We start from the raw sequence: 57,540 nt of genomic DNA, 5'->3' as shown, positions 1-57,540 counted from the left end.
CCCGGCCCCGGAGCCCCGCGGTGAGCAGAGCGTGGATGCGGTCGGAGCGCGGGGTGTGCTGCTGCACGTCAGGCGACGTCAGCGCCCCATGCCGCGGTAGGTGAAGCCGGCGGCAGTCCACGCGTCACGGTCGAGGCAGTTGCGGCCGTCGATGACGACCGGCGACGCCACGAGTGCGGCGGCGGCCGTCGCGTCGAGCTCGCGGAACTCGGTCCACTCGGTGAGCACGAGCACCAGCTCGGCCCCGCCCAGCGCCTCGGCCGCGCTCTCGACGTAGTCGAGCTCGGGGTGCACGCGGCGCGCGGTGACGACGGCCTCGGGGTCGTACGCCGAGACGACGGCGCCGAGCTCGTGCAGGCGAGCCGCGATGTCGAGGGCCGGCGAGTCGCGGACGTCGTCGGAGTTCGGCTTGAACGCCAGGCCGAGCACCGCGACGCGCTTGCCGCTGACGACCCCGCCGAGCAGCTCCTGCGCCAGTTCGACGACGTGCGCACGACGACGCAGGTTGGTGGCGTCGACGTCGGCGAGGAACGCCAGGGACTCCCCGACGCCCAGCTCGTTCGCGCGCGCCTGGAAGGCACGGATGTCCTTCGGCAGGCAGCCGCCGCCGAAGCCGAGGCCGGCGTTCAGGAACTTGCGGCCGATGCGGGCGTCGTGGCCGATGGCGTCGGCGAGCGCGGTGACGTCGGCTCCGGCGACCTCGGCGATCTCGGCCATCGAGTTGATGAACGAGATCTTCGTGGCGAGGAACGCGTTGGCGCTGATCTTCACGAGCTCGGCGGTGGGCAGGTTGACGACGAGTCGGGGCGTGCCGGTGGACAGCGCCTCGGCGTAGACCTCGTCGAGGGCGGCGACGGCCTGTTCGCCCGCCTCGCCGTCCGGCACGCCGTAGACGAAGCGGTCCGGCGCGATGGTGTCCTGCACGGCGAAGCCCTCACGCAGGAACTCGGGGTTCCAGACGAGCGTCGCGCCGGGGACGGCCTCGCTGACCTCGGCGGCCAGGCGCGCGGCGGTGCCGACGGGCACGGTCGACTTGCCCACGACGAACTCGCCCGCGGTCAGGTGCGGGGTGAGCGCGGCGACGGCGGCGTTCACGTACGTCAGGTCCGCGGCACCGGTGGGGCCCTGCGGGGTGCCGACGGCGAGGAAGTGCACGCGGGCACCGGCGACCTCGGCCATGTCGGTGGTGAAGCGGATCCGACCGGACTCGAGCGCCTCGGTCAGGATCTCGGGCAGGCCGGGCTCGAAGAAGGGGGCCTCGCCCGCGGCGAGCCGCTCGATCTTGGTGGGGTCGACGTCCACGGCGACGACCTCGTGTCCGAGTTTGGCCATGGAGGCGGCGTGCACGGCACCGAGGTAGCCGCAGCCGATCACAGAGATACGCACGTCGAAGAAGGTACCGGTTTCTCGCCGAAGTCTCATCACGGCGCCCGCAGCGACGCCCACGGCGCCGCTCGGAGTGGCCGGGTCAGGCCCGCACGTCGCCCCACGGCGGACGGTCGGGACCGCCGACGATCTCGTCCCAGTCCGGCTCACGATGGCGTCGCCTGGCCTCGTACGCCTCCACCAGGTCGTGCAGGACGGCGACGACGAGGTCGGCGTGCGGCACGTCGGCGAGGACCACAGCGGGGTCGTCCCCGGGGAACACGAGCACGTCACCGGAGCGGAACAGCCCCTGCAGGCCGCGGCGCCGCACCGTGACGTCGTAGCCGCGGGAGTGCAGGAGCTCACGCCGGGTCCGGGTGCCGAGGCCGTTGACCACGACCAGGCGCCGTGTGGTGACGACGTACCGCTCCGACATCCAGCGGAACAACGGCACGGCACCGCCGAACACGACGAGGACCACGACGACGAGCGCGACGACCGCGTTCAACCACGCCAGCTGCGCCTGGAACACCCCGAAGCCGAAGCCGCCGGCCGCGGTGACGAGCACGACGAACACCGCCGGACGCACCAGCCGACGGGCGTGCGGTCGCAGGCGCGCGACGACACGTTCGGGCGGGGGCTCGGCGGTCATGCCGTCATGCATACCGCAGGTGGGTGACGTCCCCCACCGCGACGCCCCTGCTGACGCCCGCTCGGTCCCGGATCGTGATGCGGCCGGCGTCGTCGATGCCGGTGGCGTCGGCCTCCTCGACCGAGCCGTCCGGCAGCTCGAGGCGGATGCGGCGACCGACCGTGCCGCACGCGGCACGGACGTGGGACCGGACCGTCTCGGCGGCGGGACCACCCGTGACCAGGCCGGCCACCGCCTCCAGGACGGACCGCAGGAAGGCGGACAGGACCGCGTCGGCCAGGGCGGGTGCGTCGTCGACCGCGCCGGCGAGCAGGAGCGAGGTGGACGTCGGGGTGGGCAGCCGGTCGGCCGGGATCGTGAGGTTCACGCCGGCGCCGACGACGACGCTGCCGTCGGGGGCGACCTGGCAGAGGATCCCGCACACCTTGTCCCCGGCGACCTGCACGTCGTTCGGCCACTTCACCACGACGTCCGCGCCGGCGGGGAGCACCGACGCGATCGCGTCGCGCATCGCCGCGCCGGCGACCAGGGGCAGCCAGCCGCGGTCGTGGTCGTCCAGGTCGGCGCGGACGAGCACGCTGGCGGCGAGCGTCTCACCGACCGGTGCGGTCCAGGTGCGGTCGAGGCGGCCCCGCCCCGCGGTCTGGTGCAGGGTCGCGACGACGCTGCCGTGCTGTTGCTCGGCGGCGGCGGCGAGCAGGTCCGCGTTGGTGGACCCGGTCTCGGCGGGGGTGGTGATCGTCGCGCCCGCCGACCGGACTGCCTCGCTGGTGGCGGGGAACGACGGTGACGGGGCTGTGGACATGCACGCAAATGTACGGGCAGGAACCGTGGGGGTCCTCCAACCGACCCCGTCCCGACCGCCGGTAGGGTGAGCGGGTGACTTCAGGAGACACCCCCGATCTGTCGACGACGGCCGGCCGGCTGGCCGACCTCCGCGACCGGTACCACGAGGCCGTGACCGCCGCGGGCGAATCCGCCATCGCCAAGCAGCACGCGAAGGGCAAGGGCACCGCGCGGGAACGCATCGAGCAGCTGCTCGACGCGAACTCCTTCGTGGAGTTCGACGAGTTCGTCCGGCACCGCACCACCTCGTTCGGCATGGACGCCAAGCGCCCCTACGGTGACGCGGTCGTCACCGGCGTGGGCACGATCCACGGCCGGAACGTCGCCGTGTACGCGCAGGACTTCACGGTCTTCGGTGGGTCGCTCGGCGAGGTCGCGGGCGAGAAGATCATCAAGGTCATGCAGCACGCGCTGAAGACGGGCGTGCCGATCATCGGCATCCTCGACTCCGGCGGTGCGCGCATCCAGGAAGGCGTCGTCGCGCTCGGCAAGTACGGCGAGATCTTCCGCCTGAACACGCAGGCCTCCGGCGTCATCCCGCAGCTCTCCATCGTGATGGGCCCGGCGGCCGGCGGTGCGGTGTACTCCCCCGCCCTCACCGACTTCGTGATCATGGTCGACAAGACGAGCCACATGTTCGTCACCGGTCCGGACGTCATCAAGACGGTCACGGGCGAGGACGTCGGCTTCGAGGAGCTCGGCGGCGCCCAGACCCACAACGCGGTCTCGGGCGTGGCGCACTACCTGGCCGAGGACGAGACCGACGCGCTCGACTACGCGCGCTCGCTCATCGGGTTCCTGCCGGACAACAACCTGTCCGACCCGCCGGCGTACGACGTCGCTCCCGAGCTCGAGACCACCGACGCCGACCACGAGCTCGACCTCGTGATCCCGGACTCGACGAACCAGCCGTACGACGTCACCACGATCATCGACCACATCGTCGACGACGGTGAGTTCCTCGAGGTCCAGCCGCTCTTCGCGCCGAACATCCTGATCGGCTTCGGCCGGGTCGAGGGCCGCACGGTCGGCATCATCGCGAACCAGCCGCAGGCGATGGCCGGCACGCTGAACATCGACGCCGGTGAGAAAGCCGCACGCTTCGTCCGGTTCTGCGACGCGTTCGGCATCCCGATCCTGACCCTGGTGGACGTGCCCGGCTACCTGCCCGGCACCGACCAGGAGTGGACCGGTGTCATCCGCCGCGGCGCGAAGCTGCTGTACGCCTACGCCGAGGCCACCGTCCCGCTCGTCACCGTCATCACCCGCAAGGCCTACGGCGGCGCGTACATCGTGATGGGCTCGAAGCAGCTCGGCGCCGACATCAACCTGGCCTGGCCGACCGCAGAGATCGCCGTCATGGGCGGTCAGGGCGCCGTGAACATCCTGTACCGCGCCGAGATCAAGCGCGCCGAGGAGTCCGGTGAGGACGTCGCCGCGGTCCGAACGAAGCTCGCGAACGAGTACACGTACAACGTCGCGTCGCCGTACCTGGCGGCGGAGCGCGGTGAGCTCGACGGCATCATCCAGCCGCACGCCACCCGCGTGTCGGTCATCAAGGCCCTCCGGTCGCTGCGGGGCAAGCGTGCAACGCTGCCCCCGAAGAAGCACGGGAACATCCCCCTCTGATGGGTCGCCACGCAGCAGCCGTACCCTCGGACGAGCCCGCCTCGGTGGCCGACGTCCGGGTGGTCTCCGGCGACCCGTCGCCCGAGGAACTCGCCGCCGTCGTGGCCGTCCTGCAGCGCCAGGCCGACGAGGCCGCAGCCGCCGGACGCGCCGCCGTGGTCGTCGAGCCCCGCACCGGGTGGGACGCCGCGGCCCGCGGACTGCGCCGCCCGCTCGAGACCGGACCGGGCGCCTGGGGCCGATCGCTCCGCTGATGTACCCCTGGTGCGCGGGCAGCCGGGAGCGGTTGCAGGGCGCACTTCCCGGTCGGTATCCCCTCACTCGGGGGACACGATCTGCCGGGGTGGTCCGGAAATGCCGGAATTGTCCCCCATAATGACGACTGACATCCAGCTCGTGCGTGGGCATAGTAGTTGGTGTTCGGTGTCCTTCGATGAAAGACATCGCAGGTCGGTGGCCGACTAGGGTACGAAGCCACCGTCCGCTGCGAGGCAGGGCGACATTCGGGTTGTCGCTCAGCCTCGGGTCGTGAACGGGCCGGTCGGTATCCGACCGGCCCGTTCCCCGTTTCCGGGGTGTGTGGCGTCTGTGGGCGGGTGCTGGAGCGGCTGTCGAGCCCGATACCGAGGCTGATGCGGAACGACACCGTCGACGTCGTACGACAGCGACATCGTCGCTTCCGTGCCCGCGCAACAGGTGCGCTCGCGTCAGAGCGACACCGTCGACGTCGTACGACAGCGACATGGTCGCCTCCGTGCCCGCGCCAGCCCGGCGCGACCACGTGACGGCCGGGAGGCCCGGGGCCGGACCGCCACGGGCCTCCCGGCTGTCCCCCATCGCGTCCACCGCCGCCCACACGCCAGGCGCACCATGATCGTCGGCAGCGCCGTCGGCGGCACGTGCGTGCCGCGCTCAGCGCGTGCCGCGTGCTACGCGGACTCGTGCCGCGGGATCTCGAGCCAGAGCGCGACGGAGTCGTCCTCGTCACCGTCGTCGTCGTCCAGCCCCGCACCGAGCGCCGCGGACTCGCTCGCCGCCCCGTCGAGGCGGAGCCCGACGACCGTGACCGCGGAGTCCGATCCCTCGCCCACGGTCCGGACGATGACGTTGTCAGCGTCGCGGGCCTGTCGGAGCGCCTCCGCGACCCGCGCATGGATGCGGCGGATGTCCGGGGCGTCCAGGTCGTCGAGCCCGCCGTCGTCGTGCAGCTGGACCGTGGCGCCGCGGCGCCGCAGGCGCATGACCTCGTCGCGGACGTCGTCGGACAGCAGCGAGCGGCCGCGGATCTCGTCGCGGATGGCCTGCTCGAGGTGCAGGCACTCGGCGCGGTCGGCCTCGTCGAGGTCACCGCAGGAGTCGATGATGCGCTGCAGCATCGGCAGGGCCATCCGGGTGGTCTGGCTCAACCGGAACTGCCGCTCGAACACGTGGGCGTCCTGCGCGGCCTGCCAGTCGGCGGTCTCCTGCTCGGCGAGGACGAGTTCGCGCGTGTTCCGGGTGGCGCGGCTCATCGCGCCGGCGAAGACCGTGGCGATCGCGACCCAGGCCACGCTGCCGACCACGCCGAGCCCACCGAGTGCGCCGAGGCCGGCCCAGGCGACGGTGTACACGGTCAGGAACAGCACGCCGGCCCACGCGAAGGGACCCCGACCGCGCACGACGAGCACCACCATGAGCGTGCCGATGGCCGCGATCCACCACGTGGCGGAGCCCGGGCCGTCGTCCTCGACGACGACGGGCGCGGCGATCACCGGCATCACGACGGCGGTGGCGAGGGAGAAGCAGGCCGTCCACACCGGCAGGACCTTCCCGGGGACGAACAACGCGAGCACGGTGGCGGCGGCGTACAGGACCATGCACGCGATGATCGGGGCGACCTGGTCGGCGCGCGGGAGTGTGGCGGCGGCGAGCACCAGGTGGTACAGCGAGAACAGCGACGCAAGGCCGAGGGCGATGCTCGCCGGCAGGGAGACCCTCATGCCGTCGCCCTCGCAACCGGGGACCACGTCAGCACGATGCGGGTGCCCTCGCCGGGGGCGGTGTGCACCTCGGCGCGTCCGTCGACGGTGGCGACCCGCTCGACGATGGAGCGCCGGACGCCGAGCCGCTCGGCGGGGATCGCCGCGACGTCGAACCCGCGGCCGTCGTCACCGACCTCGACGAGCACGCCCTGCCCCTGCTGCTCGATGCGGACCCAGCGGGAGACCTCGCCGTCACCGGCGTGCTGCACGCTGTTCACCGCGGCCTGCAGCGCCGCCGAGGCCAGTGCATCGGCGACGGACGCGGGCAGGCGGACCGAGCCCGTCGGTGTCGGCACGAGGCGGACCGGTGCGGTCAGTGCGCCCACGCCCTCACGGATGCGGGCCCGGAGTTCGCCGAGGGTGACCGGTGCGACCTCGCCCGGGCCGTCGGTGGCCGCGGCCTCGAGGTGGTCGATCGCGTTCCGGGCCATCCGCGCGGCGAGGGTCTTGGCCTCGAGCGTGTCGGCACGGGCGGCGGAGAGCAGCGTCGTGAGCACGCTGTCGTGCACGATGGCGTCCACCTGGACCCGTTCGACCTCGGTGGCGTGCTCCCGGATGGCGAGCGAGTACCGGCGCACCGCCGTGGACTGCGCCGTGTCGACCGCAGTGGCTGCCCGGCGCAGCACCACCGCGATGACGAGCACCGCACCACTGAGCAGCGCCGTGTACACGCCGTCGAGCAGGGCGGGGAGGACCCCGACGCCGCCGCCGACCGGGCTGAGCCGGACGACGACGTACACCGCCGGTACGAGCGCCGTGTAGACCGTCGCGCGCCACGTCGCGAAGCCCATCGCCGCCGCCGTGCACCCCACCGTGCAGAACCACCACGGCCACGGCTGCTGCGACGACGGGATCGGCTCCTGCACGGTCGCCGGCCACGTCACGATCGCGACGAGGAACAGGAGGGCGCACACGATCTGCGCCATCTGGGCCACCCGCTGCACGAAGGCCGAGACGCCGACGAACACGAACGACGCCGCGAGTGCGAGCGTCACCGCCGGACCCCAGAACGGATCGAGGTAGGGCAGCTGCTCCAGGACCGCGGGTGCGTCGACGATGCCGAGTCCGACCGCGGCCATCGCGAGGAGGATCGCGAACGCGCGCTCCACCGACGCCTGCGTGATCGAGGCACGGACGCTGCGCGCCGGATCGGCCCCGAACGGCGCCGGTTCGACGACCGTCCGCGCCGGCTCAGCCGCGGTCGCCATCCGTGTCAGCGACCGTCGCCGTCGGGGTCGATGCCCGAGTCGAGCCCGGGGAGGATCCCGTCCTCGACGGCTCGACGCAGCAGGTCGACCTTCGTCGGGGCCGGACGACCGACCTCGACGTACTTCACGCGGATCCGGTCGAGGTACTCACGAGCCGTCGAGTACCCGATGCCGAGCTGCTGGGCGGCGAGCTTGAGCGGGAGTCCCGACGCGTACAGGTGCAGGATCTCGCGCTCCCGGCGGCCGAGCTGCGCCTTCGCGAAGTCGCGGTCGGCGTCGATGGCACTCGCCCACTCGAGGTTGTTGAGCACGTCACCGCGGGCGACGGTGGCGACCGCGGCCATCACGGTCTTGGTGGCGGAGGACTTCGGGATGACGCCGGCAGCCCCTGCTGCGAGCGCCTCACGCACGTTGGCGACGCGGTCCGCGATGGAGTGCACGAGCACCGCTGATCCGGTCCCCTGCACGCCCTTGACGTTCTCGGTCACGGTCGATCCGTCACCGAGCGACAGGTCGAGGACGACGACGTCGACCTCTCGCCCGTCGAGGTTCTGGACGTACTCGGGGACGCTGGCGGCGGTGAGCACCACCTCGAACCCCTCGTTCTGGCACGCCGCCTGGATCCCGAGCCGGACGGACTCGTGGTCGTCGACGATCGCGACCCGGACCGGCCTGGTGGCCGCTCCTGACGTCTCGGTGCTGGTGGTTGTCGTTCCTGCTGCCACAGTGGCCTCTCGTTCCGATGCGCGACGCCGGCCCCTGAAACCGGAGTGCCATCAACGACCCAGGATACCCAGCCCGGACTCAGGTGCGGGGCTTCTGGGCTGCGCCACGCTGGCCGGTCCGCCGATTGGTGGACACCCCGACACGCAAGGAGCGGCGGCCGGACCCGCCCCGGTCGCACCCGGGCCGCGCCCCGGACCTCAGCGGGTGGGGACCAGGCGTGCGACGGCTTCCAGGTGGTGGGTGTGCGGGAACAGGTCGAAGGCGCGCAGTGCCTCGAGCCGGTACCCGAGGTCGGCGAAGGTCGCGACGTCGCGCGCCAGCGCCACCGGGTCGCACGCCACGTAGACGACCTGCTCCGGCTGCAGCGCTGCGATCTGCACGACGACGTCGCGGCCGGCACCGGCGCGGGGCGGGTCGAGCACGATCGTGCCGGCGCGGAAGCGGTCCTTCTCGGCCCGCGAGGCGTTCGCCACCGTGTTCGTCAACCAGCGGTCCACCCGGCCGGTCTCGGCGCGGGCACCGAGCCACTCGGACAGGTTCTCCTGCGCGTGCTCGGTGGCACGGCCGGCGCTCTCGACGCTCGTGATGCGCGCCTTCGGGCCGACCAGGTCACCGAGGGCGGCGGCCAGCAGGCCCACGCCGCCGTAGAGGTCGAGGTGGGTGCCCTCGGGGTCGAGGCGGTCGCGGTCCACGAGGTCCTGCACGGCCTCGGTCAGCACGGACGCCGCCGCGCGGTGCACCTGCCAGAACCCGTTGTCGTCGACCTGGAAGGTGCGCTCCCCCACGACCTCGGTCACGACGGTGGGCTTCTGGTCGTCGATGACGAGCCGCGCCCCCTCGGAACCGCTCGGCGCGAGGACGTCGATCACCGACGAGCCCGGGAGCGCACCACGGCCGAGCGGGGCGCTCTGCTGCACGACGGCCGTCGCGAGCGGCAGGCTCGTCACCGGGATCACCGAGTGCGAGCGGGCCGCGAACGGGCCGGCGGTGCCCTGCTCGTCGACGTGGAGCCGGACGCGGGTGCGCCAGCCGAGGCCGTTCGCCGCGTCGTCACCGGGCGCGGCCTCGACGACGACGTCGTGACCGAGCACCTCGGCGAGGTCCATCCGTGCGAACCGCGCGAACGAGTCGACGAGGACGTCGTGCTTGAGCGTGCGCTGGTGGGCGAGGGCGATGTGGCCGAACTCGGCACCGCCCGGGCGCGTCTCCGGGTCACGCTCGAGCGCGGCCTCCGGCCAGACGTGATCGACGCGGTGCTCGCTCGGCGTGACGACGCTGACCGTGTCGGCGCGCCAGAACGACTTCTTGCGGTCCTCGGTCACCCGGGCGACGACGCGCTCCCCGGGGATCGCGTCGGAGACGAAGACCACCCGACCTTCGTGCCGTGCCACCGAGATGCCGCCGTGGGCGATCCCGGTGACGTCGAGTTCGAGCAGCGTGCCGACGGATTCACCCATGGTGAGATGGTCCCATGCGTCTGTACCTCGCGAGTACATCCCCCGCCCGCCGAGCACTCCTCGCCCAGTCCGGGATCGAACCCGTGCTCGTGTCCCCCGGGGTCGACGAGGACGCCGTCGGCACCGCCGCCGCAGCATCGCTCGGCCGTGACCTGACCGGTCCGGAACTCGTCTCGCTCCTCGCCGTCGCGAAGGCGTCCGCAGTCGCCGACTCCGCGGTCGCCGGGTCGCCGGTCGACGGGGTGGTGTTCGGCGGGGACTCCGCGTTCGAGGTCGACGGGCAGCTGTACGGCAAGCCGCACGACCCCGCCCTCGCCCGGGAGCGCTGGCGGCAGATGCTGGCCGCCGGCGGCGGGACGCTGTGGAGCGGACACTGCGCGATCGATCGACGACGCGACGACCGGCGCCGGGACCTGGACCCGACCACGGAGCGGCCTGGAGGCGCGGCACGGGCCCGCACCGTGCCTCCCGTCCGGTCGCTGGTCACGTCCCCTGCCGGCGTCCCGCAGCTGGGCGACGTCGCGCCCGGCGGGTCGGCGCTGGCCGCCGACGGCGACCGCGTGGTCGCGGTCGACAGCGCGGTGCTGACCTTCGCCGACGACGTGTCCGTCGACGAGATCGACGCGTACGTCGCGACCGGCGAACCGCTCGAGGTCGCGGGCGCGTTCACCATCGACGGCCGAGCCGCGGCGTACATCACACGGATCGACGGAGCCCCGTCCGCTGTGATCGGGATGTCCCTGCCGGTGCTGCGCTCGATGCTGCTCCGGGGCTTCGGCATCGCCTGGCACGACCTCTGGTCGCTGTAGACATCCGCACCTCTTCGGGGTGGTTCTTTGTGGGTGCCAGTCAAAACGCACTCCCGCCGCACGAATACGCTGATGTGTCATGCCCCGTATCAGCAAGGTCCTCATCGCGAACCGCGGCGAGATCGCCGTCCGCATCATCCGAGCGGCCCGCGACGCGGGCAAGGCATCGGTCGCGGTCTACGCCGACCAGGACCGTGACGCCCTGCACGCCCGCCTCGCCGACGAGGCCTACGCGCTGAACGGCACCACGAGCGCCGACACGTACCTCGTCATCGACAAGATCATCTCGGTCGCCCGCCGCTCCGGCGCAGACGCCGTGCACCCGGGCTACGGGTTCCTCGCCGAGAACGCCGACTTCGCGCGCGCCGTCATCGACGCCGGGCTCGTCTGGATCGGCCCGTCGCCTGAGTCGATCGAGCGCCTCGGCGACAAGGTCTCCGCGCGACACGTCGCCGAGAAGGTGGGCGCACCGCTCGCCCCCGGCACCATCGAGCCCGTGCAGGACGTCTCCGAGGTCTTCGACTTCGTCGACCAGGTCGGTCTGCCCGTCGCGATCAAGGCGGCGTTCGGCGGTGGCGGTCGTGGTCTGAAGGTCGTCCGCGACCGTGCCTCGGTCGAGGAGCTCTTCGAGTCCGCCACACGTGAGGCGATCGCCGCGTTCGGTCGCGGCGAGTGCTTCGTCGAGAAGTACCTGGACAAGCCGCGCCACGTCGAGACCCAGTGCCTGGCCGACGAGCACGGCAACGTCGTCGTGGTCTCCACACGCGACTGCTCGCTGCAGCGCCGCCACCAGAAGCTCGTCGAGGAAGCCCCGGCGCCCTACCTGACGCCCGAGCAGGAGACCGCGCTGTACGAGTCGTCGAAGGCGATCCTGCGCGAGGTCGGCTACGTCGGTGCCGGCACCTGCGAGTTCCTCATCGGCGCCGACGGCACCGTGTCGTTCCTCGAGGTGAACACCCGCCTGCAGGTCGAGCACTGCGTCTCTGAAGAGGTCACCGGCATCGACCTGGTGCGCGAGCAGTTCCGCATCGCCGAGGGTGGCGTGCTCGACTACTCGGACCCCACGCCGCGGGGACACTCGTTCGAGTTCCGCATCAACGGCGAGGACCCGGGTCGCAACTTCTTCCCCGCGCCCGGCCCCGTGCACGCGTTCAACGCGCCGTCCGGCCCCGGCGTCCGTGTCGACTCGGGTGTCGTCTCCGGCGACGTCGTGTCCGGCTCGTTCGACTCGATGCTCGCGAAGCTCATCGTCACCGGCGCCACCCGTGCCGAGGCGCTCGAGCGGTCCCGGCGGGCGCTGGCCGAGTTCGAGGTCACCGGCCTGCCGACCGTGCTCCCCTTCCACCGTGCCGTGGTGTCGGACCCGGCGTTCGCGACGGCCGACGACGAGCCGTTCAGCATCTACACGCAGTGGATCGAGACCGACTTCGTCAACGACATCCCGGCGTGGAGCGGCTCCCCCGAGGAACTGCCGGCCCCGGCTGCGCGCGAGAGCGTCGTCGTCGAGGTGCAGGGCAAGCGCATCGAGGTCACCATGCCGTCGATCGTCGGTGGCGGTGCTGCCGGTGCCGGTCTCGCCGGTCGTCGTCCCGCCGGCCCCACCGCTCCCCCGAAGCGCCGCTCGTCGGCCGTCCGTGGGGGTCTGGCGAAGTCCGGGTCGTCCGTGGCGTCGCCGATGCAGGCCACCGTGGTGAAGCTCGCGGTCGCCGAGGGTGACACCGTGGTGAAGGGCGACCTGCTCGTCGTGCTCGAGGCCATGAAGATGGAGCAGCCCGTGCAGGCCCACAAGGACGGCGTCGTCACCGGCTTGAACGCCCCTGTCGGCCAGACGGTCTCGTCCGGTCACGTGCTGCTCGAGCTGGCGTAGCGCGGGCGCTCCTTCTCGCCGTCAGTTCGATGTGCACCCTCTGACGGTCATCGCACCCCGACTCTTCGGGGCGCGACGACCGTCAGAGGGCGCGGCTCGCAGCATGACGCCAGGCAGTACCCCAGTTCGGACCGAGCGGCACCCCGGCATCGTGCAGCACCCGGGGGAGCTGCCCCGCGGGCATCGCGTCCGACCACATCACCCGTGCGAAGCCGTTGACCTCGCGACGGCGGCGGAGACGGTCCTCCCGGCGCTTCTCGTCGACCAGGGCGTCTGCCGCCGTCCGCCCCCGCCGCGGGTCGTCGTACTTCACCCGGCCGTCGAACTCGACGATCACCCCGGCTTCCGCGAACCACAGGTCCACCCGATCGCGGAGCAGGCCGTCGTGCCGGAACTCCTGCTGCAGTACCGGGCCCGGAGCGCCGAGCACGTGCGCACCCCACCGGGTGATGCTCTCACCCGGTGAGTCGGCGAGCGGATCCGCGTGCTCGACCAGTTCCCGCGCGCGTCGATGCCCGCGAGCACGGCGACTCCCGAGCGTTTCGAGGATCGCCGGCCGCTCGACGCCGCGCCGCAGCACCGCGTCGAGCACGACGATGGCACGCCACGGGTGTTCGCGAAGGGCGACGTCGACCGCCGTCTCGGTCAAGGTCGTGACGGGCACACCGTCGACCTCGACCGAGGACGGTCGCCGGCCGGCGCTGCCGATGCGTTGGATGCTCCGCTTGACCTGGCCCCGGTCCCGGGACGGGTCGGTCACCGTGACACGCTCGCCGAACGCCCCGATCCACGGGAGTCCGAGCATGGCGACCGCTGACCGGTGTGACACCACGACCGAGCCCATCCCGCCGGCGAGCACACTCCGCACGAGCATGCCATGTCGTTCGCGTCCCGTCATGGACGCCCACTCGCCCGACCCGACGTACGTGCCACGGTGCACCCGGATGAGGGTGCCGGCATCCGCTGCGCGACGGATCGCCGACGCACGACCGGGGTCCTGCGCGAGGCCGACGGTCGAGATGGGTTCGTGGTCCATGCTCCGATGATCGCGACGCACGGTCCATCGGGAGCGGGGTCTGCGCGATCTGTGGAGAGGCCATGGGGCACCGCACCTCGTTGCGGGCATCGCGCCCCGAAGAGTCGGGGCGCGATGCCCGCAACGGGGCGCAACACGAACGAGCGGAACCGCCCGCGCCGCCCTACGAGACCAGGGGGCGCACCGAGTCGGCGAGGGCGTCGACCAGGCGCTGCGCCTCGGCGGCGGTGTCCGCGACCGTGTCGATGTAGACCTTCACCTTCGGCTCGGTCCCGCTCGGCCGGACGATCACCCTGGCGTCGCCGGACAGGTCGTAACGCAGGATGTCCGAGGGCGGGAAGCCCTGTACCCCGTCGGCGTAGTCGGTCACGGTGTGCACGTCGAGCCCACCGAGGGAAGTCGGCGGCGTGGACCGGAGCGACGCCATGATCTCGCCGATGCGCGACAGGTCGTCCACACGGGTCGCGACCTGCCCCGAGGCGAACGCCCCGAACTCGGCGGCGAAGGCCTCGAGGTGGTCGGCGATCGTCGAGCCCGACGCTGCGAGCTCGTCGGCGAGGGACAGCAGCTCCAGCGCCGCCGAGATGCCGTCCTTGTCGCGGACGACCGACGGGTCGACGAGGTAGCCCAGCGCCTCCTCGTAGCCGAACAGCAGCCCGGGGATCCGGGAGACCCACTTGAAGCCGGTCAGGGTGTCCCGGTACTCCAGCCCGTGACGTGCTGCCACCCGGGCCAGGGCCGGCGAGGACACGATCGACGCGGCGAGCGTGCCGGTCACGCCGGACTCGGACGCCCGCGCGGCGGCCCGCCACCCGAGCAGCCAGCCGACCTCGTTGCCCGAGAGCCGGCGGTAGGACGGCGCACCGGCGTCCGAGGCCGTCGGGATCGCGAGTGCGAGCCGGTCGGCATCGGGGTCGTTCGCGATCACCAGGTCGGCGCCGACGGCGAGACCGCGGGCGATCGCCAGGTCCATCGCGCCCGGCTCCTCGGGGTTCGGGAACGACACCGTCGGGAACGCACCGTCTGGATCGATCTGCTCAGGCACCACCGCGGGCTCGGCGAACCCGGCCGCGGCGAACACCGCACGAGCGGTCTCCCACCCGACGCCGTGCATGGCCGTGTAGACGACCTTCGGCTGCTCGTCGACCCCGCGTGCCGGAGCGGGCACGATCGCGGCCGTGGCGGCCACGTAGGCGTCGACCAGGGCCGAGGACGCGACGGTGTAGTCCTTGCCGCGCGGCAGGTCGGCGATCGACCCGGTGGCGACGGCGTCGATGGCGTCCGCGATCTCGCCGTCGACGGGCGGCACGATCTGCGACCCGTCGTCGTCCTGGCCGAGGTAGACCTTGTACCCGTTGTCCCGGGGCGGATTGTGGCTCGCGGTGACCATGACGCCGGCACCGACGTCGAGGTGCCGGACGGCGAACGCCAGGACCGGCGTCGGCAGGGCCGAGGGCAGCAGCGTGACCTCGAGCCCGAGGCCGCGCATGACCTCGGCCGAGTCACGTGCGAAGACGTCCGAGTTCACCCGGCCGTCGTAGCCGATCACGACGCTGCGCGAGCGCCCGGTGTCGACGAGGAACCGCGCAAGACCCGCAGCGGCCTGGGTCACGACGACCCGGTTCATCCGCAGCGGGCCCCAGCCGAGCTCCGCGCGGAGTCCGGCGGTGCCGAACTGCAGCCGGCCGTCGAACCGCTCGGCGAGCGCCCGGACAGCGGGACCGTCACCGTCGGCCGCCGCGTCGATCGCCGCGGCCAGCTCGTCGCGGGTCTCGGGGTCGGGGTCCTGCGCCAGCCACGCCCGCGCGGTGCCGAGCACCTGGTCGAGGTCGAGCTTCACGACGCCGGCTGCCCGAGAGCGGCGACCACGCGTGCGAGCAGGTCCGCGATCACCGGCTCGGCCTGCTTGCCGGCCTCGAGCACCTCGGTGTGCGACAGCGGGGTCTTCTGGATGCCCGCGGCCAGGTTCGTGATGAGCGAGAACCCGAGGACCTCCATGCCGGCCTGACGGGCCGCGATGGCCTCGAGCGCGGTCGACATGCCGACGATGTGTCCGCCGATGGTCTTCGCCATCTGGACCTCGGCCGGGGTCTCGTAGTGCGGGCCGCGGAACTGCGTGTACACGCCCTCGTCCAGCGACGGGTCGACCGTCCGCGCCAGCTCGCGCAGACGCGCCGAGTACAGGTCGGTCAGGTCGATGAACGTCGCGCCCTCGAGCGGGCTGTCGGCGGTCAGGTTGATGTGGTCGCTGATGAGCACCGGGGTGCCCGGGGTCCAGTGCTCCTTGATGCCGCCGGCACCGTTGGTCAGCACCATGATCGAGGCACCGGTCGCCGCGGCCGTGCGGACGCTGTGCACGACCCGACGGACCCCGTGCCCCTCGTAGTAGTGCGTGCGGGCGCCGATGACGAGCGCGTGGCGGCCGTCGGCGAGGCGGATCGACCGGATCGTGCCGGAGTGGCCGGGGACGGCTGAGGCGCTGAACCCGGGGACCTGGTCCGCCGGGATCTCGGACACGGTCTCGCCGATGATGTCGGCGGCCTTGCCCCAGCCCGACCCGAGGGTCAGGGCGATGTCGTGCCGCTCGATGCCGGACTGTTCGGCGATGGCGGCTGCGGCGGCCCGCGCGACCTCGAACGGGTCGGCAGCGGGGTCGTTCAGCGGGTTCTCGGTGCTCATGGCCCAACTCTAAAGGGCGAGCGACGAGGGCACCGCACGGGACGGGCGTTGACGGCGCAGCCCGCCTCAGTGCTCGCCGAGGGCCCGGTCCACCGCCGCCGTGATCTCGCCCTGGTCGAAGTGGTTCTTGATCACGATGACCTCGGCGTAGGTGTCACCGATCGCCTCCACGAACTCCTGACTCGTCAGGATCACGTTGGCGTCGTCGGAGACGTCCCGCACCGAGGCGACGTCCGCCGCGACGACCGACGCCGACAGCCCGAGGGCGTCCAGCGCCTTCTCGGCGTTCACCTTGAGGATGCCGCTCGACCCGATGCCGGCACCGCAGATGGTCACGATCTTCACGCGGAGACCCCCATGATCGCGCGGACCTCGTCCGCCGTGGTCGCCGCCGCGATCCGCCCGGTGACGGTGGCGTCGTTGAACAGGTTCGCGATCTCGCCGATCGACTCGAGGTGGGTGCCGACCTCGGCCACCGCGAGCCCGAGCACCACGCGCACGGGGTCGTTGTGCGGGTGCCCGAACGCCACCGGCGACGCGAGCGTCACGATCGCGAGCCCGTCCCGCACCACGGCGCCACCGGGCCGTGCGTGCGCGAACGCGAGCCCCGGCGAGATGACGATGTACGGCCCGTGTTCCTCGACCATCCCGATCATGGCGTCGGTGTACTCGTCGGTGGTGGTACCGGAGGCGACGAGCGCACCGCCGACCAGGCGCATCGCGTCACGCCACGCGGGCGCGTCCGCACCGAGGAGGACGGCGGTGTCCGGCAGCGGTGGCAGTCCCATGCGTCAGGCCTCCTGGTACCCGGCCGTGATGGTGGCGATGATCTCCTCGCGGTCCTCGAGCGGCAGGAACGACCCGAGCGCGGCGTTGATCTGGAACGCGGCCAGGTCGTCGAGGTCGTAGCCGAACGTGCCCGCCAGCAGCGCGAGCTCCTTCGACAGCGAGGTCCCGCTCATCAGGCGGTTGTCGGTGTTCACCGTGACGCGGAAGCCGAGCTGGTAGAGCACGTCGAACGGGTGGTCGGCGAGGTCGTCGCCCCACGCGGCGATCGCACCGGTCTGCAGGTTTGACGACGGCGAGACCTCGAGCGGGATCTCGCGGTCACGGACCCACGAGGCGACCTCGCCCAGGGAGGCCAGCGTCGAGCCGTCCCCGGCGTCGGACAGGGCGACGTCCTCGAAGATGCGGACGCCGTGCCCGAGACGGAGCGCCCGGCCGTCGACGAGCGCGGAGCGGATCGAGGCGAGCCCGTCGGCCTCGCCCGCGTGGACGGTGACGGGGAACAGTTCGGACGCCAGGTAGTCGAAGGCGGCGCGGTGGTTCGAGGCGGGGAACCCGGCTTCGGCACCGGCGATGTCGAAGCCGACGACCCCGGCGTCGCGGTGGCGGACGGCGAGCTCGGCGATCTCGAGCGACCGGTCGGCGTGCCGCATCGCGGTGACGAGCTGGCCGACGCGGATGCGCCCGCCGGCGGCGTCGACGGCTTCCTCGATGCCGGCCTGCACGGCCTCCACCGTCTGGTCGAGGGTGAGCCCGCCCTGCAGGTGCTGCTCGGGCGCCCAGCGGACCTCGCCGTAGACGACGCCGTCGGCGACCAGGTCCTCGACGAACTCGCGGGCGATGCGCGTCAGCTGCGGGGCCGTCTGCATCACCGACGTGGTGACGTCGAAGGTCTTCAGGTACTCGACGAGCGAGCCGGAGTTCGACTGATCGGCGAACCACTGCCCGAGCTCGGCCGGGTCGGTGGTGGGGAGCGACACACCCGCCGAGGCCGCGAGCTCGACGATGGTCGCGGGACGCAGACCGCCGTCGAGGTGGTCGTGCAGCGAGACCTTCGGCAGGTCGTTGATGACCGCCCCGGCGTCGGGCAGGCGGTAGGTCGGGGCGTCGGCGCTCATGCCCCCAGGCTATCGGTGGTCACCGCCGCCGCGCAGGCACCTGTGCACAACCCACAACGGAAGACACTGGAGGCTCCCCACAGGTGTGCAGGGAGCCTCCGGCCGGTCGCGTGGCCGGGTTCAGGACCCGATGCGCTCACGCACGATCGGCCCTCGTGCGACCGTGGCGGAGTCCGCCGGGCCGATGGTCCACGCACCCTCGAGCGACTCCAGCGCGCGCGGGATCCGCGACGCGTCGTCGGAGTGCAGCGTCCAGAGCGGCTGCCCCTCGGTCACGGTGTCCCCCGGCTTGAGGTGGAGCTCGATGCCCGCACCGGCCTGCACCGGGTCCTGCGCGCGGGCACGACCGGCCCCGAGCCGCCAGGCCGAGACGCCGAACGGCAGCGCGTCCTGCTGCGTGAGGACCCCGGAGGTCGGCGCGGTGACGACGTGCTGTTCGCGCGCCACGGGCAACGCGGCGGACGGGTCCCCGCCCTGCGCCTCGATCATCCGACGCCAGGTGTCCATGGCGCGACCGTCCGCGAGTGCCGCGGCGGGATCGGCGTCGGGCAGTCCGGCCAGCGTGAGCATCTCGGTCGCGAGCGCCACGGTCAGCTCGACGACGTCGGCGGGGCCGCCGCCGGCGAGCACCTCGACCGACTCCCGCACCTCGAGCGCGTTGCCGATCGTCAGCCCGAGCGGGACCTCCATGTCGGTCAGCAGCGCCGAGGTCGCGACCCCGGCGTCGTTGCCGAGGTCGACCATCGTCTGCGCGAGCTCCCTGGACGCCTCGTAGGTCGGCATGAACGCGCCGGAACCGAACTTGACGTCGAGCACGAGCGCACCGGTGCCCTCGGCGATCTTCTTCGACATGATGCTCGAGGCGATGAGCGGGATGCACTCGACCGTGCCGGTGATGTCGCGGAGCGCGTAGAGCTTCTTGTCCGCGGGGGCCAGGCCGGACCCGGCCGCGCAGATGACCGCGCCGACGTCCTGCAGCACCTGCATCATGCGGTCGTTCGAGATGGACGCCTGCCACCCGGGGATCGACTCGAGCTTGTCGAGCGTGCCACCGGTGTGCCCGAGCCCGCGGCCGGACAGCTGCGGCACCGCGACGCCGAACGACGCCACCAGGGGTGCCAGCGGCAGGGTGATCTTGTCGCCGACGCCACCGGTGGAGTGCTTGTCGACCGTCGTCTTGCCGAGCGACGAGAACGACATCCGCTCCCCCGACGCGATCATCGCGAGCGTGAGGTCCTTGATCTCGCGCCGCTCCATCCCGTTCAGGAAGATCGCCATCGCCATCGCGGCCATCTGCGGGTCCTCGACGTAGCCGCGGGTGTACGCGTCGACGAGCCAGTCGACCTCGGCGGTGCTCAGGGCGCCGCCGGAGCGCTTCGTGCGGATGAGGTCGACGGTGTCGAAGGGCTCGACGGCCATGTGATCAGTGCTCCTGCTGGTAGGTGGCGAGGGTGCGCGGCCCGAAGGCGTCCGGCAGGACCTCGTCGATGGTGCGGATCCCCGAGACGGTCTCGAGGAGCATGCCCTCGGTCGAGTGCTCGAACAGCAGCTGACGGCACCGGCCGCACGGCATCAGGGTCGCCCCGTCGCCGTCGACGCACGTGAACGCGACGAGCTTGCCGCCGCCGGTCATGTGCAGCTGCGACACGAGCGAACACTCGGCGCAGAGCGTCACCCCGTAGCTCGCGTTCTCGATGTTGCAGCCGGAGACGATCCGGCCGTCGTCGGTGAGCGCCGCGGCGCCCACCGGGAACGACGAGTACGGCGCGTAGGCGCGCCGCATCGCGGCCGTGGCGGCGTCCCGGAGGGCGCCCCAGTCCACGTCGTCGACCGGGAGGCCCGTGGCTGCGTCTGCCGGGTCGATGGCGGTGACCGCCTGGTCACCCTGGGCGTTCGTGTGGGTCATGTGTCGCGCCTCCAGGCCGGTGTGATCAGGACTAGCTCTTGATGTAGGGCTTGCCGGACGCGGCGGGGCCGCGCGACTGCCCGACCAGGCCGGCGACGGCGAAGATCGTCACCACGTACGGGAGCATGAGCAGGAACTCGCTCGGCACCGGCGACTGCGTCGCGCTCAGCGTGTTCTGCAGGTTCGACGCGAAGCCGAACAGCAGGGCTGCGAGCGTTGCCTTGATCGGGTCCCAGCGGCCGAAGATCACGGCGGCCAGTGCGATGTAGCCCGCGCCGGCGGTCATGTCCTTCGTGAAGCCACCGGTCGCGTCGAGCGTGAAGTACGCGCCGCCGAGGCCGGCGATCGCGCCGGCGAGGGAGACGTTCCAGAACCGGGTGCTCGTGACGTTGATGCCGACCGTGTCGGCTGCCTGCGGGTGCTCGCCGACCGCGCGGAGGCGCAGGCCCCAGCGGGTCTTGAACAGGCCGAAGGTGACCACCGCGACGGCGATGTAGGCGAGGTAGACGACGACCGTCTGCTCGAAGAACACCGGGCCGATGACCGGGATCTGGTGCAGCAGCGGGATCTCGACCCGGGGGAACCGGATGCCGATGTTCAGCGTCTCCTCGTTCGGGGACAGCACCTGCGAGTACAGGAAGCCGGTCAGGCCCGAGATGAACGCGTTGATGACGACACCGACGATGACCTGGTCGACCAGGTACTTGATGCTGAACGCCGCGAGGATGAACGACACGAGCACACCCGCGACGAGCGCACCGACGAGGCCGACCCACGCGGAGCCGGTGATGGACGCGATGAGCGCCGAGGTGAACGCTCCCGCGAGGAACTGGCCCTCGATGGCGATGTTGACGACGCCGACGCGCTCGGAGATCACGCCGCCGAGGGCACCGAACACGAGCGGGACGCTCAGGCCGAGTGCACCGACGAGCAGGCCGGGCAGCGGGATCGTGGCACCGGCCGCGGCCCAGGTGAGGAACCCGACGACGAACACGATCGCGAACACCGACGTCACCCAGAGCGGGACGTGCCGCGACGCCCGGACCTCGACGAAGGCGTAGACCGTCGCGATCGCCAGCAGGAGCACGACGACGTAGCCGGTCGGGGCCGCGGGCAGCGGTACGTCCGGCAGAGCGAAGAAGTCACCCGCGTTCGCCAGCCGGAACGTCGTGGTGCCGGCCCGGCTGAGCAGGACGAAGAAGACGACCGCGAGCACCGTGAACACGGCGTACCCGATCGGGAGCTTCCAGCTCCTGGTGGTCTCGACCGGACGGTCCGCGAGCGGCGACGCGGGGGCCGCGGTGGGGCTGAGGGTGCTCATGCGGCGACCGCCTTCCTGGAGTTCTTGCTCGTCTTCGTGCGCTTGCGTGCACCCGGCTGCGGGATCCGGAAGATCGCGCGGACGAGCGGCGGTGCCGCGATGAAGAGGACGATGAGGGCCTGGATGACCCCGACGATGTCGATCGGGATGCCGTTGGCGGCCTGCATGGCGTACCCGCCGTTCTTCAGCACGCCGAACAGGATCGCCGCCCAGAACACGCCCCACGGCTTGGAGCGCCCGAGGAGGGCCACGGTGATGGCGTCGAAGCCGATGCCGGCGTCGATCCCCGAGGTGAAGCCGGAGGTGACTGCGCCCTGCACCTGGTAGGCGCCGGCGATGCCCACGAGCGCGCCGGAGATCAGCATCACCCAGATGGTCAGCGACGGCACGCTCATGCCGGCCACGCGGGCGGCACGGGGGTTCTCACCGATGGTGCGGAACCGGAAGCCGAGCGACGACTTGTTGACGAGCCACCAGACCACGACGACGGCCAGGATCGCGACGATGAACCCGAGGTCCACGCCGTACCGCACGCCGAAGAGCTGCGGCAGGAGTGCGCTCTCCTTGGTGGCGGGCGAGATCGGGTTGCTGCTGCCGGGGGCCTGCAGCAGCCCGGGGGTGCGGAGCAGGTAGCTCACCAGGTAGAGCGCGACGTAGTTGAGCATGATCGTGACGATCACCTCGTGCGCACCGGTCCGGGCCTTGAGCAGACCGACGATGCCGCCCCAGACCGCACCGCCGACGATGCCGGCGACGATGGTGAGCGGGATGTGGACCGCGGCGGGCAGGTCGAACGAGAACCCGACCCAGCCGGCAGCAGCGGCACCCATCAGGATCTGCCCCTGGCCGCCGATGTTGAACAGGCCGGCGCGGAACGCGAGCGCGACGCCGAGGCCGGCCGCGATGAGCGGGACCGCGTAGTCGACCGAGCGGGTGAGCGGCACGATCGCCTGCTGGAACGACTCGGCACCGAAGTTGAACACGGAGCCCTGGAACAGCGAGGCGTACGCGCCGCCGACCGCGGTGCCGATCGCCTGGAGCATGTCCGTGGGGCGGGCGAAGAAGTACCCGGCGGTGGCGCGGACGTTCTCGTCGGTCAGGGCGATGAGGACGCCGCACGCGACGAGGGCCAGCACGACGGCGAGGACCGTGACGAGCACGGAGCCGTTCAGGATCCCCTGCAGGGCGGCCTGCCAGCGATCGCCGCCGGCACCGTTGCGGCGCTCGGTGTCCTCGGCGGAGTCCGTCATGAGGTGCGGGGTCGACTCGACCTCCTGCAGACGGTCGTCGGTGATGGGCGCCTCGGGGGCTGGCTGCTGCGTGTTGTCTGGCGGTGGGGTGGTCACGCGGCCAGCTCCGTTCCTTCGGGGAGTTCCCCGGCCATCATGAGGCCGAGGACGTCACGGGGGGTGGTCGCGGGGACGATGCCGACGATGCCGCCGCGGTACATCACGGCGATGCGGTCGGCCAGGGCCACGACCTCGTCGAGCTCGGTGGAGACGACGATGACCGGCACGCCGGTGTCGCGGGTGGCGACGATGCGCTTGTGGACGAACTCGATCGAACCGACGTCGATGCCGCGGGTGGGCTGCGCGGCGACGAACAGCCGCAGCTCGCGGCTCAGCTCGCGGGCGAGGACGATCTTCTGCTGGTTGCCGCCGGACAGCCGGCCGGCCGCGGTGGTGCGACCGGGCGTGCGGATGTCGAACTCGGCGATCTTGGCGTCGGCGAAGGCGTCGCGCTCGGCCGACCGGATCGTGCCGGCGCGGACGAACTCGGCGTGGTCCGCACGGTCGAGCATGAGGTTCTCGGCGATGGTGAACTCGCCGACCAACCCGTCCTCCTTGCGGTCCTCGGGCACGAAGCCGACGCCGGCGTCGAGCACCTGCTTGACGCTGCGGCCGGTGAGCTCCTTGCCGTCGAGCGTGACGCGGCCGGCGTGCACGGGCTCGAGGCCGATGATCGCCTCGGTGAGCTCGGTCTGCCCGTTGCCCTGCACACCGGCGATCGCCAGGACCTCACCGCGGCGCACCGTGAACGAGACGTCGTCGACGAGGACGATACCGGACGGGTCGGTGACCGTGAGGTTCTCGACGACCAGGGCATCGGCGCCGCCGGTCGACGGTTCCTTGTCGACGACCAGCGAGACGGCGCGGCCGACCATGAGCGCGGCGAGTTCGTTGTTCGTCGCGGTGGGCGAGGCCTCGCCGACGACCTTGCCGAGGCGGATGACCGTGATGCGGTCGGCGACCTCGCGCACCTCGCGGAGCTTGTGGGTGATGAACACGATGGCGGTGCCGGCTTCGCGGAGCTGGCGCATGATGCCCATCAGCTCGTCGGTCTCCTGCGGGGTGAGGACGGCCGTCGGCTCGTCGAACACCAGCACGGACGCGTCGCGGGACAGCGCCTTGATGATCTCGACGCGCTGCTGCACGCCGACGGGCAGGTCCTCGACCTTGGCGTCGGGGTCGACGTCGAACCCGAAGCGGTCGGAGATCTCCTGCACGCGCTTGCGGGCACCGGCCAGGTCGAGCCGCCCGCCGAAGGTGGTCTGCTCCTGCCCCAGCATGACGTTCTCGGCGACGGTGAACACGGGTACGAGCATGAAGTGCTGATGCACCATGCCGATGCCGGCGCGCATGGCGTCACCGGGGCCGTCGAAGTCCTGCACCACGTCGTCGAGCAGGATCTCGCCCTCGTCGGCGTCGTACAGGCCGTACAGGACGTTCATCAGGGTGGACTTGCCGGCGCCGTTCTCACCCAGGAGGCAGTGGACCTCACCCGGCTCGACGGTGAGCGAGATGTGGTCGTTGGCGACCAGGGCGCCGAACCGCTTGGTGATGCCGCGGAGTTCGAGCTTCATGTTCGGGAGTCTATTTCTGTCTCGCGCGCGCCACGCGGGCGCTCGATGTCGCGTGCACCCCGCGGATGCACGATGTGGTGTGCGCCACCCGGGCGCACGAGAACGCGGGCGAGGGATGCTCCCCCGCCCGCGTTCACCGGGTCAGGACTGGGTCTTGACCTTGATCGAGCCGTCGATGATGCCGGCCTTCACGTCGTCCAGCTCGCCCTGCAGGCCCTTGTCGACCTTGGACTCGAAGTCGTGGAACGGGGCGATGCCGACGCCGTCGTTCTCGAGGGTGCCCACGTACGGGTCCTTCGAGAACTTGTCGTCAGCCGCCTGCTCGACGACGTCCTTCACGGCCGGGCGCATGCCCTTCTCGACCGAGGTGAAGGCGATGTCCTTGTAGCGGGGGTCGGCCTCGTAGAGGTCGCTGTCCGCACCGATGAGGACGGAGCCGTTGTCGGCGTCCTTGATGGCCTCGGCAGCGGACTGGTAGATCGGGCCACCGACGGGCAGGATCACGTCGGCGTCCTGGTCGAGGAGCGTCTGCGCGACCGACTTCGCCTGCGTGCCGGCCTCGAAGCCACCGGTGAAGGAGCCCTTGCCGGTGTCGACGTTCCAGCCGACGACCTTGACGTCCTTGTCCTTCTGCTCGTTGTAGTACTTCACGCCGTCCGCGAAGCCGTCCATGAAGATGGTGACGGTCGGGATCTGCATGCCACCGAACGTGCCGACGACGCCGCTCTTCGAGTAGGACGCCGCCGCGTAGCCGGCGAGGAACGCCGCCTGCGAGGTGTCGAACGTGATCGGCTTGACGTTGTCCGCGTCGATCGAGTTGTCGTCGATGATCGCGAAGTCGGTGTCCGGGTTCGCAGCGGCCTGCTTCTTCGTGGCGTCGGCGAGGTTGAAGCCGACGGTCACGACGAGGTTGCAGTTCTGGCCGATGAGCTGCTCGATGTTCGAGTCGTAGACGGTGGCGTCCTTCGACTCGGCCTCCTTGTAGGTGGCACCGATCTCCTTGGCGGCGTCCTTCATGCCTTCGTAGCCGAGCTGGTTGAACGACTTGTCGTCGAACCCACCGGCGTCGGAGACCATGCAGGGGCGGAAGTCGGTCTTGTTCGCCGATTCGGTGTCGGACGGCGCCGAGGCGCAGCCAGCGAGGACGGCGACGGTGCCGGCGAGCGCGAGGCCGCTGAGGACGACCTGTCGGGTACGAGATGTCACGGGTTGGTTCCTCCGGGGAGCGTGCCCGGACCACGTGCGTTCCGGGCGATCGTGGCGACAGTACACGACCGTCGGGCCGGTACAGGACCCGTTGCGGGGGTCCTGCTGATCGGTTACGGGATCGCGACCCCGCCGAAACGCGCCCGTAACGCGAGGCGGCCCACTCGCCCCCAGTTCGAGGGGTTTGTCGGTGGAGCGCTACAGGACGTCGCCCCGGCCGCTGATCTTCAGCGCATCCACCACGCTCTTCACCCGCTGCGCGTTCGCGCTGGTGGTGACGAGCAGGGCGTCCGGGGTGTCCACGACGACGATGTCCTCGACGCCGATGAGCGAGATGAGCCGCTGACTGTGCGAGATCACGATGCCGCTCGACGAATCCGCCAGGATGCGCGCACCGTCGCCGAGCACGGCGAGGTTGTTCGGGCGGCCGCCGGACTGCAGCTTGGCGAGCGAGGCGAAGTCACCCACGTCGTCCCAGTCGAAGTCGCCGGGGACGACCGCCATGCGTCCGGCCGCGGCTGCCGGCTCGGCGACCGTGTAGTCGATCGCGATCTTCTCGAGCATCGGCCAGACGGCGTCGACGACGGCGCCGCGAGCGGAGGTGTCCCAGGCGTCCGCGAGTTCGTTGATCCCGGCCAGCAGCTCCGGCTTCGTCCGGCCGATCTCGGCGAGCAGCACGTCGGCGCGGGCGATGAACATGCCGGCGTTCCAGAGGTAGTTGCCCTGCTCGACGTAGGAGCGGGCGGTGTCGAGGTCCGGCTTCTCGACGAACGACTTGACGGCGTGCGCGGTGGGGGCGCCCTCGATGTCGAGTCCGGCGGTGTCGGCGTTGATGTAGCCGAAGCCGATCGCAGGCTCCGTCGGGGTGATGCCGATGGTCGTGACGTAGCCGGCGCGTGCGACGGCGACGGCCTCGCGGACCGAGCGGCGGAAGCCCCGGGCGTCCCCGATCACGTGGTCGGCCGCGAAGGAGCCGATGACGACGTCGGGCTCGCGGCGCACCAGGATCGCCGCGGCCAGGCCGATGGCCGCCGTGGAGTCCTTCGGCTCGCTCTCGAGCACGACGTTGTGGTCCTCGACGCCGGGCAGCTGCGACTCCACCGCGACCCGGTGCGCACGGCCGGTGACGACCATGATCCGCTGGTCGCCGGCGAGCGGCGCCAGGCGGTCCCAGGTCTGCCGCAGCAGCGAGGTGCCGGAACCGGTCAGGTCGTGCAGGAACTTGGGTGCGTCCGCGCGCGACAACGGCCACAGGCGCGATCCGATGCCCCCTGCGGGGATGATCGCGTAGAAGTCTTCGAGAGCGTCAGCCACGCGCTCACCGTACCGGTCCCACCGGGCGGATCCTGGGTGGTCCCCGCACGATTCCCGCATGCGGGCTCCCGCAGCACGGGCCGCCGCGTTGTTCACCCGGCGCGTGCGCCCCGTTCACGTCGTCGGCCCCGTCGGGTCACGTCATGCCCGGAGCATGGGCAGCACCATGAGCGCACGCAGCGTGGAGCGCGGCACGTCCCCCCGGACCGTCGCCGTCGTGACCGAGAGCTTCCTGCCCACCCTCAACGGCGTGACCACCAGCGTCCTGGCGGTCCTCGACCACCTGGAACGACGTGGTCACCGCGCGGTCGTGATCGCGCCGGACACCCCGGGGCTCGCGCAGTTCCGGTCGCGCAGCGCCGTCGAGCGGTACCGCTCCTTCGACGTCCACCGCGTCCCCGCCGTGGCGTACCGACAGTTCCCGGTGGCGCTCCCCCACCCGGTGCTCGACACGATCCTCGCCGCCTCCGGCGCCGACGTGCTCCACGCCGCCAGTCCGTTCCTGCTGGGTGGGCGCGCGATCACGGCAGCCGGGAGGCTCGGCATCCCTTCCGTCGCCGTCTTCCAGACCGACGTGGCCGGGTTCGCCCGCCGCAACGGCCTGACGGCGACCGTCCCGTTGGTGCGGAAGATCCTCGGACGCATCCACGCCGGTGCCTCGCTGACGCTCGCCCCGTCGAGTGCGACCGCCGCGATGCTCGCCGAGGACGGCGTGCCCCGCGTCGCCCGCTGGGGCCGGGGCGTCGACACCGAGCTGTTCCACCCCGCTCGCCGGACGTCCGGGCACGTGCGGGCCCTCCGCCGTCGTCTGGCCCCGAACGGCGAGACGATCGTCGGCTACGTCGGCCGGCTGGCCCCGGAGAAGGAGGTCGAGCGGCTCGCCGAACTCGGCGGGGTCCCCGGCATCCGGGTCGTCGTCGCCGGCGGCGGTCCGTCGCGCGCGATGCTCGAGCGGCGTCTCCGGCACCTCGACGTGACCTTCACCGGTCCTCTACGCGGCGATGCCCTCGCCGACGCGTACGCGGCACTCGACCTGTTCGTGCACACCGGACCGGCCGAGACCTTCGGGCAGACCCTGCAGGAGGCCCACTCCTCCGGGTTGCCCGTGATCGCCCCGGCGTCCGGCGGCCCCCTCGACCTCGTGGCCCCGGGGCTCGACGGGGAGCTCTACGACGCCGACGAACCGCAGGCCCTCCGCCACGCGGTCCTGCGGTTGCACCACGACCGAGCACTGGCCGAGCGGATGGGTTCGGCAGGTCGGCTCCGCGTCGAGGGGACCACCTGGGAGGCCGTCGGCGACCAGCTCCTCGAGCACCACGACACGGCCCGCACCATCGGCGCGCCGCCCGTCGGACGGGGCCTGCGGGCAGGTCGGGACGAGAAGGTCAGCGCTCGCGCATAGGATGGGTCGTGTTCCACACGAACACGAACGGCAAGGGCTCGCCGATCGGGCGAGCCCGTCCTATGGAAGGACGAGCTCATGGCTGAGCACACCGGCGGGGGTACGGCGACCGCGGTGCCCGACGTCTCGATAGAAGCCCCGCGGGCCTCTCGGACGCCACAGGGCACGCTCTACCGCGGTTCGATCGGGATGTGGTCGTGGGTGCTCCACCGCATCACCGGCGTCGCCATCTACTTCTTCCTGCTCGTGCACATCCTCGACACGGCGCTCGTGCGGCTCTCGCCCGAGGCGTACAACGCGGTCATCGGCACGTACAAGACGCCGCTCATGAACATCGGCGAGATCGCGCTCGTGATGGCCATCGTGTTCCACGCCTTCAACGGGCTGCGGATCATCCTGATCGACTTCTGGTCGAAGGGCCCGAAGTACCAGCGGGCCATGTTCTGGATCGTCATGGTCCTGTGGGCGGTGGCGATCGCGGGCTTCCTGCCCCGCCAGCTCATGAACCTCGTCGCGGACTTCAACTGAGGGGCACGAAGATGACCACACAGATCGTCGAACCTCCCCGCTCGGCCGCAGCCGCCCGCAGCACCACCAACTGGGAGAAGTGGGGCTGGATCTACATGCGCGCCTCGGGCGTGCTGCTCGTCGTGCTGATCTTCGGCCACCTCTTCGTCAACATGGTGGCGGGCGAAGGCGTCAAGCAGATCGACTTCGCCTTCGTCGCCGGCAAGTGGGCGAACCCCTTTTGGAAGGTCTGGGACTCGCTGATGCTGGTCCTCGCGCTCATCCACGGCTCGAACGGCATGCGCACGATCGTCAACGACTACGTGTCGAAGCCGGGCATCCGCAAGACGCTCCTCGTCGCGATCCTCGCCGCATGTGTCGTGCTGATCGTCCTCGGGCTCCTCGTCTGCTGGACCTTCGACCCGTGCCCCGCCGGCGCCGCTGCCGCCGACCTGCCGTCCTTCTGCCCGGCGCAGTAACACCACCACCGTTGCTGCCCGCGTTCCCACCGTCTACGGAAAGACCCCTGTGACCGAGACCACCGTCCACCACCACCAGTTCGACATCGTCATCATCGGCGCCGGAGGCGCGGGCATGCGAGCCGCGATCGAAGCCGGCCCGAAGGCGAAGACGGCCGTCATCTCGAAGCTCTACCCCACGCGGTCGCACACCGGCGCGGCGCAGGGCGGGATGGCTGCGGCCCTCGCGAACGTCGAAGAGGACTCGTGGGAGTGGCACACGTTCGACACGATCAAGGGCGGCGACTACCTCGTCGACCAGGACGCTGCCGAGATCCTCGCGAAAGAGGCGATCGACGCCGTCATCGACCTCGAGAACATGGGGCTGCCGTTCAACCGCACGCCCGAGGGCAAGATCGACCAGCGTCGTTTCGGTGGCCACACCCGCGACCACGGCAAGTCCCCGGTCCGCCGGGCCTGCTACGCCGCGGACCGCACCGGTCACATGATCCTGCAGACGCTGTTCCAGAACTGCGTGAAGCTCGGCGTCGAGTTCTACAACGAGTTCTACGCGCTCGACCTCATCATGGTCGACGTCGTCGGCGAGGACGGCGTCACCCGCCAGCAGCCGGCAGGCGTCGTCGCGTTCGAGCTCGCGACCGGTGAGCTGCACGTCTTCCACGCCAAGGCGATGATCTTCGCGACCGGCGGCTTCGGCAAGATGTACAAGACCACCTCGAACGCGCACACCCTGACCGGCGACGGCGTCGGCATCGTCTGGCGCAAGGGTCTGCCACTCGAGGACATGGAGTTCTTCCAGTTCCACCCCACCGGGCTCGCCGGGCTCGGCATCCTGCTGACGGAGGGCGCCCGCGGCGAGGGCGCGATCCTCCGGAACGCCTCGGGCGAGCGCTTCATGGAGCGGTACGCCCCCACCATCAAGGACCTCGCTCCCCGCGACATCGTGGCGCGCTGCATGGTGCAGGAAGTGGCCGAGGGCCGGGGTGCCGGTCCGAACAAGGACTACGTGCTGCTCGACTGCACGCACCTGGGGGCCGAGGTCCTCGAGACGAAGCTGCCGGACATCACCGAGTTCGCCCGCACCTACCTCGGCGTCGACCCGGTCGTCGAGCCGGTCCCCGTCATGCCGACCGCGCACTACGCGATGGGCGGGATCCCGACGAACGTCAAGGCCGAGGTCCTGTACGACAACACCACCGTCGTCCCCGGCCTGTACGCCGCCGGCGAGTGCGCCTGCGTCTCCGTGCACGGCTCGAACCGTCTCGGCACGAACTCGCTGCTCGACATCAACGTCTTCGGCAAGCGCTCGGGCAACAACGCCGCCGAGTGGGTCCAGACCGCCGAGTTCCTCCCGCTGCCGGAAGACCCGGCTGCTGGCGTCCGCGGCATGCTCGACCAGCTCCGCGCATCCACCGGCACCGAGCGCGTCTCCGCCCTCCGCAAGGAACTGCAGGAGGAGATGGACAAGAACGCGCAGGTGTTCCGCACGGACGAGTCGCTCGCCCGCGTCACCGAGACCCTGCACACGCTCCGCAACCGATTCATGCAGGTCTCGGTGCAGGACAAGGGCAAGCGGTTCAACACCGACCTGCTCGAGGCCGTCGAGCTCGGGTTCCTGCTCGACCTGGCCGAGGTCGTCGTCTACTCCGCACGCAACCGCAAGGAGAGCCGCGGCGGCCACATGCGCGACGACTACCCGAAGCGCGACGACGAGAACTACATGCAGCACACCATGGCGTACCTGACGGGCGACCCGCACTCGTCACTCGCCGACGACCACATCACGCTCGACTGGAAGCCTGTCGTCATCACGCGGTACCAGCCGATGGAGAGGAAGTACTGAGATGACCGACACCCTGGTCTCCGACGCACCCCGCACCGACACCGTGCAGGACGCCCCTCCCGGATCCTTCTCCGTCACGGTCATCGTCCGTCGCTTCGACCCTGACGTCGACGACGAGCCGCGCTGGCAGGACTTCGACGTCATGATGCTGCCGACCGACCGCATCCTCGACGCCCTGCACAAGATCAAGTGGGAGCAGGACGGGTCCCTGACCTTCCGCCGCTCCTGCGCGCACGGCGTCTGCGGCTCCGACGCGATGCGCATCAACGGCCGCAACCGTCTGGCGTGCAAGACCCTGATCAAGGACCTCGACGTCTCGAAGCCGATCTACGTCGAGGCGATCAAGGGCCTGCCGCTCGAGAAGGACCTCGTCGTCGACATGGAGCCCTTCTTCCAGAGCTACCGCGAGGTGCAGCCGTTCCTGCAGTCCTCGTCGGCCCCGACGCCCGGCAAGGAGCGTGTCCAGTCCGTCGCCGACCGCGCCCGCTTCGACGACACCACGAAGTGCATCCTCTGCGCAGCGTGCACGTCGTCCTGCCCGGTGTTCTGGACCGACGGGCAGTACTTCGGTCCGGCCGCGATCGTGAACGCCCACCGGTTCATCTTCGACTCCCGCGACGACGCCGCGAACGTCCGTCTCGACATCCTCAACGACAAGGAAGGCGTCTGGCGCTGCCGGACCACCTTCAACTGCACCGACGCGTGCCCCCGCGGCATCCAGGTGACGAAGGCGATCTCCGAGGTCAAGCAGGCGATCATGCGGGGTCGGGCGTAGTCCCGGCTCCGTCCAAGCTCCGCACCACGCCGACCGATAGGCTCCCGACCATGACGTTCGCGGACACCCGCCCCATCCTCGACCAGCTCGGCTACACGACCCGGTACGTGCAGCTCCCCGGTGAGACCCTGCACGAACCGCCGGTCGAGGGGGCGCTCCGCATCGTCCAGACCGACGCCTCCGGCTACGCGCTCGAGGTCGTCGACTACGGCACCGCTCGTCGTCTCGCGCAGGCGACAGGCGAGGACGACGCGGTCGAGATGCTCCGCCGGTTCCTGAACCGTCCGTTCCCGGCACCGCGTGACATCCCCCGACACGAGCTCGACGGGCTCCGTGACCGTGCGGCGTCGACCTACCCACAGCTCGCGCAGCAGGTCGCACAGGCCGGCGAGCAGGGGTTGACCATCCAGATCCCGGCCGGCGTCCCCGTCGACCGCATCGGTGGCCCGGACGGCTACCTGCTGCATCCGCTCGACACCCCCCTGCCCAGCCGGTCGCTGCCCCCGCACGTGACCTCGTCGCCGGAGACCCACCGGTACGTCGTCGACCGGCCGTTCCTGGTGAACGTCCGCTTCGTCCAGCCGTGGTTCGAGCAGCCGGGCGGGGCGCTGCGCTTTCGGATCGCCGACCCTGCCGCCACGGTGCGTGACCTGGTCGTCGACGGTGCGCTCGTCCGTCTCCGGGTGGTCTGAGCCCTCCGACACACGAACAGCCCGCCCCACGCTCGACGCGTGGGGCGGGCTGTTCTCGTTCGTGGAGCTACCGCAGGTCGGGGCGGTCGTACTGGGCACCGGCCGGACTCGACGGCAGGCAGCCGAACACGATCGCGGCGGCGCTGACGAAGAGCGCGATGAGCCAGAACGGGCCTGCCAGGTTCGCATCGTGCACGCGACGCCAGCCCAAGGCGATGCCCGGCACGATCGTGGCGAGCCACCAGAGGAAGTAGAGCCCGAGCAGCACGAAGGCGAACGGCGACGGCGCGCTGCTCCCCGTGGGGTTGCCGTACTCGTCGACGGCGCCACTCGCCCCGACCGTCGCGAAAAGGACGGCGTAGAACCCGCCGAACAGCACGATGGTCACGATGGCATTGGCGAGCACCGCGTACCAGAACTCACTCCGGCTGGCGCGGCCGTCGAACCGGGCGTACTTCTTGAAGAACCGGGTGAACGCGTCGAGGAACCCGATGCCGTACCACGGTGCCCAGAGCGGCGGGACCCCGTCGGGACCGAGCGGGATCGGCTGCGCGAACTGCGGGTACCCACCGACGTACGGCTGCGCGTACGGCTGCTGGTACGGCTGCTGTCCGTAACCCGGCTGCTGCCCGTACCCAGGCTGCTGTCCGTATCCCGGCTGCTGCCCGTACTGATGCTGCTCGCCGTAGCCGGGCTGCTGCCCGGAGCCGGGCTGCCCCTGCGACTGGTCGCCGTCCGGCTGGCCCCACTGGGGCGTCCCGCCGTTGCTCATCGGTTCGTCTCGGGCCGGTCGTACCGCGCTCCCTGCGGGTTCGACGGCAGCAACCCGAAGACGATGCCGACGACGCCGACGAACAGCGCGATGATCCAGAGCGCCCCGGAGAGGTTCGCGTCATGCAGGCGCCGCCAGCCGAGGGCGAGCGACGGCACGAGGGTCGCGAGACCCCAGAGCGCCAGCAGGACAAGTACGACCCAGAAGACCGGCGGGACGGGGTCGACCACGGTGATCTCGTTGCCGTAGTAGTCGACAGTCCGGCGATTGAGTGTGGTGAGGCGGATGACGGCCCCGATGGCGACGAGTGCCCCGGTGACGATCGCGTTCGCGAGGATCCACCACCAGAACTCACTGCGGCTCGCACGGCCGCTGAACGTGGCGTACTTCGCGAAGAAGCGCGCGATCGCCTTCGGGAACGAGATCCCGTACCACGGAGCCCAGCGCGGCGGCGTCCCCGCGGCGTCGGTCTGCTGACCGGGCTGCTGCGGGGGTGCCCACTGCTGCGTGCTCTCGGTCACCGGGAGCCCTGCGGACGGTCGAAGCGTGCGCCCTGCGGGTTCGACGGCAGCAGGCCGAAGACGATGCCGACGATGCCGACGAAGATCGCGATGATCCACAGCGCGCCGGTCAGGTTCGCGTCGTGGAGTCGGCGCCAGCCGAGGGCGAGCGTCGGGATGATGATCGCGAGACCCCAGAGCAGGGAGACGATGCCGACGATGACGAAGAGCGCGGACGGCTCGGTGACGGTCGACTGGACGCTGGCCGACGTCGAGGACGACATCGAGACGGTCGACCGCTCGGAGGTCGCGAAACCGATGCCGTACAGGATGCCGAGGACGATGCCGACGATCGCGTTGGCGAGGTACCACCACCAGAACTCGCTCCGGCTGGCCCGGCCACTGAACGTCGCGTACTTCTTGAAGAAGCGGCCGACGGCCTTGCCGAACGAGATCCCGTACCAGGGTGCCCAGAGCGGTGGTTCGCCGTTCGGTCCGGTCGGCGGCTGCTGGCCGTACTGCGGCGCGCCACCGAACTGTGCGTTCGGCTGGCCGGTCGGATGCTGCGGGTACTGCTCGCTCACGTGATCCCCCTCGAGTGTTGGCTGATGTTCGTGTTCGAGTCAACCAGAACTCGTGAGCCCCCGTCAGGAGCGTGACGGCGCGTCAGCCCTGCTGTGGGCGGTCGTACTGCTGCCCCTGCGGGTTCGACGAGATCAGGCCGACGATCAGCGAGAACAGGATGCCGATCGGCGGGATGATGAACAACAGGGCGAGCAGGCCGCTGAGGTTCACGTCGTGCAGCCGTCGCACGGTCAGCGCGATGAAGCCGAGCGCGCAGGCCAGGCTCCACAGGCTGCCGAGACCGTTCGACCCGTCGTCGACGAACGGCAGCACGTCGAATCCGCTGCCGATGATGCCGGCGGCCGCCGAACCGATGAGGTACCAGAGCGCCCAGAACCAGTACTCCGACTGGCTTGCCCGACCGTCGAACCGCACGTACTTCTTCCAGAACCGCAGGAACGCCTGGGGGAAGGGGATGCCGTACCAGGGTGCCCAGAGCGGCGGCTCGGACCTCCCGCCACTCGGCTGCCCCGGACCGGGCTGCGCGTACTGCCCGTACTGGCCCGGAGACTGTTGTCCCCACGGCTGCTGGCCGGACGGTCCCGGCTGCTGCCCGTACTGGTCCCGGGGCGGGTACTGGTCACTCATCGTGGGGGTCCTTCCGGCGCGGGCTGTCGGTCCACACAGAGTGTGGCACTCCCCCGGGGCGGCGAGCGTCATCCGCGCGGACGACTCCTGTCCGACGGTGCGGTCAGGGAAGGAGCGCGAGCTTGCCCCCGGGGTGCCCGGACTCCAGCAGCTCAGCGGCCTCCTTCGCATCCGCCAACGGGAACGTCCGCGCCACCGGGACCTCGAGGTGCCCGGCACCGGCGAGGTCGATGAGCCGCTGCCGCACCGAGTCACGGAACGCCTTGCTGGCCGGCTGCGCTCCGCCCACCGCGGCGATGCCCTCCGACGCAGCGCGCGCCTGCGCGGCGATCGTCACGATCCGTGACCGGTCCGCCACCAACGCGAGCGAGACGTCGACGGCCTCGTCGGTTCCGACGCAGTCCAGTGCCACGTCGATGCCGGAGGGTGCGAGATCACGGACACGCGCCTCCAGGCCGTCGCCGTACGCGACCCATTCGCCACCGAAGCGTCGCACGACGTCCGCACCACGCTCCGACGCGGTGCCGATGACGCGCGTGCCCAGCAACCGCAGCTGCTGGAGCAGGCTGACGCCGACCGCGCCCGAGGCGCCGTGCACCAGGACGGTGTCGCGCCCCTCGGCGCGGGTGACGCGGAGCATGTCGGCGGCGGTCGAGCCGGCGAGGAGCAGGTTGGCGGCCTCCGGGAAGCCGAGCGACGCGGGCTTCGCGAAGACGTCGGCCGCGGGCACCGTGACCGACTCCGCCCAGCCGCCGCTGATGCGGAACGCGAGGACCTCGTCGCCGACCGCTCCCCCGCCGGACGCGATCTGCGTGTCCGGACCGACGGCGGACAGGACGCCGGCGACCTCGTACCCGACGGCGATCGGCAGGTCCGCGGGGTCGCCCTGGCGGGTGTGCTTGGTGTCCGCGGGGTTCATGCCGGCGGCGCGGACGGCGATGGTGACCTCGCCGGAGGCGGGTGCCGGCACCTCGGTGTCGACGTACTCCAGGACCTCGCTGCCGCCGAACCGCGGTGCCACCCAGTGCTTCATCATGCGGGCGACGGTACGCCGATGGCCTTCTGGCGTGACGAGCCACGATCGACCGAGCGGCCTCGTGCTGACCTTCCGGCACGACGCTCGGTGGTCACGAGTGCTCGCGCCGGTCAGGGAGTGGTCGCTTCCGTGGCTCCTGGTACCAAGCGAAGCTCTCGACACGGCGGACGAAGTCTTTCACGGCTGCGTTGCGGTCGCCGCTCTCGCGAGTCGATTCCTCGGTGCCGCGATCGCTGGTGGTGGACACTCGCCATCCGTACCGTTCAAGCGCATCCGACTCCGAGTCGATGTGACGCACGCCCCCGGGCCCGCCTCGCTCAGCCGTCACGAAGACCGCGAAGCCCGTCACGTCCTCTGTCGGCTGCTGAGCAGAACCGCGTGCACCTCAGCGCTCCGGCACCACGGTCCGCCGCTCCTCGATCACCGAAATATCCGACACCGTGAATCGCTCCACAATCTCGCGCCCTCGAGGAGCCCAGGTCGTGGAAGGCTCCGGAACGCGCCCAATCACCACAGAGAACCGAACCGGGCTAGTGCCCGAGGAACTTCTTGCGGAGGTCCTTGCACCGGACGATTCGCCCGAACAGTGGCGGCGATCACCGGCAAAGTCAGCCTTGTCCGCGTCGAACCACCACTTTGGTGTCCTTCCCGGCTCAATGTCGCCCGCGAACCGCACGCCCCAGCAGCTCCTCGACCTGCACATTCCGCGCCCACGCCGTCATGCACACATTGCGATGCTCGCCGGCAGCCCGCGTAGCGACACGATGCAATCCGTCCTCCGATCGCCACGTGACGGTCAGCTCGGACGCCTCGTCATCTGCGTCGACGCCTTCCGGCCAGGTGTAACGATCGGGAGCAGCGTCCCGCGGTTCCGACACGAGCTCCGGTCGCGACTTGATCAGCAAGTAGCGTTCCGCGTCAGCCTCGTGGCTGAACGTCGTCAGCAGGCGAGCAGAACCCCTGTCCCGTTTGAAGATCGCAAGCGGATCCGACTGGATTCCGATCTGCGTCTCGAGGTCACCGTACTCCAGGAGCACTCCCGCTTCCCGGAGGATCCCAGGGAGGCTCGTCGGGTCGGGTTGGGGATTCCCGACCGCCGCACCGATCGCTCGGCCGTGTGCTGTGGTCCTCACCTGACGAACGCCTCTCTTGTGATTCTGGGGCCAGCCCGGCTCTCGGGTCTCCTTCGAGGAACTGCGCAGCGTCGACCGCCGCACCGTCGGGAGCGATGATTTGCACCTGAAGACCGCCGCCGGGCGGGGCGAATGCGGGATCAATCCGACTGACCTCAATCGAATAGCTGTGCCCCCTGAGCGCGACCGTTTCGATGTGGGATACGGAGTCGGGTCCGCACAATGCGACAACGCGCTGCAGGTCAGCAGTCCGACAGGGAGCCAAGGACTGCTCAGCGTGCGGCGGACGACGCCGCTGCGGCGAACGCGGCGCGGGAATCGGCCGCAAGCGCGCATGATTGGATTTGCGCGATGGGCACGCGCGCCACGGTGGAGAATTGCAGTGCAGATTCCGTCGGGAGCGCGCCGCCGAACCGGGCTCGGTGTTCCGCTCCCGAAACGGCCCACCGGAGAACGACACCGTCGCCGTCCGGGTGCAACGCGAACCCTTCAGGGATCTCCTCTTCGCGATCGAGGAGCCAATGTGCGACCGGCAAACCATGGGCCTCGCGCAGGTATCCGCTGGCGTCCGCCATGATCCACCGTTCCGCATCAGCCGCCGATCCGAACTCTGTGCCTGTCAGGGCACCCGCCCCTCGGTTTCCGCGCCACTCGACCACCGAGGTGTCCGACACCGCGAACCGCAGCACCGTCTCGATATCGCCGTACTGGACTCTGTGCGGCTCGACGACGACGCGGTCGTTCCCGGCCCGCCGCAGGACACTCTCGAGGAGTTCCAAGTGACGAAACACTCCCGGAGGGTCCTTGGTCATGACAGGACTCCGAACCTCTTGAGGTCAGTTCGGGAAGAACCCCTGGCCCGTTTGAAGATCGCGAGCGGATCCGACTGGATTCCGATTTGCGTCTCGACGTCACCGTGATGCAGGAGCACTCTCGCTCTCCGAAGGATCCCCGGCGGCTCGTCGGGTTGGGGATTTCCGATCGCCGCACCGATCGCTCGGCCGTGTGCTGTGGTCCTCACCTGATGAACGCCTCACTCGTGAACATCGGGGTCAGTCTAGCTGGCACTCCGTGCGAATCCGTGTGCTGCCAGCCGCTCCATCGGCCCGGGCGCGGAGACGACGTCGATCACCTGCTTGAGTGTGAGGGCCCGTACCCAGGCGAGTCGGTACGCCGCGCTCGCTACCGGTATCCCGAAAGTACGGACGATGTGCTCGTCATCGTGCCCCCAGGAGAAGACGTAAGTGCCAGCGTCCGACTGCAGGGTCACGGCGTCCGGCGAAGTGGCCCGGCCAGGGAACCACAGGCCCGACGAACGTTGGCTGCCGTCCCTGATCGCGATGAAGCGCTCCACGTCGTCGACGTGCGAGAACTCCGCCGCCGTGGACTCGTGCGCTCGGTCGCGATCGACAAGCCGACACCCGTCCGAGCAGGATTCGACCCGGCTGGAAGTCTCGATGTTGCCGTACTCGAACATCACCTTCGCGTGACGACGAATGCCGGGTAGGCCAGACCAGTCCGGTCCGGAATTGCCGACGAACGCTCCGAGCTCGGCGGCATGAGGAAGCTGAGCACGCGACTGACTCATGGAATGACCACCGCCTTTCGGACAAGCGTCGGACGCCAACCGAGGTCGAATCTCCGTGCCGGGCCAGGCGCAGTGGTGCGAGTCACGCTCGCCGGTATCGCCGTCTTCGGACAGCCAGGCTCGGCGCACACCCGGGGCCGCGGAAGGACGATTCGAGTGATTCGGGACTAGATGCTTCCCACTTGTTTACCCGGAGAAGACCCACTCACGATCTCGATCACCTCGGCGAGCGAACGCTCCCGGACCCAAGCGAGCCGGTAGACCAGTGACCACTCGATGCCGGAGAGCGTTCGCACGATGTGTTCCGCACCGTCGATGTGCCACCGGAGCTCTCTGTCTGAGTTCTCCTCAATCGTGTCGACTCCTGCAGGCGTCGTCGCCTTCCCGTCGAACCACGGGGCATCGTTTCGGACTTCACCTTCTCGCACCAAGACGTAGCGCTCGGCGTCCGCCAAACAGCTGAACCACGCGAGAGGCCAAATACTCCCCTTGTCACGAATCTCGAACTTGTACCCAGAGCCGTCGGAAGCGATCCGGAAAGCAGTCTCCGGTGAGCCATACTCGAAAACGATCCGGTCATCGCGCTTGATGCCGAGTATCGAAGAAAGGTCCGGCGGTTCATTGCCCACGAACGCTCCGAGCAGATCGGCGTCAAGTCGCTGAAGGCCAGTTTGATCAATCAAGCGTGAAAGCCCTTCTCGTCATCGCATCGACCGGAGTTCCACGTGAGGTCACGACCTACACGTGCGGACCGCCGTCCGGCTGACCGAATGCCGCGTCGTTACGGCTCACCTTGAGCTCCCGCCCGCGATCCCGGTCGACCGCGTCGGCGGGCCGGATGGTCGCCTCCTCAACCCGTTCGGCGCGTCGTTCGAGTCGAGGCCACTCCCGCCCAACGCCTTGTCGCTCCCGTCGAGCGTGCACCCTTCCGTCACCGACGGCATCGTGCTCGTGCATGCGCAGATCCCACTTCCGTGGGTTGGCAGCCCGGCGGAGCGATCCGGTTCTCCATCGCCGAGGACACCGTGACGATTCGTGACCTGCTCGTCTGCGGTCAGCTCCGGAGGATCCCCGGCAGCGACTGATCAGACGGTGGCATCGGCGAACGCTGCGCGGCCATCCCACAAGTGCTCGGGTTTGCCTCCGAAGCACTTCTGCCGACCGTCCCATTCGGCACGAACGAACACTCGATCCGCACGGACCCAGTTCGGATAGCTCATCGTCCTCAGTCATCTCGCGGAGACAGCTCGGTGAATCTCGGTGACGTCGTTCGCCTGCAGGGAGGCCCACACTTCATTCACAGCGGAAGCGGGATCCAGTGTTTCGTCAGCAATGAGATAACGGCCGCCGTTGCCCGGCTGGACACGAACACGAGAGGTCGACGTCTGCACGATCCCAAGACGATCAGAAACCCACGTGCGCTGCCCGACTACCGGCGCGAACTTACCTCGTCCTTCGGCTGCCACTGCAGCGTCATCGTCATAGACCGCTGCCGAATCCGGATCCCAAGCTGACACGAGGCCCCGCAGTACGCCCTCGACGAGGTCGGAGTCGATCGAGAGACGCTCTCCGTCGCGCAGTGGACCCGCGATAGTGATCTGCACCGTGTTGGAAGGCATGCGCTTCACTGCCCTCGCGGATCCGACCCGGAATCTCAGCGCAAGATGACCAGCGCTGCCCTCGCGGTACACGTTCAGGATGTACCCGCGTGCCGGGAATGCGACCCCCTCGGCGTCACGGTAGACGTGTGCGGAGAGCACCGAGGCGAGAGTTGCAGGGTCCGGTAGAATTTTGCGGTCATCGTCGGTGAGCGTCCACCCATCGCCAGGGCCAAGGAGTTCGTCGTACGCTGCGAGCTGGTCTGCGATTCGTCCAGCCAAGTGTCCGGGCAGCTCTTCTCGTGCGTCCCACACGGCACGAGCGTTCACCTGCGCAGTCCTGAGCCAAGAAGGAAAAGGCATCCGACAATTACTCCGTTCTCATCGGCGTGAAGATGACCGTCAGATCATCGCCGTCGATCCCCGCGCCTCGAAGAAGCCGTCGAACGGCGTCCGCTGCGTACGGATCCCACACATGCCATTCTAATCGAGCCCCTTCAGGCAAGGCGGCGATCTGGTCCTCGGCCTGCTCAATCATCTTGGGAATCCGTTTGCTCCAGTACGGACCAGACGGATCCGCGAACGCAATTCCTCGGTCGAATGCCTTCGCATCGAAGAACACCTGCTGTGGGGGGTGTCCGCGTTCAGTCATGCCGTCGAAGTCGACGGTAGCGCCGTCTTCCGTGAACTGACGATACTCCGGCAGCTTCCCATCAACGGTTCGCTCGACTCCAGCAATCTGCGCCTGGTAGTCGGCCCACGGCTTGTCGGACCTCCCGAAGTACTTCCAACCGGACTCGTGTGCTGCCCGATCGTAGGTCTGAGCTGGCACCTCTGGTGTGGGATTGCCGGGTCGAAGAGGATCCCCGGAATCGTACTGCTCGCCTCGGGAAAGATCGAAGTCGTCAGCTCGCGGTACCGCTCTGGGCTCGGGCGGCGGGTTGTGATCCCCACCTGCGGGAGGAACCGGACTATCGTCGCTCGCCGTTGATCCATGTCCAGCAGAGGGCTCAGGGTTCGTCCCGTAGCCTGCGCCGCCGATCGGCACAGCCGGTGCATCGCCGCGGCCACTTCCGTTTGCTGCCCCTATGTCAGTTCCGCCGCTGCCCGCAGACGCTGTGCTCTCGCCGTGGCGGCTGTGCCCCTCACCTCCCACCAACGCCGGTTCCCGCTCCCGCGCGTGCACCGTCGCGTCGCCGCCGTCGGCCCGCGCGTTCGCGTCGCTCCCCGCACGCACGTCCGTGTCCGCCTCGGTCCGAGCAGGCGGCACCTCGACGTCGGTGTCGCCGTGCCGTCCGTGCAGAAAGTCGTCGAGCCCGGTCTTGAAGTCGGCGAGTCGCCCAGTCGACCCGACGGCGTCGTCACCGACACCCTTCGTCATGATCGTCTTGAGCTCATCGAGCCTCGGCAGCACCTTGGTCAGGCCCTTCGAGACCCACGCACCGGCATCGACGAGGTCGAGGTACTTCCCCGCCTTGCCGACGGCCCCCGCGACTTCGCCGACCTTGCCGACGGCGCCGAGCTTGCCCGCTTGCCCGGCGATCGGGACGGCGATCGAGCCGATCCCCCACAGCGCCTGTCCGGCGGCGCGACCAGGGTCCCTGCCCCATTCGTCCCAACCGACCGTCGCCTTTCCCACCTGGGTCCACGCCTCGAGCTGGAGGTCGCGGTCCTTCTGCATGGTCTTCATGTTGAAGCCCGTGAGCGCGAGGACCCCACTCCACGACGTCGCTGCGGTCTCCAGGTGGAAGCCCGTGCCGTCCACACCGACGAGGGTGCCCAGCCCCTTCACTGTGCCCCAGATGCCGTCGACGACGACGCCCTTGAGCATGTTCGGCAGGAAGTCGGCGGTCTTCTCGGAGCACGATTCGTTCCGCTCCGACGCGGTCCCCCACGGCAGCTTCGTGCCGGCGGGCAGTTTTTCGTACCCGTAGGCGAGGGCGTCGTCCGAGCCGCTGCCGCTCATCGCGTGCAGCGGTTGCAAGCCTGACAGCCCACGGATGGTGTTCGCGCAGGAGCGCTCGGCGGCCTGGTACGCCACCACCTGCGCGGCGACGCCGTTGATGATCGCGTTGTTCTCGTCGGTGAGGGTCTCGTCCTGGTCCCAGGACTCGACGATCGCGCTGTTGCCGTACTCGGTCTTCGCCGTCTTCGGGGTGAACGCGTCGACGTCGCGGTGCAGCTGCTCGGCGCGCGTGACGTACGCCTTGAGCGCGGCGACGATCGGCGTGACCTCGGTGACGAACGTGTCGAGCGCCTTCGCCGCGGTGTCCAGGTCGTCGCCGAACGTCGTGCCCTGGGGCCCGATGGGTGTCATCACCGCGAAGAGTTCCTGGTCGCTCGGGCCCTCGTAGGAACCGGAGATGCCGCTCCAGGCGGTGACGATGTCGGCCGTGCCGTCGCGGACGGCGGACGCGACGGTCCGCAGCGAAGCGGCACCGCTCGTGATCGCCTCGAGTTGGACGTCCGTGTACGGGATGGCTCCCGTCTTGACGACGCCGGTCACCGGTCGAACATCCCGTCGAACGCGCGGAAGTCGCCGTTGGTGGACGCCGTGACGGCGTTCGCCTGCACTGTCGCAGCACCCATCTCGTCGTCGCCGTCGACGATGGCACGTGTCGCGCCGGCAGCACCGTACAGCGATGCCTGGATCCGGTTCTGGATCCCCGTCAGTGTGGCCTGCCGGTGCTCGAAGAACCCGGCGAGCGCCTCACCGATCACCTGTGACTGTGCTGCCGTCGCGGCGTCCTGCACGACTTCTCCGACGCCGTGGACGGATCCGTCCGCGGATCCGCCCAGGGCGTTGTTCATCGTCGTGGTCTTGGTCGACACGTCCGTGAGCACGGCCTCGACCCCGGCGGGGTCGACCCGCCATCCGTCGACCACGTCAGCCGATGTTGCCGACGGCCGACTTCGCCTTGCTGATGGCCGACTGCGCCGACTCGTCGTTCGACTGCAGCGATGCACGCAGCGTCGCGATGATCTGCTTGACCTCGCCGGCGACGGTGTTCCACCGCTGTTCCTTGGCGTGGTACTCGTCCGAGACGCCGTCGGCCTGGTAGTCGGCCATGGCCGCCTTCACGTCCGAGTCACGCTGCGCGATGAGCGACTCGAGCTGAGCCGCCACGGCGTTGAAGTTGTCCTGCGCGTTCTGCGAGGCCGCGACGTCGTAGTCGCGACGGTCTGCCTGGTTGCCACCGCTCATGGTGTTCTCTCCCTCTCCCCGAAGATCCGTCAGGCGCGGCCGCTGAAGCGGGCCGCGTCGAAGTTCGAGCTGCCCTCGAGCGAGCTCGTGGACTGCGCCATGTCCTGGTCGCCTTCCTGGAACGAACGATCCATGCCCGAGATGCCCTGCAGCACGCTCGCGAGCGCACCGTTGAGCTCGTTGGCGATGGTGTCGGTCTCGGCCTTGAAACGGTCGAAGGCCTGTCGACCGGCACCGTTGAAACGACCCTGCAGCGGCTCGGCCGAGTCGGCCAGCTTGCGGACGAGCGTCCCCAGGTCGCCCGACGCTCCGGACGTCTGCTTGGTCAGGTTGGTGAGGACCTGAGCCCCCATGGCGAACTTCATCGCACATCCCCTTCGTCGTTTCCCCCACCCCGAACGGGTGACAGCGAATACTCGCAGCGTAGACCACGACGGCGACGCGCGTCACCCCCGGCTTCTGACATGATCGGACGTGCCGATGGGAGGTGAGGCATGTCGTCGTTCGTGGTCGAGACCGTCGTCCCCGTGATGACCTGTGGTCGATGCGGGGTCGCGTCGAGCCAGGGGCAGCGCTTCTGCACCGACTGCGGCGCACTCCTCGGTCGCACGGTCGCCTCCACCGAGTACGACCCACTGCAGGGCGTCGCCACGGCCCCGGCCGGTTCTGTCCTCCTCGCCCGACTGGTGGACGTCGTCGTCTGCCTGCTCGGCGGTGCCGCCGGCGCCGCCCTCCTCTTCCTCGCCCACACCGCGGTCCCCTCCTCCGACCCCGTGGGCACCGCCGTCGCCGGAGCCGTCGCCGGGCTCGTCGTGACGACCGTGATCGTGGCGATGCGCGCCTCCAGGACCGGTCGCGGGCCGGGTGGGTTGCTCCTCGGTACCCGCGTCGTCGACGTCGACGACGCGCTGCCCGCCGGGCCCGTCCGACAGCTCGCCCGCCTCGGTGGCCGTCGGCACCGGCGTGCGCCCGGAGCCGGCCCGTGGGCCGCGGCGACGGGCACGCTGACCGCGGCGCTGAACCGCGGACGTGAGCCGCTCGACCCCGCCGTGCCTGCGCTCGGCACTGCGTTCGGCGCCGCCGCGTCGGCGGGTGTCCGTCCCGGGTCGACCCCACTGCCGGGAGGCGCGGTGCAGGCCGGTCTCGACGCCACCCGTCGTGCGGGGTTCGGTCCCACCCCCGCGGCCGGGTTCGCGGCAGTGCCCACGCCGACCGCACCGGTGGCCGACGACTCCGTACCGCCCGACGCGGTCGTCCTGCGGTTCGACTCCGGCGCCGTGCACTGGTTCGGCGGAACCTGCGTGATCGGCCGGAACCCCGAGGCGGAGCCCGGTATCGCGACGATCGCGGTGCCGGACCTATCGCGCACGCTCTCGAAGACGCACGTCGCCCTCGTGCAGGCCGGCGGAGTCGTCGTGCTCCGCGACCTCGGTTCGACCAACGGCACCTCGGTGGTCCGTCCGGACTCCTCGTTCGAGGACCTCGTCCCCGGCGTGGACCTGCCCGTGCCCACCGGCTCGACGGTCCGGATCGGCGACCACGCGTTCGTGGTCGCCCGGGTCGGGGCCGCGACGTGAACCCGCTCCGCCGCGACACGTCGGAGGACGGCCGCCCGGTCGCGAAGCACCCGCTCCTCGATTCGGCGGGTGACGGCAGCATCCGCTACGAGACCCGTGCGGGGATCGTGCGGCTCGGACGTGCCCAGGCCGACCTGCTCGCCACCGCGGCAGGCGAGGGCGCCCGACCGATCCTCGTGACCGACGGCCTGTCCGTGGTCACCGAGGCCTTCCGCCAGGCCTTGCTCGACGCCGGGGGCGCCTGGGTCGTCCGCGGCGACGACGGCCTCCGCAACGGGCTCGACGGCGGACGGCTCGACGACTTCACGGACGCGGTCCGCACCGGACCGCCGATCTCGGTGCAGGACGTCGCCGTCGGGTACCTGCGCCCCTGGGCGCCCACGGCGGACCAGCTCGTCGTCTCGGTGTCCGTCCGGCACCGGGCGGCGGACGAGACCGTCCTCGGCGCCACCACGGAGCTCCTCGCGATGGAACTCGCCGGGGCGGCGCCGACCGGGTGGGGCACGCACGAGCCAGCGGGTCGCGCGTGGGACCGCCGCACGCTCACCGAGGCCGCTCGCTCGCGGATGCCCGACCCCACGCGGTTCCTCGCCGTCGGTTCGCCCGACGCCCCCCTCGCGGTGACGATCACGGCGCAGCGCACCGAGCACGGCGTCGAGGAACTCACCACCGGACTGCTCGCGGTCGGTGCACTCGGGGACACCGTCTCCGAGATGCGGGTCGCCGCCGTCCCGCAGGTGCTCGGGCGGCTCGCCACGACGCAACTGCCACTCTTCGCCCTGGTGCTCCGGCGCCCGGGCCGGGCGGACCTCGCGCAGGCGCCGCGTCTGTCCCCGCCCCCGCTGCCGGTCGCGATGCTCCTCGGTGCGCCGGCGGTCCGGCAGCTCGACCTCGACGTCGAGGCGATGCGCGACCGCTTCGGCGCCGTCATCGCCGGACGACCGCGGATCCCGGCGCTCGTGCTGCCCTTCGGGCGGCAGCAGGACCGCAACCCGGTCGACGAGCTGGCCGACGTCGTCGACCACATCGGGCGCGACCGCGTCGCCGACGCCGTGGGGATGGACGACCGGACGAGGGAGCAGGTGCAGCGTGCCGCGGAACAGTGACTCGATCCTGCTGGAGAGCGTCTCGACGCACCGCCGACGACTCCGGCAGGCGTTCGTGCTCGGGCGCCTCGCCGACCGCCGTCTGGTGAACGACAACGTCAAGCGGTTCATCGGCAGCGTGGTGCTCGCCGCGGTCGTGGGGGTCGGGTGCCTCGGGTACTCCTTCGTCACGAACGCGCTGGCACAGCAGGCCGCCCAGCAGCAGGCGCAGCAGACACCGCGACCGGTGCCGACCACGCAACCCCAGCAGGAGACCAATTGAGCGACTTCACCCGCGTGACCGTCGTCGGGGTCGGCCGCCGTGCCGACGTCGTCGTCGCCTCCGACGAGCCGTTCGCCGGGCTGCTGCCGCGCCTGGTCGACATCCTCGACGAACCGATCGCGGACAGCGCGCAACCCGTCGCCCTCGTGCGGGTCACCGGTGAAGAGGTGTCCCTGGCCGCGGACGCCGCCACGCAGGAGATCGCCGACGGCGAGGTCCTGCACCTCGTCCGTCGCGCCGACGCACCGCCACCGCCCGAGGTCTCCGACGTCACCGACGCCGTCGCTGACTCCCTCGGCCGTCGACAGGACGGCTGGGGCGCCGCGGCACGGCAGTCCGTCGCCGCCGCGACGATCGGGGGCACCGCGTCGGTCGCGGGCACGCTCGTGGTCGCGGCGCTCACCGTCGCGTCCGTCCGCGCCGCGTTCGACGGTGGGACCGTCTCCCCCGCGCTGTTGCCGTCCGTGCTCGTCGGCAGTGGCGTGGTCCTGGCGATCGCGGCCCTCGTCGCCGGTCGTGCAGGGGCCCGCTGGACCGGCGTCGCCCTCACCGCAGCGGCCACCGGGCTCGCGCTGCCGATCGGGCTGGCGGTCGGACCGGTCCTCGGACGCGACGGTGACCAGCCCGCGATGGTCGCCGCGCTCGTGCTCGTGTGGGCCTGGATCGCGCTCGGCCTCGGACTCGGCGTGGGGCAGCGCACACGGACGATCGGCGTCGCCGCCGTCGTCGGCGTCGTGCTGCCCCTGCTCGGCATGGTCACCTGGCTCACCCCGGCCCCGCAGGCCGCCGGTTGGGGCGTGGTCGGGATCGCCGCGATCGCCGTCTGCGGACTCCTCCCCTCGGTCGCGATGTCCTCCGCTGGACTGACCGGTCTCGACGACCGGGTGAGCGGCGGCGAGCCCGTCGCTCGCGTCCGCGTCGTCACGGCGCTCGAGGACGCGTACCGTGCGCTCGACTGGACCACCGCTGCGGTGGCCGCCCCCATCGCCCTCGCCGGCGCCGCTCTCGTCTCCGACCGCGACCCCTGGGCCGTCGGGCTCGGCGCCGCGGTGGTCGTCGTCGCCGCGCTCCGGACGCGCGCCTTCCCGCTGACGCTGCAGGGTGTGCTGCTCTGGAGCGCCGTCGTGGTCGCCGCGGTGCTCGGGCTCCTCGGTCACGCCCCCACCGCACCGTTCCAGGTGCTCGGCGCACTCGCAGGCCTCGGTGTGCTCGGAGCCCTGCTCGCCGGGGTCCGGCCGGCAGCACACCAGCGAGCCCGCCTCCGGTCGCTCGGCAACGTCCTCGAGACGATCTCGGTCGTCGTGGCACTGCCGCTGCTGCTCGGGAGCTTCGGCCTGTTCGCCGCGCTGCTGGAGACGTTCTGACCATGCGGCTCCTCGACGACGTCGTCCCCGCACTCGGGCGGGCGTTCTTCGGCAGCGTGGCCGGCGGCGCACGCGAGCTCGACGATGCGCACCGGACCATCCGGCAGGCCGTTCCCACCAGCCGGCGCATCGCGTTCGCCTCGCTCCGGGGCGGCACCGGCTGCTCCGCGACCGCGGCAGCCGTGGCCACCGTGCTCGCCCGTCGTCGTTCCGGACGGGTGCTCGGCGTGGACGGTGCCGCGGGGCTGCGCTCCTTCGCCACCCACGCCGGCGCCGACCGGACGGACCCGACGCCGCGGTCCGAGCGCCGCGACGCCGCCCGGACTTCCTGGGACGCGACCGACGGTCTGGCGGTGACCCCGTCGGGACTGCACGTGCTCCGGATCGGCGACCCGCGCCTCCCGAGCCGACAGGCCGCACCCGCGGAGTGGACCGACGCCGTCGAACCGATCGCGCGGTTCTTCGACGTCGTCGTCGGGGACTGGGGATCCCGGAGTCCGTTCGTCGACCTCGGCGCCGTTGCCGCGGACGCCCACGTCGTCGCCCTCGTCACCGGCCCGGACCGTGCCGCCATCGAGGAGGGCGTCGCGCACGCCGACGCCGTCCGCCGGCACGCACCGGACACGCGCGTCCTGGTCGTCCCGGTGGACAGCGCGGGGTCGGGTGTCCGGGCCGCACGCACCGCCGTCCGGTGGCCCGGGCACACCGTCCACCCGGTCCCGGGCGACCCGAGCGTCACCGGTGAGAGTGAACGCCCCACGGCCTCCCGGATCGCGCTCATCCACCTGACGGCAGCCCTGGTCGACGCCGCGGTCGACCGTCGCGCCAGCCGCACCACCCCGGAGGTCGCCCGGTGAACCGCGTCGTGCACCGGCCCGCCCGTGTCTCCACCCCGCTCGTCCGTCCCGAGGCCGAGCAACTCGCCCCGCCACCGCAGCTCCCGGAGGGGCCGAGTGGCGGCATCCCGCTGCAGTCGCTGCTGCCGGTCGTCGGCGCGATCTCCTCCGTCGTGATGATGGTCGTGCTGCGCGGGAACAACCCGGTGCTCATGGTCGTCGCCGCCCTGGTGTTCGTGGTGGCACTCGTCGGCGGACTCGGCATGGCGTTCACCCAGCGCGGCAACGCCGTCCGGAACCGCCGGACCCAGCGGGAGCGGTACCTCGACTACCTCGAAGAGCTCCGTGGCGACCTCCGTTCCCGCACCACCACCCTCCGGGAGCGCGCCGAGCACGTCGACCCGTCCCCGGAGACCCTCCCCCGTCTCGTCGGTGACCCCGCACGCCTCTGGGAACGGCGGCGCAGCCACGGCGACTTCCTGCGGGTCCGCGTCGGATCGGGCGACGTGGGGTGGCTCGACCTCGCCGTGCCGCCGGACCAGAACCCGGTCCAGCCGCTCGACCCGCTCATGCTCGCCGAGCTCGAGCAGGTCGCCGAACACTACGGCACCGTGCACGCCATGCCCATCGCGGTCCGACTCGACGGCGCCGGGGACGTCTCGGTCGTCGGTGACCGCGACGCCGTGCTCGAGGTCGCGCGGGCACTCGTCGTGCAGCTCGCAGCGCTGCACGCCCCGGAGGACCTGCACCTCGCTGCGGCGTTCCCGGCGGCACGCGCCGACGACTGGGACTGGTTCGACCTGCTGCCGCACGCACGGATGGACCGCACGTTCGACGGGCCGCTGCGCGCGCGCCGGGTCGCCGAGGACGTCCAGGCGCTCGCACGCACCCTCTCCGGCGAGTTGGGCGAACGCGCCCGGACCGCCGCGATGTACCGGCGGTCCGGCGACTCCGCGAAGCGCAGCGACCTGCCGCGCCTGGTCGTGTTCGCGGACGAGCACGGCACCGTCGCCGTGCCGCTCGCGCTCCCCGAGGGCGAGACCCGGCCGGAGGACCTCCGGATCACGGTCGTGCACCTCGTCGCCGACCGGCTGCACGAACCGTCGGACGTCCGGGTGCGGGTGACGGCGAGGTCCGACGCCGCGGTCGTCGGCGGCGACACGGGCGCCGGATCCGGCGCACGCACGACGCTGCTCGAGATCGTCGACGCCCGCGACGTCGAGGAGGGCGAGCCCGCACCGGTCCAGCTCGCCGTCTGCGATCCCGTCGCCCCGCCCCTCGTCACCGCCGTCGCACGAGCGCTCGCACCCCTCCGCCTCTCCGCCGACACCGAGCAACGGGCCGAGTCCTCGGCCGCCATCGGCGTCTCGGAGTTGCTCGGGGTCGACGACGTCGCGACGATCGACCCGGACCGCGCCTGGCGGCCCCGCGCCCCGCGGGACTTCCTGCGCGTGCCGATCGGTGTCGACGACTTCGGCGCGCCGCTGCTGCTCGACCTCAAGGAGTCGGCGCAGCTCGGCATGGGCCCGCACGGCATCTGCATCGGCGCGACCGGGTCCGGCAAGAGCGAGATGCTGCGCACACTCGTGCTCGGCCTCGCGGTGTCGCACCCGCCGGAGGACCTCGCGATGATCCTCGTCGACTACAAGGGCGGTGCCGCGTTCGCCCCGTTCGCCCGACTCCCGCACGTCGCGGGTCTCATCGACAACCTCGCCGATGACCCGCAGCTCACCCGGCGTGCTCGCGCGTCCATCGCCGGCGAGGTCCGACGGCGTCAGGAGATGCTGCGCGACGCCGGGTCGGCGCCCTCCATCACCCACTACCGGGAGCTCCGCACCCGGCGACCGGACCTGCCGCCGATGCCGCACCTCGTGCTCGTCATCGACGAGTTCGGCGAGCTGCTCACCGCGGAACCCGAGTTCGTCGACCTGCTCCTCATGATCGGCCGCATCGGGCGATCGATCGGCGTGCACCTGCTGCTGTCGAGCCAGCGCATCGAAGCCGGCAAGCTCCGTGGCCTCGACACGTACCTGTCCTACCGGCTCGGTCTGCGCACGTTCTCCGAGGCCGAGAGCCAGGTCGTGCTCGACACGGGCGACGCGTTCCACCTGCCCGCGGTGCCCGGCTACGGCTACCTCAAGGTCGACACGAGCGTGTACACCCGGTTCCGCTCCGGCTACGTGTCCGGCCCGGTCGAGGACGCCGCTCCCGCGTCGGCCGTCACCACGTCGTCCGCGGACACCGCCCCCGAGCCGTTCGAGCTGCCCGTCTACAACACGCTGGCCGCCGAGGACGACGCACCCGGTGAGGTCACGCTCGAGGCGCCCGACGTCGGGCGGAGCGTCGTCGACGAAGCCGTCGAACGGCTCGACCGCGGCGATCGCGACACCACGCCGGTGTGGCTGCCGCCGCTGCCGACGCGTCTGGCACTCGGCGCCGTCCTCGACCCGAACGCCGTCTCCGACCCGACCGGGGTCACGGTGCCGATCGGCCTGCTCGACGACCCCGCGCGGCAGCGACAGCGGCCGTGGATGCTGGACCTCACGCGGGGCGGCGGACACATCGCGGTCATCGGAGCGCCCGGCTCCGGCCGGACCACGTTCCTCCGCACGGTGGCCGCCTCGATCGCACTGACCACCACGCCCCGGCAGGTCAGCGTCTACGGCATGGACCTCGCCGGCGGCGGCCTCGGTCGCATCGAGGGGTTCCCGCACGTCGGCGGTGTCGCCACGCGTGCCGACCGGAACCGCCTGCTCCGGCTGGTCGAGGAGCTGCAGGCGATGATCCGCCTGCGCGAACGGGTGTTCCGCGACTACGGCATCGACTCGCTCGCGATGCTCCGCACCCGGCACGCCGCCGGCCGTGTCCCCGAACTGGGATCGGCGGACGTGGTGCTCCTCGTCGACGGGTTCGGCGTGATGCGCACCGAGTTCGAGGAGCTCGAGGACGCCTTCGGTGACCTCCTCCAGCGCGGTGGCAGTTTCGGCATCCACGTCGTCCTCGGGCTCACGCGGTGGAACGAGCTCCGGCTCGCGAGCCAGCCCCTGATCGGGCAACGGTTCGAACTCCGACTCAACGACCCGGCCGACTCAACCATCGCCCGTGCCGCCGCTGCCACCCTGAAGTCCGGCGAGCCCGGACGTGTCCTCACCGACGGTGAGCTGTTCGGTCAGGTGGCGCTCCCGGTGCTCGACGACGTCGAGGACGGCGTCGTCGGCGACGAGCTCGGCGCCCTCGCCCAGCGGGTGGCCGACAGCTGGGGCGGCCCGGCAGCAGCACCGATCCGCCTGCTCCCGGAGTCGTTCGACCCCGCCGAACTCCCGGACCCCCTCGACACCCCGACGGCCGTCCCGTTCGCGCTCCGCCAGGACACGATGGACTTCGTGGCGTTCGACCCGGCCGTCGACCAGCACCTCCTGGTGTTCGGGGACACGGCCAGCGGCAAGACAGCGCTCCTCCGGGGGCTGGCGGCCGGCTTCATGGAACGGTCGACGCCGGACGAACTCGTCCTCGCGTTCATGGACGTCCGTGGTGGTGCCGCCGCCGGGACGCCGGACGACTTCCTCGGGGGCCACGCCGCGAACGGCAAGGACGCCCGTGGACTCGCCGCCGCGATCGCCGCGGAGCTCGAGCAGCGCTCGGCCGGCCCGGCCACCGGTCCGCGACCCCGCATCGTGGTGCTCGTCGACGACTACGACATCGTCGCGTCGGCAGGCACGGACCCGCTCGCGCCGCTCATGCCGTACCTGCCCTCGGCACGGGACCTCGGCCTGCACGTCGTCCTGACCCGTCCGGTGGCTGGTGCGGCACGCGCCATGTACGACACCGTGATCCAGTCGATCCGCGACTCGGGCGCCACCGGACTCGTGCTGAGCGGCGAGCGGTCCGAGGGGCAGGTGTTCCCGAAGGTCTACGCGGAGCAGTTCCCGCCTGGGCGAGGACGCCTGGTGCGACGCGGAACGGCCCCGCGCATCGTGCAGGTCGCCCACTTCCCTTCCGCGACCGCCGCCGCTCCGGCGCAGGCCGACCCCGCCGGTCAGACGACCGTGCTCGACCCGAAGGGAGCCGTCGATGCCCCGTGAGGTGATCCTCCTGTCCGCGGAGGCGCCGTCGTCACTCGCCCTGGTCGAGGCAGGGGCGGACATCGCGCCGGACCTGCGGGTGCGAACGCTCGACCGCGTCGTGACCGAGATCGTCGACGAACGCGGCAGTGCCGTCCTGAGCGTGCAGGAACCCGAGCGCATCGACAACGCCGCCGAGATCGCCCGGCTCGCGCCCTGGGCCACGCTCGGTGCGCCGGTCTGGTGGACCGAGGCCTGGGTCCCCTGGGGGCCGGCGGGTGACGTCGGGATCGCCGTCGTCCGGAGCTTCGCAGCAGCGATCGACGCCCAGTGCAGCATCGCGGACGGATCATGAGCACCACACCCCCGCCATCGGCTCCACTGCCGCCCATGCCCGGCTCGAGGCGGGCCGCCGCGCAACGCGCCCGGACCGTGATCGTCACCGGGGTCGCCGGCGGCACCGGGACGACGACCGTCGCGGCACTCCTCGCGGATGCGGTCGGCGGACGTCTCGGCGTGGTGGTCCAGGCGACGGACCACTCCGGCGGTGAGCTCGCCGCACGACTCCCCACCCTGCAACCGGCCACCTCACGCGTGACCGTGCACGACATGGGGGCGCACGTCGGCCCTGCCGCCGTGCTCGCGGCGACGCCGGAGAACTGTCTCGTCGTGGTCGGGCGGGCCACCGCCGACGGATCGGCGGACGTCCGGGCAGCGCTCGCGTCCATAGCCGATGCTCCGGACCCGACCCTCATCGGCCGGTCGGTCGTGGTGCTCGTGGACCGTGGTGCGGGACCGACCGCCGTGGACACGCGTCTCGTCGGCGACACGGGTGTCACGGCGGTGCTCGTGCTGCGGGCCGATCGCGCACTCGCCCGCCCTGGCCGCATCGAGGTCGCCGCCCTCGGCGGCGCCACGATCACGACGGTGTCCGACCTGCTCGCGGCCCTCGGCTGGTAGCCGCGACCGGTGGACGGACGGGAGGCCCGTCACCAGCTGGTGACGGGCCTCCCGTTCGTCGGTGCGGACGTCCTCAGGCGCGCGCGGACCGGATCCGCTCGGTGAACGCGGCGTGCAGCGGGTGCTCCGCTGCCAGCCCGGTGATCTGCGTGGCCACGTCGGCGTCCGACGCGTCCGACGCCAGCACGGCCTGCAGCTCGACGCTCTGCTCGTCGTCCGCGACGTCGAACCGGAGCGCCGCGGCCATCGCGTCGAGGAGCGCGGTCGGCTCGGTGCCGTCCTCGGCCAGTGCGGCGGCCGGTGAGACGAAGCGCTCGTCGCGCGACAGCTTGCGGAGCGGCTGGCGGCCGACGCGGGTCACCGTGTCGGGCAGGTGCGGGTTCTCGAACCGGCCGATGATGGCCTGCACGTACGCGCGGTGCACCTCGGGGTCGAGTTCGTGGCGGCGGACGAGCAGGTCGCTCGTCTCGGCGAGCACGGACTCGAGCTCGGAGCGCACGGCGGGGATGGCGATGGCGTCCGAGATCTTGTCGGCACCGGCGACGAAGCCGTGGTACGCGACGGTGGCGTGCCCGGTGTTCACCGTGAAGAGCTTGCGCTCGATCGACGCGGCGAGGCCGTCGACGTAGTGCGCGCCGGGGATCTCCGGCTCGTTCCCGCCGAACGGGGTGCGGTCGATCGCCCATTCGTAGTACGTCTCGACGGTGACGTCGAGTCCCCCACCCTCGGGCTGCGCAGGAACGATGCGGTCGACGGCGGTGTTCGCGAAGACGGCCTTGGCCAGGACGGCGTCGCGGCCGTCCTCGGGCAGGGCGGCGACGATGAACTCGCGCAGCCGGTCCGTGGCGTTGAGCGCGTTCTCGCACGCCATCACGGCGATCGGCGCAGCGTCGGCGTCACGGGCGACGAGCGCACGGGCGATGACGGGAGCGATGAACCGCAGGACGTTCGGGCCGACGGCACACGTGACGACCGCGGCGGTCGCGATCTCGGCGACCACGCCGTCCTCGTCCTGCGCGCTGTTCAGCGCCCGGAAGTTCGTGACCTCGTGGTCCTGGGCGCCGGCCCCGACCTCGTGCACGGTGTACGAGTCGGCGGCGGCCAGGGCGTCGATGAGCGGGGCGGCGACGTCGGCGAAGACCACCTCGTATCCGGCCTGGTGGAGCAGGAGCCCGACGAAGCCGCGGCCGATGTTGCCGGCGCCGAAGTGGACGGCGGTGCCGGCGCTCACTCGTTGACCTCGCCGAGGATCGCCAGGATCGCCGCGGTGTCCGCAGCGTCGGTGAGCTTCTGGACCTCGTCCTCGTCAGAGAACACGATCGCGATCTTCGACAGGATGTCGAGGTGCTCGTTGTTCACGCCGGCGATGCCGACGACGAAGCGCACGGGGTTGCCGTCCCAGTCGATCGGGCTGGCGTAGCGGATGAACGACAGCGCGGACGACTTGATGGCGTCCTTCGCGTCGTTGGTGCCGTGCGGGATGGCGAGGAAGTTGCCCATGTAGGTGGACACACTCTTCTCGCGCTCGAGCATCGCCGGGTAGTAGTCGGACGTGACCGCGCCCGCAGCCTCGAGGATCTCGGCCGCCTCCTTCATCGCCTCCGACTTGGTCGGCGCGGTGTCCTCGGTGTGGATGCGGATCTGGCTCTCCTGCAGGACGGGCATCGGGGGTTCTCCTTGTGTTGAGGACGTGATGGAGGGGACGGGTCAGCCCCGTCCCCTCCGATACTGCACTTCGTTACTGGTTGTGGCGTTACTGGCTCTTCAGCTGCTCGACGACCTGGTCGTACTGCGGCGCGTTCATGAAGTTGCCGACCGACACGTGCTGGGCGTTCGGGTTCTTCTGCTTGGCGCGGTCGGTGAGCTCCTCCTGCGTGATGATCAGGTCCTCGTCACCGGACAGGTTCGCGATCGCCTTGTTGGAGACCGTGACCCCTTCGATGCCCGCCTTCTTGATCTTGTTGCGCAGGACGCTGGCGCCCATGGCGCTCGAGCCCATGCCGGCGTCGCAGGCGAAGACCAGGTTCTGGACCTTCGTCGTGGTCGCCGTCGTGCTCGCCGATCCGACGCCGCCGAGGGAGGCCTCGGCCTCTTCCTCGTTGGCCGGGGAGTTGTTGCCGAACAGACCGGCCGTGGCGGCGTTCGCCTCGCGGCCCTTGTTGGCCTGGAGCTTCGCCATGGCGGCGCTCATGTCACCGCCACCGTTCGCCAGGTCGCGCTTGCGGCTGGCGAGCAGGAAGAAGGACGCGACCGCGAAGGTGACCGCGGCGGAGAGGATGACCGACAGGATGACGCCGACGTAGCTGTCCTTCGACGTCGCGGTGAGCACCGCGAAGATCGAACCGGGCGACGCCGGGGCGACGAGGCCCGAGTTGAAGAGGACGTTCGTGCCGACGCCGGTCGCACCACCGAGGATGACCGCGATGAACAGGATCGGCTTCTGCAGCACGTACGGGAAGTAGATCTCGTGGATGCCGCCGAAGAACTGGATGAGGATCGCGCCAGGAGCGGTCGAGCGGGCGATGCCGACACCGAAGAAGGTGAAGGCGAGCAGCAGGCCGAGGCCCGGACCGGGGTTCGCCTCGAGCAGGAAGAGGATCGACTTGCCCGACTCCTCGACCTGCTGCGCACCGAGCTGGGACAGCACGCCGTGGTTGATGGCGTTGTTGAGGAAGAAGACCTTCGCCGGCTCGATGATGACGCTGGCGATCGGGAGCAGCGAGTTGTTCACGAGGAACTCGACGGCGACGCCCAGGCCCTCGGCGATGGCCTTGAAGACCGGTGCGAGCCAGAAGAAGCCGAGCATCGCGAGCCCGAAGCCGAGGATGCCGGCCGCGTAGTTGTTGACGAGCATCTCGAAGCCGGGCTTGATCTTGCCGTCCCAGATCTTGTCGACCTGCTTGATGAGCCATGCGCCGAGCGGGCCGCAGATCATCGCGCCGAGGATCATGACGGTGCCGTTGGCGCCGAGGATGACACCCATGGCCATGATCGAGCCGACGACGGCACCGCGGGTCTCGTAGACCATCCGGCCGCCCTGGAAGGCGATCGCGAGCGGGATCAGGTAGGTCAGGATCGGGCTGACGAGGCCGATGTTGGCGACGCCGTCGGTCTCACCGAAGCCGCCGAGGATCCCCACGGGGGTCCAGCCGGTCTCGATGAAGAAGGCGGTGATCAGGCCCCACGCGATGAAGATCGCGATGTTGGGCATGACCATGCCGGAGAGGAACGTGCCGAACTTCTGAACGGCGACGCGTGCGCCGCCCCGCGACTTCGCGGGTGCGTCGGGCGCTGCAACGGACGACGTTGTCATGTGCGGTGACTTTCTGTGTGGTGGAGCTGCTGCGTGGTGATGGGAGGGGTGGTGCTTGGGGTGGTGGGTCAGGCGGCGTGCGTCGCGGACGCGGCAGCGGACTTCGCGGCCGCCGCCGTGCTCGCGGCGAGTGCCGCCGTCGCCATCTCGCGGGCCTGCTCGAGCGTGTAGCGACCGAGTTCGGCGCGCACGTCGGCCAGGGCCGCGGGGGTCATGGAGAGGGTCGTGGCGCCGAGGCCGACGAGGACGACGGCGAGCAGCGGGTCGGCTGCTGCCTCGCCGCAGATCCCGACGGCCTTGCCGGCCGTGGCTCCGGCGGTGCCGAGCTGCGCGACGAGGCGCAGGACGGCGGGGTGCCACGGGTCCTGGTACGACGCGACGGTGCCGAGCATGCGGTCGGCGGCCATCGTGTACTGGGTCAGGTCGTTCGTGCCGATCGACACGAAGTCGGCGTTCTGGAAGACCTGCTCGGCCATCAGCGCGAGCGACGGCACCTCGGCCATGACACCC

Annotated in this window: 57 protein-coding genes (2 of these 57 running past the window's edge); 18 read left to right on the top strand and 39 right to left on the bottom strand. The window is 70.8% G+C overall.

The features are described 5' to 3' along the window. The 4 genes from KK097_RS02100 to KK097_RS02085 form a co-directional block, all read right to left on the bottom strand. Window positions 1–67, bottom strand: partial view of a hypothetical protein gene (locus KK097_RS02100; RefSeq protein ID WP_214543548.1) — the 5' end (the start) only. Its footprint begins 1,352 nt before the window's first position; the window shows 67 of its 1,419 coding nt (coding positions 1–67); its start codon is at window positions 65–67; its stop codon lies off the left edge, out of view. Between the two features lie 11 nt (window positions 68–78). Then, window positions 79–1,386 (bottom strand): UDP-glucose dehydrogenase family protein, encoded by a 1,308-nt coding sequence (locus tag KK097_RS02095; RefSeq protein ID WP_214528396.1) that lies wholly within the window; start codon window positions 1,384–1,386, stop codon window positions 79–81. Between the two features lie 82 nt (window positions 1,387–1,468). Further along, entirely contained in the window at window positions 1,469–2,017 is a 549-nt protein-coding gene (locus KK097_RS02090) for a PH domain-containing protein (RefSeq protein WP_071244247.1), read from the bottom strand. Window positions 2,018–2,021: 4 nt separating this feature from the next. Next, complete coding sequence (locus tag KK097_RS02085; RefSeq protein WP_214543547.1) at window positions 2,022–2,822, bottom strand: biotin--[acetyl-CoA-carboxylase] ligase; 801 nt, start codon at window positions 2,820–2,822, stop codon at window positions 2,022–2,024. Between the two features lie 74 nt (window positions 2,823–2,896). On the opposite strand from KK097_RS02085, the gene KK097_RS02080 reads away from it, so the two are divergent. Continuing rightward, complete coding sequence (locus KK097_RS02080; protein ID WP_214528400.1) at window positions 2,897–4,492, top strand: acyl-CoA carboxylase subunit beta; 1,596 nt, start codon at window positions 2,897–2,899, stop codon at window positions 4,490–4,492. Beyond that, window positions 4,492–4,746 carry an acyl-CoA carboxylase subunit epsilon gene (locus KK097_RS02075; protein WP_214528402.1) on the top strand — a complete coding sequence of 85 codons (255 nt, stop codon included), beginning with the start codon at window positions 4,492–4,494 and terminating at the stop codon, window positions 4,744–4,746. The genes KK097_RS02080 and KK097_RS02075 overlap by 1 nt, the downstream gene beginning before the upstream one ends. Before the next feature lie 675 nt (window positions 4,747–5,421). On the opposite strand, the gene KK097_RS02070 is transcribed toward KK097_RS02075, so the two are convergent. The 4 genes from KK097_RS02070 to KK097_RS02055 form a co-directional block, all read right to left on the bottom strand. Further along, complete coding sequence (locus tag KK097_RS02070; RefSeq protein WP_214543546.1) at window positions 5,422–6,471, bottom strand: DUF8320 family protein; 1,050 nt, start codon at window positions 6,469–6,471, stop codon at window positions 5,422–5,424. Further along, entirely contained in the window at window positions 6,468–7,721 is a 1,254-nt protein-coding gene (locus tag KK097_RS02065; protein ID WP_214543545.1) for a sensor histidine kinase, read from the bottom strand. The genes KK097_RS02070 and KK097_RS02065 overlap by 4 nt, the downstream gene beginning before the upstream one ends. Window positions 7,722–7,726: 5 nt before the next feature. Continuing rightward, on the bottom strand, window positions 7,727–8,446 hold the full coding sequence (locus KK097_RS02060) for a response regulator transcription factor (RefSeq protein ID WP_017888757.1): 720 nt from the start codon (window positions 8,444–8,446) through the stop codon (window positions 7,727–7,729). A gap of 198 nt (window positions 8,447–8,644) precedes the next feature. Continuing rightward, window positions 8,645–9,904 carry a class I SAM-dependent RNA methyltransferase gene (locus KK097_RS02055; protein WP_214543544.1) on the bottom strand — a complete coding sequence of 420 codons (1,260 nt, stop codon included), beginning with the start codon at window positions 9,902–9,904 and terminating at the stop codon, window positions 8,645–8,647. A gap of 14 nt (window positions 9,905–9,918) precedes the next feature. Between KK097_RS02055 and KK097_RS02050 the strand changes: the two genes are divergently transcribed. Both KK097_RS02050 and KK097_RS02045 read left to right on the top strand, forming a co-directional pair. After that, window positions 9,919–10,713, top strand: coding sequence for a Maf family protein (locus tag KK097_RS02050; protein WP_214543543.1), 795 nt, complete (start codon window positions 9,919–9,921; stop codon window positions 10,711–10,713). A gap of 79 nt (window positions 10,714–10,792) precedes the next feature. After that, the gene (locus KK097_RS02045; RefSeq protein ID WP_214543542.1) at window positions 10,793–12,580 is read left to right on the top strand and encodes an acetyl/propionyl/methylcrotonyl-CoA carboxylase subunit alpha; all 1,788 of its coding nucleotides are present in this window, start codon (window positions 10,793–10,795) and stop codon (window positions 12,578–12,580) included. Window positions 12,581–12,662: 82 nt separating this feature from the next. Here the strand turns inward: KK097_RS02045 and KK097_RS02040 are convergent, their stop codons facing one another. The 13 genes from KK097_RS02040 to KK097_RS01980 all read right to left on the bottom strand — a co-directional run bounded on the left by KK097_RS02040 (window position 12,663) and on the right by KK097_RS01980 (window position 26,809). Beyond that, entirely contained in the window at window positions 12,663–13,616 is a 954-nt protein-coding gene (locus KK097_RS02040; protein WP_214543541.1) for a type IV toxin-antitoxin system AbiEi family antitoxin, read from the bottom strand. Window positions 13,617–13,779: 163 nt separating this feature from the next. Next, window positions 13,780–15,456, bottom strand: a complete 1,677-nt coding sequence (locus KK097_RS02035; RefSeq protein WP_214543540.1) for a phospho-sugar mutase — start codon at window positions 15,454–15,456, stop codon at window positions 13,780–13,782. Further along, entirely contained in the window at window positions 15,453–16,295 is an 843-nt protein-coding gene (locus KK097_RS02030; protein WP_214543539.1) for a purine-nucleoside phosphorylase, read from the bottom strand. The genes KK097_RS02035 and KK097_RS02030 overlap by 4 nt, the downstream gene beginning before the upstream one ends. A 66-nt stretch (window positions 16,296–16,361) precedes the next feature. Continuing rightward, complete coding sequence (locus KK097_RS02025) at window positions 16,362–16,640, bottom strand: PTS sugar transporter subunit IIB (RefSeq protein WP_110892706.1); 279 nt, start codon at window positions 16,638–16,640, stop codon at window positions 16,362–16,364. Continuing rightward, window positions 16,637–17,083: a PTS sugar transporter subunit IIA gene (locus KK097_RS02020; RefSeq protein WP_214543538.1), complete on the bottom strand. Its 447-nt coding sequence runs from the start codon at window positions 17,081–17,083 to the stop codon at window positions 16,637–16,639. Before KK097_RS02020 ends, KK097_RS02025 begins: the two co-directional genes overlap by 4 nt. Window positions 17,084–17,086: 3 nt before the next feature. Then, entirely contained in the window at window positions 17,087–18,199 is a 1,113-nt protein-coding gene (locus KK097_RS02015; RefSeq protein ID WP_214528421.1) for an adenosine deaminase, read from the bottom strand. Window positions 18,200–18,319: 120 nt separating this feature from the next. Then, window positions 18,320–19,618: a thymidine phosphorylase gene (locus tag KK097_RS02010; protein WP_214543537.1), complete on the bottom strand. Its 1,299-nt coding sequence runs from the start codon at window positions 19,616–19,618 to the stop codon at window positions 18,320–18,322. Between the two features lie 4 nt (window positions 19,619–19,622). Next, window positions 19,623–20,105, bottom strand: a complete 483-nt coding sequence (locus tag KK097_RS02005; protein WP_250896354.1) for a cytidine deaminase — start codon at window positions 20,103–20,105, stop codon at window positions 19,623–19,625. Window positions 20,106–20,136: 31 nt separating this feature from the next. After that, entirely contained in the window at window positions 20,137–21,426 is a 1,290-nt protein-coding gene (locus KK097_RS02000; protein ID WP_214543536.1) for an ABC transporter permease, read from the bottom strand. After that, window positions 21,423–22,772, bottom strand: a complete 1,350-nt coding sequence (locus KK097_RS01995) for an ABC transporter permease (protein ID WP_214543535.1) — start codon at window positions 22,770–22,772, stop codon at window positions 21,423–21,425. Before KK097_RS01995 ends, KK097_RS02000 begins: the two co-directional genes overlap by 4 nt. Next, a complete protein-coding gene (locus KK097_RS01990; RefSeq protein ID WP_214543534.1) occupies window positions 22,769–24,289 on the bottom strand; it encodes an ABC transporter ATP-binding protein in 1,521 nt (506 codons plus the stop codon). The genes KK097_RS01995 and KK097_RS01990 overlap by 4 nt, the downstream gene beginning before the upstream one ends. Before the next feature lie 141 nt (window positions 24,290–24,430). Continuing rightward, window positions 24,431–25,495, bottom strand: a complete 1,065-nt coding sequence (locus KK097_RS01985) for a BMP family lipoprotein (RefSeq protein ID WP_214543533.1) — start codon at window positions 25,493–25,495, stop codon at window positions 24,431–24,433. A 198-nt stretch (window positions 25,496–25,693) separates the two neighbouring features. Then, window positions 25,694–26,809, bottom strand: a complete 1,116-nt coding sequence (locus KK097_RS01980) for a mannose-1-phosphate guanylyltransferase (RefSeq protein ID WP_214528432.1) — start codon at window positions 26,807–26,809, stop codon at window positions 25,694–25,696. Window positions 26,810–26,975: 166 nt separating this feature from the next. On the opposite strand from KK097_RS01980, the gene KK097_RS01975 reads away from it, so the two are divergent. From KK097_RS01975 to KK097_RS01950, 6 genes are all read left to right on the top strand, one after another. Next, window positions 26,976–28,211 carry a glycosyltransferase family 4 protein gene (locus tag KK097_RS01975; protein WP_250896352.1) on the top strand — a complete coding sequence of 412 codons (1,236 nt, stop codon included), beginning with the start codon at window positions 26,976–26,978 and terminating at the stop codon, window positions 28,209–28,211. Between the two features lie 78 nt (window positions 28,212–28,289). Then, window positions 28,290–28,739 (top strand): succinate dehydrogenase, cytochrome b556 subunit, encoded by a 450-nt coding sequence (gene sdhC / locus KK097_RS01970; protein WP_284730917.1) that lies wholly within the window; start codon window positions 28,290–28,292, stop codon window positions 28,737–28,739. An 11-nt stretch (window positions 28,740–28,750) separates the two neighbouring features. After that, entirely contained in the window at window positions 28,751–29,197 is a 447-nt protein-coding gene (gene sdhD / locus KK097_RS01965) for a succinate dehydrogenase, hydrophobic membrane anchor protein (RefSeq protein ID WP_071406401.1), read from the top strand. Window positions 29,198–29,246: 49 nt separating this feature from the next. Further along, complete coding sequence (gene sdhA / locus KK097_RS01960; RefSeq protein WP_042538838.1) at window positions 29,247–31,040, top strand: succinate dehydrogenase flavoprotein subunit; 1,794 nt, start codon at window positions 29,247–29,249, stop codon at window positions 31,038–31,040. A 1-nt stretch (window position 31,041) separates the two neighbouring features. Further along, window positions 31,042–31,815, top strand: coding sequence for a succinate dehydrogenase iron-sulfur subunit (locus tag KK097_RS01955; protein WP_071244286.1), 774 nt, complete (start codon window positions 31,042–31,044; stop codon window positions 31,813–31,815). Between the two features lie 50 nt (window positions 31,816–31,865). Then, window positions 31,866–32,507: a TNT domain-containing protein gene (locus KK097_RS01950; protein ID WP_214543531.1), complete on the top strand. Its 642-nt coding sequence runs from the start codon at window positions 31,866–31,868 to the stop codon at window positions 32,505–32,507. Between the two features lie 67 nt (window positions 32,508–32,574). Here the strand turns inward: KK097_RS01950 and KK097_RS01945 are convergent, their stop codons facing one another. From KK097_RS01945 to KK097_RS01880, 14 genes are all read right to left on the bottom strand, one after another. Beyond that, the gene (locus KK097_RS01945) at window positions 32,575–33,279 is read right to left on the bottom strand and encodes a DUF805 domain-containing protein (protein ID WP_214543530.1); all 705 of its coding nucleotides are present in this window, start codon (window positions 33,277–33,279) and stop codon (window positions 32,575–32,577) included. Beyond that, complete coding sequence (locus KK097_RS01940) at window positions 33,276–33,800, bottom strand: DUF805 domain-containing protein (RefSeq protein ID WP_214543529.1); 525 nt, start codon at window positions 33,798–33,800, stop codon at window positions 33,276–33,278. The genes KK097_RS01945 and KK097_RS01940 overlap by 4 nt, the downstream gene beginning before the upstream one ends. Continuing rightward, complete coding sequence (locus KK097_RS01935; protein WP_214543528.1) at window positions 33,797–34,363, bottom strand: DUF805 domain-containing protein; 567 nt, start codon at window positions 34,361–34,363, stop codon at window positions 33,797–33,799. Before KK097_RS01935 ends, KK097_RS01940 begins: the two co-directional genes overlap by 4 nt. An 82-nt stretch (window positions 34,364–34,445) precedes the next feature. Continuing rightward, window positions 34,446–34,991 (bottom strand): DUF805 domain-containing protein, encoded by a 546-nt coding sequence (locus KK097_RS01930; RefSeq protein WP_250896351.1) that lies wholly within the window; start codon window positions 34,989–34,991, stop codon window positions 34,446–34,448. Between the two features lie 103 nt (window positions 34,992–35,094). After that, entirely contained in the window at window positions 35,095–36,027 is a 933-nt protein-coding gene (locus KK097_RS01925) for an NADP-dependent oxidoreductase (protein ID WP_214543527.1), read from the bottom strand. 653 nt (window positions 36,028–36,680) lie between these two features. Then, a complete protein-coding gene (locus KK097_RS01920) occupies window positions 36,681–37,064 on the bottom strand; it encodes a hypothetical protein (RefSeq protein WP_214528443.1) in 384 nt (127 codons plus the stop codon). A gap of 368 nt (window positions 37,065–37,432) precedes the next feature. Continuing rightward, entirely contained in the window at window positions 37,433–37,972 is a 540-nt protein-coding gene (locus KK097_RS01915; RefSeq protein WP_214543526.1) for an Imm61 family immunity protein, read from the bottom strand. A gap of 245 nt (window positions 37,973–38,217) precedes the next feature. Beyond that, the gene (locus KK097_RS01910; RefSeq protein ID WP_214543525.1) at window positions 38,218–38,748 is read right to left on the bottom strand and encodes a hypothetical protein; all 531 of its coding nucleotides are present in this window, start codon (window positions 38,746–38,748) and stop codon (window positions 38,218–38,220) included. A gap of 167 nt (window positions 38,749–38,915) precedes the next feature. Further along, entirely contained in the window at window positions 38,916–39,377 is a 462-nt protein-coding gene (locus tag KK097_RS01905) for a hypothetical protein (protein ID WP_214543524.1), read from the bottom strand. A gap of 600 nt (window positions 39,378–39,977) precedes the next feature. Continuing rightward, window positions 39,978–40,661: a hypothetical protein gene (locus KK097_RS01900; protein ID WP_214528448.1), complete on the bottom strand. Its 684-nt coding sequence runs from the start codon at window positions 40,659–40,661 to the stop codon at window positions 39,978–39,980. 55 nt (window positions 40,662–40,716) lie between these two features. Then, entirely contained in the window at window positions 40,717–42,852 is a 2,136-nt protein-coding gene (locus tag KK097_RS18540; RefSeq protein WP_214543523.1) for a Tox-REase-5 domain-containing protein, read from the bottom strand. Beyond that, entirely contained in the window at window positions 42,849–43,232 is a 384-nt protein-coding gene (locus tag KK097_RS01890; protein WP_214543522.1) for a DUF6507 family protein, read from the bottom strand. Before KK097_RS01890 ends, KK097_RS18540 begins: the two co-directional genes overlap by 4 nt. Window position 43,233: 1 nt before the next feature. Further along, window positions 43,234–43,551, bottom strand: a complete 318-nt coding sequence (locus KK097_RS01885) for a pore-forming ESAT-6 family protein (RefSeq protein WP_027466434.1) — start codon at window positions 43,549–43,551, stop codon at window positions 43,234–43,236. Window positions 43,552–43,580: 29 nt separating this feature from the next. Further along, window positions 43,581–43,916 carry a WXG100 family type VII secretion target gene (locus KK097_RS01880; RefSeq protein ID WP_027466433.1) on the bottom strand — a complete coding sequence of 112 codons (336 nt, stop codon included), beginning with the start codon at window positions 43,914–43,916 and terminating at the stop codon, window positions 43,581–43,583. 129 nt (window positions 43,917–44,045) lie between these two features. Between KK097_RS01880 and KK097_RS01875 the strand changes: the two genes are divergently transcribed. From KK097_RS01875 to KK097_RS01840, 8 genes are read left to right on the top strand one after another with little or no spacing between them, the layout of a single operon-like run. Next, a complete protein-coding gene (locus tag KK097_RS01875; RefSeq protein WP_214528452.1) occupies window positions 44,046–45,128 on the top strand; it encodes an FHA domain-containing protein in 1,083 nt (360 codons plus the stop codon). After that, window positions 45,125–46,234 (top strand): DUF6177 family protein, encoded by a 1,110-nt coding sequence (locus tag KK097_RS01870; RefSeq protein WP_214543521.1) that lies wholly within the window; start codon window positions 45,125–45,127, stop codon window positions 46,232–46,234. The genes KK097_RS01875 and KK097_RS01870 overlap by 4 nt, the downstream gene beginning before the upstream one ends. Beyond that, the gene (locus tag KK097_RS01865) at window positions 46,218–46,496 is read left to right on the top strand and encodes a hypothetical protein (protein WP_051596901.1); all 279 of its coding nucleotides are present in this window, start codon (window positions 46,218–46,220) and stop codon (window positions 46,494–46,496) included. The genes KK097_RS01870 and KK097_RS01865 overlap by 17 nt, the downstream gene beginning before the upstream one ends. After that, window positions 46,493–47,860, top strand: a complete 1,368-nt coding sequence (locus tag KK097_RS01860; protein WP_214543520.1) for an EsaB/YukD family protein — start codon at window positions 46,493–46,495, stop codon at window positions 47,858–47,860. Before KK097_RS01865 ends, KK097_RS01860 begins: the two co-directional genes overlap by 4 nt. Window positions 47,861–47,862: 2 nt before the next feature. Further along, window positions 47,863–48,717, top strand: a complete 855-nt coding sequence (locus KK097_RS01855; RefSeq protein WP_214543519.1) for a hypothetical protein — start codon at window positions 47,863–47,865, stop codon at window positions 48,715–48,717. Continuing rightward, on the top strand, window positions 48,714–52,778 hold the full coding sequence (gene eccCa / locus KK097_RS18535) for a type VII secretion protein EccCa (protein ID WP_214543518.1): 4,065 nt from the start codon (window positions 48,714–48,716) through the stop codon (window positions 52,776–52,778). Before KK097_RS01855 ends, eccCa begins: the two co-directional genes overlap by 4 nt. Then, a complete protein-coding gene (locus KK097_RS01845; protein WP_214543517.1) occupies window positions 52,768–53,112 on the top strand; it encodes a hypothetical protein in 345 nt (114 codons plus the stop codon). The genes eccCa and KK097_RS01845 overlap by 11 nt, the downstream gene beginning before the upstream one ends. A 35-nt stretch (window positions 53,113–53,147) precedes the next feature. Further along, entirely contained in the window at window positions 53,148–53,717 is a 570-nt protein-coding gene (locus tag KK097_RS01840; RefSeq protein WP_214543516.1) for a hypothetical protein, read from the top strand. A 73-nt stretch (window positions 53,718–53,790) separates the two neighbouring features. Here KK097_RS01840 and KK097_RS01835 read toward each other — a convergent pair whose 3' ends face one another. The 4 genes from KK097_RS01835 to ptsP all read right to left on the bottom strand — a co-directional run. Further along, window positions 53,791–54,948 carry a mannitol-1-phosphate 5-dehydrogenase gene (locus tag KK097_RS01835; protein WP_214543515.1) on the bottom strand — a complete coding sequence of 386 codons (1,158 nt, stop codon included), beginning with the start codon at window positions 54,946–54,948 and terminating at the stop codon, window positions 53,791–53,793. Next, the gene (locus KK097_RS01830; RefSeq protein ID WP_214528463.1) at window positions 54,945–55,382 is read right to left on the bottom strand and encodes a PTS mannitol transporter subunit IIA; all 438 of its coding nucleotides are present in this window, start codon (window positions 55,380–55,382) and stop codon (window positions 54,945–54,947) included. The genes KK097_RS01835 and KK097_RS01830 overlap by 4 nt, the downstream gene beginning before the upstream one ends. Before the next feature lie 88 nt (window positions 55,383–55,470). Then, entirely contained in the window at window positions 55,471–57,030 is a 1,560-nt protein-coding gene (locus tag KK097_RS01825; protein WP_214543514.1) for a PTS mannitol transporter subunit IIBC, read from the bottom strand. Window positions 57,031–57,098: 68 nt separating this feature from the next. Continuing rightward, on the bottom strand, window positions 57,099–57,540 hold the 3' portion of the coding sequence (ptsP, locus tag KK097_RS01820) for a phosphoenolpyruvate--protein phosphotransferase (RefSeq protein WP_214543513.1). It continues 1,217 nt past the right edge of the window; the window shows 442 of its 1,659 coding nt (coding positions 1,218–1,659); its start codon lies beyond the right edge, outside the window; the stop codon is at window positions 57,099–57,101.

Source organism: Curtobacterium flaccumfaciens (genome assembly GCF_018598405.1).
GTDB classification, from domain to species: Bacteria; Actinomycetota; Actinomycetes; order Actinomycetales; family Microbacteriaceae; genus Curtobacterium; species Curtobacterium aurantiacum.
Note: the sequence above shows the minus strand (reverse complement) of the source record. Positions and strands in the feature narration are given on the sequence as shown.

Coding starts and splice junctions, on each gene's coding strand:
- KK097_RS02075 (WP_214528402.1), top strand. CDS start 4,492: ATGGGTCGCCACGCAGCAGCCGTACCCTCGGACGAGCCCGCCTCGGTG.
- KK097_RS02045 (WP_214543542.1), top strand. CDS start 10,793: ATGCCCCGTATCAGCAAGGTCCTCATCGCGAACCGCGGCGAGATCGCC.
- KK097_RS02085 (WP_214543547.1), bottom strand. CDS start 2,822: ATGTCCACAGCCCCGTCACCGTCGTTCCCCGCCACCAGCGAGGCAGTC.
- KK097_RS01880 (WP_027466433.1), bottom strand. CDS start 43,916: ATGAAGTTCGCCATGGGGGCTCAGGTCCTCACCAACCTGACCAAGCAG.
- KK097_RS01955 (WP_071244286.1), top strand. CDS start 31,042: ATGACCGACACCCTGGTCTCCGACGCACCCCGCACCGACACCGTGCAG.
- KK097_RS01845 (WP_214543517.1), top strand. CDS start 52,768: ATGCCCCGTGAGGTGATCCTCCTGTCCGCGGAGGCGCCGTCGTCACTC.
- KK097_RS01885 (WP_027466434.1), bottom strand. CDS start 43,551: ATGAGCGGTGGCAACCAGGCAGACCGTCGCGACTACGACGTCGCGGCC.
- KK097_RS01975 (WP_250896352.1), top strand. CDS start 26,976: ATGAGCGCACGCAGCGTGGAGCGCGGCACGTCCCCCCGGACCGTCGCC.
- KK097_RS01925 (WP_214543527.1), bottom strand. CDS start 36,027: ATGATGAAGCACTGGGTGGCACCGCGGTTCGGCGGCAGCGAGGTCCTG.
- KK097_RS02000 (WP_214543536.1), bottom strand. CDS start 21,426: ATGAGCACCCTCAGCCCCACCGCGGCCCCCGCGTCGCCGCTCGCGGAC.
- KK097_RS02040 (WP_214543541.1), bottom strand. CDS start 13,616: ATGGACCACGAACCCATCTCGACCGTCGGCCTCGCGCAGGACCCCGGT.
- KK097_RS01930 (WP_250896351.1), bottom strand. CDS start 34,991: ATGAGTGACCAGTACCCGCCCCGGGACCAGTACGGGCAGCAGCCGGGA.
- KK097_RS02015 (WP_214528421.1), bottom strand. CDS start 18,199: ATGAGCGCCGACGCCCCGACCTACCGCCTGCCCGACGCCGGGGCGGTC.
- KK097_RS02005 (WP_250896354.1), bottom strand. CDS start 20,105: ATGACCCACACGAACGCCCAGGGTGACCAGGCGGTCACCGCCATCGAC.
- KK097_RS01910 (WP_214543525.1), bottom strand. CDS start 38,748: ATGAGTCAGTCGCGTGCTCAGCTTCCTCATGCCGCCGAGCTCGGAGCG.
- sdhC (WP_284730917.1), top strand. CDS start 28,290: ATGGCTGAGCACACCGGCGGGGGTACGGCGACCGCGGTGCCCGACGTC.
- KK097_RS02050 (WP_214543543.1), top strand. CDS start 9,919: ATGCGTCTGTACCTCGCGAGTACATCCCCCGCCCGCCGAGCACTCCTC.
- KK097_RS01855 (WP_214543519.1), top strand. CDS start 47,863: ATGCGGCTCCTCGACGACGTCGTCCCCGCACTCGGGCGGGCGTTCTTC.
- KK097_RS02010 (WP_214543537.1), bottom strand. CDS start 19,618: ATGGCCGTCGAGCCCTTCGACACCGTCGACCTCATCCGCACGAAGCGC.
- KK097_RS01825 (WP_214543514.1), bottom strand. CDS start 57,030: ATGACAACGTCGTCCGTTGCAGCGCCCGACGCACCCGCGAAGTCGCGG.
- KK097_RS01950 (WP_214543531.1), top strand. CDS start 31,866: ATGACGTTCGCGGACACCCGCCCCATCCTCGACCAGCTCGGCTACACG.
- KK097_RS02090 (WP_071244247.1), bottom strand. CDS start 2,017: ATGACCGCCGAGCCCCCGCCCGAACGTGTCGTCGCGCGCCTGCGACCG.
- KK097_RS02065 (WP_214543545.1), bottom strand. CDS start 7,721: ATGGCGACCGCGGCTGAGCCGGCGCGGACGGTCGTCGAACCGGCGCCG.
- KK097_RS01945 (WP_214543530.1), bottom strand. CDS start 33,279: ATGAGCAACGGCGGGACGCCCCAGTGGGGCCAGCCGGACGGCGACCAG.
- KK097_RS01915 (WP_214543526.1), bottom strand. CDS start 37,972: ATGACCAAGGACCCTCCGGGAGTGTTTCGTCACTTGGAACTCCTCGAG.
- KK097_RS02055 (WP_214543544.1), bottom strand. CDS start 9,904: ATGGGTGAATCCGTCGGCACGCTGCTCGAACTCGACGTCACCGGGATC.
- KK097_RS01875 (WP_214528452.1), top strand. CDS start 44,046: ATGTCGTCGTTCGTGGTCGAGACCGTCGTCCCCGTGATGACCTGTGGT.
- KK097_RS01990 (WP_214543534.1), bottom strand. CDS start 24,289: ATGAAGCTCGAACTCCGCGGCATCACCAAGCGGTTCGGCGCCCTGGTC.
- KK097_RS02020 (WP_214543538.1), bottom strand. CDS start 17,083: ATGGGACTGCCACCGCTGCCGGACACCGCCGTCCTCCTCGGTGCGGAC.
- KK097_RS01830 (WP_214528463.1), bottom strand. CDS start 55,382: ATGCCCGTCCTGCAGGAGAGCCAGATCCGCATCCACACCGAGGACACC.
- KK097_RS02030 (WP_214543539.1), bottom strand. CDS start 16,295: ATGAGCACCGAGAACCCGCTGAACGACCCCGCTGCCGACCCGTTCGAG.
- KK097_RS01840 (WP_214543516.1), top strand. CDS start 53,148: ATGCCCGGCTCGAGGCGGGCCGCCGCGCAACGCGCCCGGACCGTGATC.
- KK097_RS02070 (WP_214543546.1), bottom strand. CDS start 6,471: ATGAGGGTCTCCCTGCCGGCGAGCATCGCCCTCGGCCTTGCGTCGCTG.
- sdhD (WP_071406401.1), top strand. CDS start 28,751: ATGACCACACAGATCGTCGAACCTCCCCGCTCGGCCGCAGCCGCCCGC.